This is a genomic window from Clostridium yunnanense (genome assembly GCF_016595795.1).
Lineage (GTDB): Bacteria > Bacillota > Clostridia > Clostridiales > Clostridiaceae > Clostridium_AR > Clostridium_AR yunnanense.
Window position 1 is genome coordinate 173,014 of the sequence record NZ_JAENHN010000048.1, and the last position, 57,671, is coordinate 230,684.

Annotated in this window: 67 protein-coding genes and 1 tRNA gene (1 of these 68 running past the window's edge); 7 read left to right on the forward strand and 61 right to left on the reverse strand. The window is 33.2% G+C overall.

What is annotated here, in order from left to right; all coding sequences use genetic code 11:
* From wsfD to ribD, 3 genes are all read right to left on the reverse strand, one after another.
* Positions 1 to 240, reverse strand: the beginning of a protein-coding gene (wsfD, locus tag JHL18_RS18040) for a glycan biosynthesis hexose transferase WsfD (RefSeq protein WP_200271812.1). Its footprint begins 1,206 nt before the window's first position; only the first 240 of its 1,446 coding nucleotides appear in the window; the start codon lies at positions 238 to 240; the stop codon falls past the left edge of the window.
* A gap of 338 nt (positions 241 to 578) precedes the next feature.
* Positions 579 to 1,766, reverse strand: a complete 1,188-nt coding sequence (ribA, locus tag JHL18_RS18045) for a GTP cyclohydrolase II (protein ID WP_200271813.1) — start codon at positions 1,764 to 1,766, stop codon at positions 579 to 581.
* A gap of 231 nt (positions 1,767 to 1,997) precedes the next feature.
* Positions 1,998 to 3,086, reverse strand: coding sequence for a bifunctional diaminohydroxyphosphoribosylaminopyrimidine deaminase/5-amino-6-(5-phosphoribosylamino)uracil reductase RibD (gene ribD / locus JHL18_RS18050; RefSeq protein WP_200271816.1), 1,089 nt, complete (start codon positions 3,084 to 3,086; stop codon positions 1,998 to 2,000).
* 799 nt (positions 3,087 to 3,885) lie between these two features.
* On the opposite strand from ribD, the gene JHL18_RS26630 reads away from it, so the two are divergent.
* The 3 genes from JHL18_RS26630 to JHL18_RS18065 all read left to right on the forward strand — a co-directional run bounded on the left by JHL18_RS26630 (position 3,886) and on the right by JHL18_RS18065 (position 10,104).
* The gene (locus tag JHL18_RS26630; RefSeq protein ID WP_200271818.1) at positions 3,886 to 6,930 is read left to right on the forward strand and encodes a BclA C-terminal domain-containing protein; all 3,045 of its coding nucleotides are present in this window, start codon (positions 3,886 to 3,888) and stop codon (positions 6,928 to 6,930) included.
* 228 nt (positions 6,931 to 7,158) lie between these two features.
* On the forward strand, positions 7,159 to 8,226 hold the full coding sequence (locus JHL18_RS18060) for a glycosyltransferase (protein ID WP_200271969.1): 1,068 nt from the start codon (positions 7,159 to 7,161) through the stop codon (positions 8,224 to 8,226).
* 462 nt (positions 8,227 to 8,688) lie between these two features.
* A complete protein-coding gene (locus tag JHL18_RS18065; RefSeq protein ID WP_200271820.1) occupies positions 8,689 to 10,104 on the forward strand; it encodes an aspartate ammonia-lyase in 1,416 nt (471 codons plus the stop codon).
* A gap of 326 nt (positions 10,105 to 10,430) precedes the next feature.
* On the opposite strand, the gene JHL18_RS18070 is transcribed toward JHL18_RS18065, so the two are convergent.
* The 3 genes from JHL18_RS18070 to JHL18_RS18080 all read right to left on the reverse strand — a co-directional run bounded on the left by JHL18_RS18070 (position 10,431) and on the right by JHL18_RS18080 (position 14,537).
* The gene (locus tag JHL18_RS18070; RefSeq protein ID WP_200271822.1) at positions 10,431 to 11,465 is read right to left on the reverse strand and encodes a ribonucleotide-diphosphate reductase subunit beta; all 1,035 of its coding nucleotides are present in this window, start codon (positions 11,463 to 11,465) and stop codon (positions 10,431 to 10,433) included.
* Positions 11,466 to 11,574: 109 nt separating this feature from the next.
* Positions 11,575 to 13,806, reverse strand: coding sequence for a ribonucleoside-diphosphate reductase subunit alpha (locus JHL18_RS18075; protein WP_200271824.1), 2,232 nt, complete (start codon positions 13,804 to 13,806; stop codon positions 11,575 to 11,577).
* Between the two features lie 374 nt (positions 13,807 to 14,180).
* Positions 14,181 to 14,537, reverse strand: a complete 357-nt coding sequence (locus tag JHL18_RS18080) for an arsenate reductase family protein (RefSeq protein ID WP_200271826.1) — start codon at positions 14,535 to 14,537, stop codon at positions 14,181 to 14,183.
* A gap of 558 nt (positions 14,538 to 15,095) precedes the next feature.
* Between JHL18_RS18080 and JHL18_RS18085 the strand changes: the two genes are divergently transcribed.
* Positions 15,096 to 15,794: an ABC transporter ATP-binding protein gene (locus JHL18_RS18085; protein ID WP_200271828.1), complete on the forward strand. Its 699-nt coding sequence runs from the start codon at positions 15,096 to 15,098 to the stop codon at positions 15,792 to 15,794.
* Between the two features lies 1 nt (position 15,795).
* The gene (locus JHL18_RS18090) at positions 15,796 to 17,373 is read left to right on the forward strand and encodes a putative ABC exporter domain-containing protein (protein ID WP_200271830.1); all 1,578 of its coding nucleotides are present in this window, start codon (positions 15,796 to 15,798) and stop codon (positions 17,371 to 17,373) included.
* 111 nt (positions 17,374 to 17,484) lie between these two features.
* Here the strand turns inward: JHL18_RS18090 and galE are convergent, their stop codons facing one another.
* Together galE and JHL18_RS18100 are read right to left on the reverse strand one after the other, a co-directional pair.
* Entirely contained in the window at positions 17,485 to 18,492 is a 1,008-nt protein-coding gene (galE, locus tag JHL18_RS18095) for a UDP-glucose 4-epimerase GalE (protein ID WP_200271832.1), read from the reverse strand.
* Between the two features lie 148 nt (positions 18,493 to 18,640).
* On the reverse strand, positions 18,641 to 18,799 hold the full coding sequence (locus tag JHL18_RS18100) for a hypothetical protein (RefSeq protein WP_200271835.1): 159 nt from the start codon (positions 18,797 to 18,799) through the stop codon (positions 18,641 to 18,643).
* Between the two features lie 306 nt (positions 18,800 to 19,105).
* On the opposite strand from JHL18_RS18100, the gene JHL18_RS18105 reads away from it, so the two are divergent.
* Positions 19,106 to 19,963: a YitT family protein gene (locus JHL18_RS18105; RefSeq protein ID WP_200271837.1), complete on the forward strand. Its 858-nt coding sequence runs from the start codon at positions 19,106 to 19,108 to the stop codon at positions 19,961 to 19,963.
* Between the two features lie 245 nt (positions 19,964 to 20,208).
* Here the strand turns inward: JHL18_RS18105 and JHL18_RS18110 are convergent, their stop codons facing one another.
* Positions 20,209 to 20,766, reverse strand: a complete 558-nt coding sequence (locus JHL18_RS18110) for a Fe-S-containing hydro-lyase (RefSeq protein WP_200271839.1) — start codon at positions 20,764 to 20,766, stop codon at positions 20,209 to 20,211.
* 12 nt (positions 20,767 to 20,778) lie between these two features.
* The gene (locus tag JHL18_RS18115) at positions 20,779 to 21,621 is read right to left on the reverse strand and encodes a fumarate hydratase (RefSeq protein ID WP_200271841.1); all 843 of its coding nucleotides are present in this window, start codon (positions 21,619 to 21,621) and stop codon (positions 20,779 to 20,781) included.
* Between the two features lie 224 nt (positions 21,622 to 21,845).
* Between JHL18_RS18115 and JHL18_RS18120 the strand changes: the two genes are divergently transcribed.
* The gene (locus JHL18_RS18120; RefSeq protein ID WP_200271843.1) at positions 21,846 to 22,655 is read left to right on the forward strand and encodes a DUF3048 C-terminal domain-containing protein; all 810 of its coding nucleotides are present in this window, start codon (positions 21,846 to 21,848) and stop codon (positions 22,653 to 22,655) included.
* Positions 22,656 to 22,813: 158 nt separating this feature from the next.
* On the opposite strand, the gene cwlD is transcribed toward JHL18_RS18120, so the two are convergent.
* The 51 genes from cwlD to JHL18_RS18375 form a co-directional block, all read right to left on the reverse strand.
* The gene (cwlD, locus tag JHL18_RS18125) at positions 22,814 to 23,509 is read right to left on the reverse strand and encodes an N-acetylmuramoyl-L-alanine amidase CwlD (protein WP_200271845.1); all 696 of its coding nucleotides are present in this window, start codon (positions 23,507 to 23,509) and stop codon (positions 22,814 to 22,816) included.
* A gap of 149 nt (positions 23,510 to 23,658) precedes the next feature.
* Positions 23,659 to 24,051, reverse strand: a complete 393-nt coding sequence (gene rpsI / locus JHL18_RS18130) for a 30S ribosomal protein S9 (RefSeq protein ID WP_200271848.1) — start codon at positions 24,049 to 24,051, stop codon at positions 23,659 to 23,661.
* A gap of 26 nt (positions 24,052 to 24,077) precedes the next feature.
* Positions 24,078 to 24,512 (reverse strand): 50S ribosomal protein L13, encoded by a 435-nt coding sequence (gene rplM / locus JHL18_RS18135; RefSeq protein WP_200271850.1) that lies wholly within the window; start codon positions 24,510 to 24,512, stop codon positions 24,078 to 24,080.
* A 157-nt stretch (positions 24,513 to 24,669) separates the two neighbouring features.
* Positions 24,670 to 25,404: a tRNA pseudouridine(38-40) synthase TruA gene (gene truA / locus JHL18_RS18140; protein ID WP_200271852.1), complete on the reverse strand. Its 735-nt coding sequence runs from the start codon at positions 25,402 to 25,404 to the stop codon at positions 24,670 to 24,672.
* Between the two features lie 13 nt (positions 25,405 to 25,417).
* Positions 25,418 to 26,230 carry an energy-coupling factor transporter transmembrane component T family protein gene (locus tag JHL18_RS18145; RefSeq protein ID WP_200271854.1) on the reverse strand — a complete coding sequence of 271 codons (813 nt, stop codon included), beginning with the start codon at positions 26,228 to 26,230 and terminating at the stop codon, positions 25,418 to 25,420.
* A 20-nt stretch (positions 26,231 to 26,250) separates the two neighbouring features.
* Positions 26,251 to 27,108, reverse strand: a complete 858-nt coding sequence (locus tag JHL18_RS18150; RefSeq protein WP_200271856.1) for an energy-coupling factor transporter ATPase — start codon at positions 27,106 to 27,108, stop codon at positions 26,251 to 26,253.
* The gene (locus JHL18_RS18155; RefSeq protein WP_200271858.1) at positions 27,093 to 27,938 is read right to left on the reverse strand and encodes an energy-coupling factor transporter ATPase; all 846 of its coding nucleotides are present in this window, start codon (positions 27,936 to 27,938) and stop codon (positions 27,093 to 27,095) included. The genes JHL18_RS18150 and JHL18_RS18155 overlap by 16 nt, the downstream gene beginning before the upstream one ends.
* Before the next feature lie 197 nt (positions 27,939 to 28,135).
* Complete coding sequence (rplQ, locus tag JHL18_RS18160) at positions 28,136 to 28,477, reverse strand: 50S ribosomal protein L17 (protein WP_128211299.1); 342 nt, start codon at positions 28,475 to 28,477, stop codon at positions 28,136 to 28,138.
* Positions 28,478 to 28,493: 16 nt separating this feature from the next.
* Entirely contained in the window at positions 28,494 to 29,441 is a 948-nt protein-coding gene (locus tag JHL18_RS18165; protein ID WP_183279190.1) for a DNA-directed RNA polymerase subunit alpha, read from the reverse strand.
* 95 nt (positions 29,442 to 29,536) lie between these two features.
* Positions 29,537 to 30,157, reverse strand: a complete 621-nt coding sequence (gene rpsD / locus JHL18_RS18170; RefSeq protein ID WP_200271860.1) for a 30S ribosomal protein S4 — start codon at positions 30,155 to 30,157, stop codon at positions 29,537 to 29,539.
* A gap of 25 nt (positions 30,158 to 30,182) precedes the next feature.
* Positions 30,183 to 30,578, reverse strand: a complete 396-nt coding sequence (gene rpsK, locus JHL18_RS18175; protein ID WP_128211296.1) for a 30S ribosomal protein S11 — start codon at positions 30,576 to 30,578, stop codon at positions 30,183 to 30,185.
* Between the two features lie 15 nt (positions 30,579 to 30,593).
* Positions 30,594 to 30,962: a 30S ribosomal protein S13 gene (gene rpsM, locus JHL18_RS18180; RefSeq protein ID WP_128211295.1), complete on the reverse strand. Its 369-nt coding sequence runs from the start codon at positions 30,960 to 30,962 to the stop codon at positions 30,594 to 30,596.
* Positions 30,963 to 31,183: 221 nt separating this feature from the next.
* Complete coding sequence (gene rpmJ, locus JHL18_RS18185; protein WP_003373491.1) at positions 31,184 to 31,297, reverse strand: 50S ribosomal protein L36; 114 nt, start codon at positions 31,295 to 31,297, stop codon at positions 31,184 to 31,186.
* 146 nt (positions 31,298 to 31,443) lie between these two features.
* On the reverse strand, positions 31,444 to 31,662 hold the full coding sequence (gene infA / locus JHL18_RS18190; RefSeq protein WP_005212092.1) for a translation initiation factor IF-1: 219 nt from the start codon (positions 31,660 to 31,662) through the stop codon (positions 31,444 to 31,446).
* A 7-nt stretch (positions 31,663 to 31,669) separates the two neighbouring features.
* Entirely contained in the window at positions 31,670 to 31,951 is a 282-nt protein-coding gene (locus JHL18_RS18195) for a KOW domain-containing RNA-binding protein (protein ID WP_200271971.1), read from the reverse strand.
* 87 nt (positions 31,952 to 32,038) lie between these two features.
* Positions 32,039 to 32,788, reverse strand: a complete 750-nt coding sequence (gene map, locus JHL18_RS18200) for a type I methionyl aminopeptidase (RefSeq protein WP_200271862.1) — start codon at positions 32,786 to 32,788, stop codon at positions 32,039 to 32,041.
* Positions 32,788 to 33,438, reverse strand: a complete 651-nt coding sequence (locus tag JHL18_RS18205) for an adenylate kinase (protein WP_200271864.1) — start codon at positions 33,436 to 33,438, stop codon at positions 32,788 to 32,790. The genes map and JHL18_RS18205 overlap by 1 nt, the downstream gene beginning before the upstream one ends.
* Positions 33,439 to 33,461: 23 nt before the next feature.
* Positions 33,462 to 34,739 carry a preprotein translocase subunit SecY gene (secY, locus tag JHL18_RS18210; RefSeq protein WP_200271866.1) on the reverse strand — a complete coding sequence of 426 codons (1,278 nt, stop codon included), beginning with the start codon at positions 34,737 to 34,739 and terminating at the stop codon, positions 33,462 to 33,464.
* A gap of 2 nt (positions 34,740 to 34,741) precedes the next feature.
* Positions 34,742 to 35,182, reverse strand: coding sequence for a 50S ribosomal protein L15 (gene rplO / locus JHL18_RS18215; protein ID WP_200271868.1), 441 nt, complete (start codon positions 35,180 to 35,182; stop codon positions 34,742 to 34,744).
* Between the two features lie 20 nt (positions 35,183 to 35,202).
* On the reverse strand, positions 35,203 to 35,382 hold the full coding sequence (gene rpmD, locus JHL18_RS18220) for a 50S ribosomal protein L30 (RefSeq protein ID WP_200271870.1): 180 nt from the start codon (positions 35,380 to 35,382) through the stop codon (positions 35,203 to 35,205).
* Between the two features lie 13 nt (positions 35,383 to 35,395).
* Positions 35,396 to 35,893 (reverse strand): 30S ribosomal protein S5, encoded by a 498-nt coding sequence (gene rpsE, locus JHL18_RS18225; protein ID WP_128211289.1) that lies wholly within the window; start codon positions 35,891 to 35,893, stop codon positions 35,396 to 35,398.
* 15 nt (positions 35,894 to 35,908) lie between these two features.
* On the reverse strand, positions 35,909 to 36,271 hold the full coding sequence (gene rplR, locus JHL18_RS18230) for a 50S ribosomal protein L18 (RefSeq protein ID WP_183279197.1): 363 nt from the start codon (positions 36,269 to 36,271) through the stop codon (positions 35,909 to 35,911).
* Between the two features lie 18 nt (positions 36,272 to 36,289).
* Complete coding sequence (gene rplF / locus JHL18_RS18235; RefSeq protein ID WP_183279198.1) at positions 36,290 to 36,832, reverse strand: 50S ribosomal protein L6; 543 nt, start codon at positions 36,830 to 36,832, stop codon at positions 36,290 to 36,292.
* Between the two features lie 72 nt (positions 36,833 to 36,904).
* Positions 36,905 to 37,303: a 30S ribosomal protein S8 gene (gene rpsH, locus JHL18_RS18240; protein WP_200271873.1), complete on the reverse strand. Its 399-nt coding sequence runs from the start codon at positions 37,301 to 37,303 to the stop codon at positions 36,905 to 36,907.
* Positions 37,304 to 37,336: 33 nt separating this feature from the next.
* Positions 37,337 to 37,522 carry a type Z 30S ribosomal protein S14 gene (locus JHL18_RS18245; RefSeq protein WP_128211285.1) on the reverse strand — a complete coding sequence of 62 codons (186 nt, stop codon included), beginning with the start codon at positions 37,520 to 37,522 and terminating at the stop codon, positions 37,337 to 37,339.
* Between the two features lie 14 nt (positions 37,523 to 37,536).
* The gene (gene rplE / locus JHL18_RS18250) at positions 37,537 to 38,076 is read right to left on the reverse strand and encodes a 50S ribosomal protein L5 (protein WP_200271875.1); all 540 of its coding nucleotides are present in this window, start codon (positions 38,074 to 38,076) and stop codon (positions 37,537 to 37,539) included.
* Between the two features lie 25 nt (positions 38,077 to 38,101).
* Positions 38,102 to 38,416, reverse strand: a complete 315-nt coding sequence (gene rplX / locus JHL18_RS18255) for a 50S ribosomal protein L24 (protein ID WP_200271877.1) — start codon at positions 38,414 to 38,416, stop codon at positions 38,102 to 38,104.
* A gap of 20 nt (positions 38,417 to 38,436) precedes the next feature.
* Positions 38,437 to 38,805, reverse strand: a complete 369-nt coding sequence (gene rplN / locus JHL18_RS18260; RefSeq protein WP_183279202.1) for a 50S ribosomal protein L14 — start codon at positions 38,803 to 38,805, stop codon at positions 38,437 to 38,439.
* A gap of 32 nt (positions 38,806 to 38,837) precedes the next feature.
* Positions 38,838 to 39,092: a 30S ribosomal protein S17 gene (gene rpsQ / locus JHL18_RS18265; RefSeq protein ID WP_183279203.1), complete on the reverse strand. Its 255-nt coding sequence runs from the start codon at positions 39,090 to 39,092 to the stop codon at positions 38,838 to 38,840.
* Positions 39,093 to 39,112: 20 nt separating this feature from the next.
* Complete coding sequence (gene rpmC / locus JHL18_RS18270) at positions 39,113 to 39,325, reverse strand: 50S ribosomal protein L29 (protein WP_200271879.1); 213 nt, start codon at positions 39,323 to 39,325, stop codon at positions 39,113 to 39,115.
* On the reverse strand, positions 39,325 to 39,759 hold the full coding sequence (gene rplP / locus JHL18_RS18275) for a 50S ribosomal protein L16 (protein ID WP_183279205.1): 435 nt from the start codon (positions 39,757 to 39,759) through the stop codon (positions 39,325 to 39,327). The genes rpmC and rplP overlap by 1 nt, the downstream gene beginning before the upstream one ends.
* A 21-nt stretch (positions 39,760 to 39,780) precedes the next feature.
* A complete protein-coding gene (rpsC, locus tag JHL18_RS18280) occupies positions 39,781 to 40,446 on the reverse strand; it encodes a 30S ribosomal protein S3 (RefSeq protein WP_200271881.1) in 666 nt (221 codons plus the stop codon).
* 17 nt (positions 40,447 to 40,463) lie between these two features.
* The gene (gene rplV / locus JHL18_RS18285) at positions 40,464 to 40,799 is read right to left on the reverse strand and encodes a 50S ribosomal protein L22 (protein WP_183279207.1); all 336 of its coding nucleotides are present in this window, start codon (positions 40,797 to 40,799) and stop codon (positions 40,464 to 40,466) included.
* Positions 40,800 to 40,823: 24 nt separating this feature from the next.
* Positions 40,824 to 41,105 carry a 30S ribosomal protein S19 gene (gene rpsS / locus JHL18_RS18290; protein ID WP_128211276.1) on the reverse strand — a complete coding sequence of 94 codons (282 nt, stop codon included), beginning with the start codon at positions 41,103 to 41,105 and terminating at the stop codon, positions 40,824 to 40,826.
* A gap of 69 nt (positions 41,106 to 41,174) precedes the next feature.
* A complete protein-coding gene (gene rplB / locus JHL18_RS18295; protein WP_200271883.1) occupies positions 41,175 to 42,008 on the reverse strand; it encodes a 50S ribosomal protein L2 in 834 nt (277 codons plus the stop codon).
* 57 nt (positions 42,009 to 42,065) lie between these two features.
* Entirely contained in the window at positions 42,066 to 42,362 is a 297-nt protein-coding gene (gene rplW, locus JHL18_RS18300; protein WP_200271886.1) for a 50S ribosomal protein L23, read from the reverse strand.
* On the reverse strand, positions 42,362 to 42,982 hold the full coding sequence (gene rplD / locus JHL18_RS18305) for a 50S ribosomal protein L4 (RefSeq protein ID WP_200271973.1): 621 nt from the start codon (positions 42,980 to 42,982) through the stop codon (positions 42,362 to 42,364). Before rplD ends, rplW begins: the two co-directional genes overlap by 1 nt.
* Before the next feature lie 25 nt (positions 42,983 to 43,007).
* A complete protein-coding gene (rplC, locus tag JHL18_RS18310) occupies positions 43,008 to 43,637 on the reverse strand; it encodes a 50S ribosomal protein L3 (protein WP_200271888.1) in 630 nt (209 codons plus the stop codon).
* A gap of 83 nt (positions 43,638 to 43,720) precedes the next feature.
* Entirely contained in the window at positions 43,721 to 44,029 is a 309-nt protein-coding gene (rpsJ, locus tag JHL18_RS18315) for a 30S ribosomal protein S10 (RefSeq protein WP_200271890.1), read from the reverse strand.
* Between the two features lie 799 nt (positions 44,030 to 44,828).
* Positions 44,829 to 46,022 carry an elongation factor Tu gene (gene tuf, locus JHL18_RS18320; protein WP_200271892.1) on the reverse strand — a complete coding sequence of 398 codons (1,194 nt, stop codon included), beginning with the start codon at positions 46,020 to 46,022 and terminating at the stop codon, positions 44,829 to 44,831.
* 61 nt (positions 46,023 to 46,083) lie between these two features.
* Positions 46,084 to 46,159, reverse strand: a tRNA-Thr gene (locus tag JHL18_RS18325).
* Positions 46,160 to 46,250: 91 nt separating this feature from the next.
* Positions 46,251 to 46,889 carry an RNA polymerase sporulation sigma factor SigH gene (sigH, locus tag JHL18_RS18330; RefSeq protein WP_200271894.1) on the reverse strand — a complete coding sequence of 213 codons (639 nt, stop codon included), beginning with the start codon at positions 46,887 to 46,889 and terminating at the stop codon, positions 46,251 to 46,253.
* Between the two features lie 72 nt (positions 46,890 to 46,961).
* Positions 46,962 to 47,471, reverse strand: a complete 510-nt coding sequence (locus tag JHL18_RS18335) for an NYN domain-containing protein (RefSeq protein ID WP_200271896.1) — start codon at positions 47,469 to 47,471, stop codon at positions 46,962 to 46,964.
* A 23-nt stretch (positions 47,472 to 47,494) separates the two neighbouring features.
* Entirely contained in the window at positions 47,495 to 48,379 is an 885-nt protein-coding gene (gene rlmB, locus JHL18_RS18340; protein WP_243277951.1) for a 23S rRNA (guanosine(2251)-2'-O)-methyltransferase RlmB, read from the reverse strand.
* A 30-nt stretch (positions 48,380 to 48,409) separates the two neighbouring features.
* Complete coding sequence (gene thyX / locus JHL18_RS18345; protein ID WP_200271977.1) at positions 48,410 to 49,144, reverse strand: FAD-dependent thymidylate synthase; 735 nt, start codon at positions 49,142 to 49,144, stop codon at positions 48,410 to 48,412.
* 227 nt (positions 49,145 to 49,371) lie between these two features.
* Entirely contained in the window at positions 49,372 to 49,788 is a 417-nt protein-coding gene (locus JHL18_RS18350; protein ID WP_200271898.1) for a Mini-ribonuclease 3, read from the reverse strand.
* 61 nt (positions 49,789 to 49,849) lie between these two features.
* On the reverse strand, positions 49,850 to 51,658 hold the full coding sequence (locus tag JHL18_RS18355; protein WP_200271900.1) for a penicillin-binding transpeptidase domain-containing protein: 1,809 nt from the start codon (positions 51,656 to 51,658) through the stop codon (positions 49,850 to 49,852).
* Positions 51,659 to 51,820: 162 nt separating this feature from the next.
* Complete coding sequence (locus JHL18_RS18360; RefSeq protein ID WP_200271902.1) at positions 51,821 to 53,074, reverse strand: glutamate-5-semialdehyde dehydrogenase; 1,254 nt, start codon at positions 53,072 to 53,074, stop codon at positions 51,821 to 51,823.
* Positions 53,075 to 53,094: 20 nt separating this feature from the next.
* Positions 53,095 to 54,225 carry a glutamate 5-kinase gene (proB, locus tag JHL18_RS18365; RefSeq protein WP_200271904.1) on the reverse strand — a complete coding sequence of 377 codons (1,131 nt, stop codon included), beginning with the start codon at positions 54,223 to 54,225 and terminating at the stop codon, positions 53,095 to 53,097.
* A gap of 283 nt (positions 54,226 to 54,508) precedes the next feature.
* Positions 54,509 to 55,906 carry a cysteine--tRNA ligase gene (cysS, locus tag JHL18_RS18370; RefSeq protein ID WP_200271979.1) on the reverse strand — a complete coding sequence of 466 codons (1,398 nt, stop codon included), beginning with the start codon at positions 55,904 to 55,906 and terminating at the stop codon, positions 54,509 to 54,511.
* Positions 55,907 to 55,955: 49 nt separating this feature from the next.
* A complete protein-coding gene (locus tag JHL18_RS18375) occupies positions 55,956 to 57,668 on the reverse strand; it encodes a proline--tRNA ligase (RefSeq protein ID WP_200271906.1) in 1,713 nt (570 codons plus the stop codon).
* Between the last annotated feature and the right edge of the window lie 3 nt (positions 57,669 to 57,671).

Below are 57,671 nucleotides of genomic sequence, written 5' to 3' on the forward strand. Positions count from 1 at the left end.
ATTTTCGTTGTAGTATTTATAAATACCATAATATTTATTAAAATATCCAAAAAAAATATCATCACTATTACTTGAAAGATGATAGAGACCACTTTGGCTTATAATTCTATAAAAGTCTCCATTATCTGCAACTCCAATTACTGGCTTTATAAATAAAGTAAAAATACATATTGAAGATATTAGAATAATAGTAAACGAAATAAATAGTGAATCACTTAGATTAATCTTAATTCTTCTCATGGCTTCCTCTTTGAATGGTTCTCATACAGAAACTTAATTTATACTGTTTTATAATTAATAATCATACTAATCGTATACTAGGCGTAATTTAATTTCCTTACAGAACCTTATCTTATTCTATTTAAGTATTGGTACATCTTTATTATTGTTCCTTTTAACTTAATAGACATTCCAGTAAATAAATTCCACTATTTTTATAAATGTATTTAACTATAAAACAAAAGGACACCCTCCACTAATAGTGATAGTTTGCCCTTAAAACTTAAATATACATATTCTTATGTTATACACGTTGTATTACAAATCAGTAAAACTTACCATAATAACTTGATATTATATTAGTATAAATGTCCCATTTTTTCTTTTTTTGTTTTAAAATACCTTGCATTATGCAGATTGGTATCCATTACTAACGGAACTCTCTCTACTACTTCTATTCCATGTCCTTTTAATCCAACTAACTTTTTAGGATTATTAGTCATAAGTCTTATCTTCTTAACTTTCAATTCACTAAGTATTTGAGCACCTATTCCATAATCTCTCATATCAGCTGGAAAACCTAAGGCTATGTTTGCCTCCTCAGTATCCAAACCCTCTTCTTGGAGTTTATAAGCCTTTATTTTATTTATTAGTCCTATCCCTCTTCCTTCTTGTCTAAGATATAGAAGAACTCCCTTTCCTTCTTTTTCTATTGTACTTAAAGCTGCTGCCAACTGCTCTCCACAATCACACTTTAATGAATGAAAGGCATCTCCAGTAAGGCATTCTGAATGTACTCTCACTAAAACCTTATCTTCTTCATTTATGTCACCCTTTACCAAAGCAACATGATGTTCTCCATTCAATCTATTAACGAATCCAACCATTCTGAAATCTCCATACTCTGTTGGGAGATTAGCCTCTGCTTCCTTAGTCACATAGCATTCACGTTCTCTTCTATATGCAATCAAATCTTCAATTGACACGATGCTTAATTGATACTTTTCAGCTAATTCTTTAATATCGTTTAGATTTGATAAAGTACCATCTTCATTTAATATCTGTGTTATAACTGCTGAAGGATAGCTCCCTGATAATATCGCGATATCAACAGCAGCTTCTAGATTATCAGCTCTTTTTAATACTCCACCATTAATTGCTTTACGAGGAAATATACTTCCTGGTATCCTAAAGTTCCTTCTAGTCTCTCCTTGCTTTATTAACATTTTTATAGTTATTGCCTTATCCTCTGCAGATACTCCACTAGAAGTACTCTCATGATCTAATGAAATAGAATACTCATCTCTACTTTTAATACCACTTCCATCCACTAACTTAGGTAGGTTCAATTCTTCAAATCTATCTTCTTTAAGAGCCACATAGATTATTCCTGAACCATGCTTAGTCATAAAATTAATGTTTTCTTTAGTAATATTTTCAGATAGACTCAATAAAACACCGCTATTTTCTTCATTTTCATCATCAACTAATATTATTGACTTTCCATTCTTTATCTCTTCAATTGCCTCGTTAATCTTTGTAAACATATTTCCTCCTTAATATTATTTAGATATAGAACTCGTAAAAAGTGTGCTATAACTAATTCTTCTATATTCTTTTAGCTATTTAAATAAATATGTCAGTTATATACTATAAACCTAAGTTAATATTTCTATTTACTATTTATGTCATCTCAATTGAATCTGGCACATATTTATATACCTTCTATTAATTATTAATCAATTTAAACTCTTTGTTACTTTTATACGATCTTTTATTCAATCTATATACCCTTTAAATATCACATCATCACCTATAATTTGGTGAGTTACTTTACTAAGTCTTATAGCATCATTCATCTTTTCTATTCCTAATCCACCAACTGGAGTGACTGCATCTTTACCACCGATTATCTTAGGTGCTATTGCAGCATAAACCTTATTTACAACTCCGCTCTCAAAGGCAGATGCTAACAAGGAGCTTCCTCCTTCTATATATAATGAGTCTATATTTCTTTCACCCAAAGCCTTCAATATATCTTCAAACTGTATCTTACCTTGTCTTTCTATCAGTTTTATTATATCAACACCATATTTCTTCAATTCCTCTTCTTTTTCTATAGCAATATTTTCTGAGGCTATTATCAAAGTTCGTGTATCATCATCAACCTTTAATATATTGGAGTTCAAAGGAATATCCCCATATCTTGATACTATAACTCTTAGCGGATTTGATATAACAACACCCTCTAGCCTAGTAGTTAGCAACGGATTATCTAGCCTTACAGTATTTTCTCCTACCATTATAGCAGCCACTCTCTGCCTTAAATGATGTACAAATTCTAAGCTTTTCTCACTACTTATCCATTTTGAATCGCCAGTTCTACTTGCTAGTTTACCATCTAAAGTCATAGCCCACTTTGTAAATACGAAAGGAGTTCCTGTATTTATATAATGAGCATATATTTCATTCAGTTCCTCGCATTCATCCTTTAAGACACCATACTCTACGTCTACCCCTAATGGCTTAAATACTTCTTTAGCTTTTCCACTTATATCTACTCTAGGATTAGGTATCCCTATATATATTTTCTTTATCCCACTATTTAAAATAAAAGAAATATACTCATTATTTTCTTCATCAATTTCAGGTTCGATATTTATAAAAAGTTCACTGTCTCTAGTATCTTCATTAGAGCTTTTTATGGCCATTGTTTCAGCTTTTTCACTTCCTAATGACTTATACCAACCTTGTCCTATTATTTTTTCGTTCTTAACCAATATTGCTCCAACTAGAGGGTCCGGATTTACAAAACCACTTCCTCTATTCGCAATATCAATAGCCTTTTTCATATATACTTCTCTCATAAATATACACATCCTTTTTGCACTATGGGAAAAAACTCATATTCATCAAATAACAACTCTATTATTTCCATAATCAACTTCAATATTTATAAATATTCAATGTTTAGAGAATTAGTATGTTTATACTTTGTATTTCTAATTTATTATGTATAAATTTATCACAGCGGTTGTCGAACGTCAATATTAATTAATAATAATTATTATATAACTAAAAATTTCCGACAGTACAATGAATTCTACTTTTTATTGTATATCTACAAAATACTTCTACGCTCATTAAGCTATCTATGTTTAATAGCCATATAAACTTCATACTTCACTTCACAGTAAAAAAACAAATTACCATAATAAAGCATTAACCTCTTATTAATACTTTATTATGGTAATTTACTAATATATGTATCTATAAATAAACTTTTTAATACTCTCTTACATAAATTATTAAAATGCATAGGAAATAATTTTATTATTGAAATATTGCAACTATCATACCTACTACACAAATAATTATCACTACTATATCAAACACAACTGAAGTTCTATCAATATTACCACTTTGACTACTGTACTTATTCATAAATATACTCCTCTTTCATTTATTAATCTTATATACTTCTATGATATATTAAAAAGATTAATATTATCTTACAGTAATCTTAAACTTTTCTTAAATATGCATTATGAAACTAACCTACTCTAATACTTATCATTGTTTTAAGTACACATATCAGTCAAGTTACATATTATATTTTGGGTTACAGATATTTTGTAATTAATTTAATATAAAGGAGAGGATTATGTGCCCATAATAAAGATTAATCCTACTCAGGATACTTTTATAGATAGCTATTCCCCAAATAATAACCATTGCTGCAGTCAAGATCTATATATAGGGTTAACTGAAGGCAATGCCTTCAACCACACGTACCTTAGGAGTTTACTAAAATTCGATATTGCTCAAAGTATTCCATCTGGCAAAACAATATTAGAAGCTAAATTGAATCTTTTTGTATTTAAGAAACAAAAGGTAGATGCTCAACTATCACCTCAAGTTGTACAAGTTTATTCGAATTTAAATAATTTTTCTCAGTGTGAGACCACCTGGAATCATGCTCCTAATATAGGAATTACACCTTATTATGCTACAATAACAGATTTCGATATAAACAACTTCATTTCTGTAGATATTACTGGGCTCGTTTCAAATTGGTACAATAGAATAATTCCTAACTTTGGAATAACATTACTTGGATTAGAAAACAATCATCAGTCTCTTATAGGCTTTAGATCATCAAAATATCAAATATCAAATAGGAGACCTTTACTTGTAATAAGATATTCTAACTGTGTACCAACAGGATCAACATGTATAACTGGTGCTACTGGAGCAACAGGTTCTACCGGCTTGACTGGCGCTACGGGTGTTACCGGACCTACTGGTCCTACTGGCTTAACAGGCGCTACTGGTGTTACTGGTCCTACTGGTCCTACTGGATTAACTGGTGCTACCGGTGTTACTGGTCCTTCAGGTTCAACTGGATTAACTGGTGTTACCGGAGCTACAGGTCCTACCGGCTTGACTGGCGCCACTGGCGATATTGGGCCTACTGGTCCTACTGGCTTAACAGGTGCCACTGGTGGTATCGGACCTACTGGTCCTACCGGTTTAACTGGTGCTACTGGTGATATCGGAGCTACTGGTCCTACTGGTTTAACTGGTGCTACCGGAGTTACCGGTCCTACTGGCTTAACTGGTGCTACCGGTGATATCGGGTCTACTGGCCCTACTGGCGCAACTGGTGATATCGGTCCTACTGGACCTACTGGTTTGACCGGAGCCACTGGCGATATCGGTCCTACTGGACCTACCGGTTTAACTGGAGCCACTGGCGATATCGGTCCTACTGGCTTAACTGGTGCTACCGGTGTTACTGGTCCTACTGGACCTACTGGTTTGACTGGTGCCACTGGTGATATTGGACCTGCTGGCCCTACTGGTTTGACTGGCGCTACTGGTGATATCGGTCCTACTGGTGCTACTGGTTTGACCGGAGCCACTGGCGATATCGGTCCTACTGGTCCTACCGGTGCTACTGGCTTAACTGGTGCTACCGGTGTTACTGGACCTGCTGGTCCTACTGGCTTAACTGGTGTTACCGGAGCTACAGGTCCTACCGGCTTGACTGGCGCCACTGGCGATATTGGGCCTACTGGTCCTACTGGCTTAACTGGTGCCACTGGTGATATCGGACCTACTGGTCCTACCGGTTTAACTGGAGCTACAGGTGATATCGGACCTACTGGTCCTACCGGCTTAACTGGTGCTACTGGTGATATCGGACCTACTGGTCCTACCGGCCTGACTGGCGCTACTGGTGATATCGGTCCTACTGGTGCTACTGGTTTGACCGGAGCCACTGGCGATATCGGTCCTACTGGTCCTACCGGTGCTACTGGCTTAACTGGTGCTACCGGTGTTACTGGACCTGCTGGTCCTACTGGATTAACTGGTGTTACCGGAGCTACAGGTCCTACCGGCTTGACTGGCGCCACTGGCGATATTGGGCCTACTGGTCCTACTGGCTTAACTGGTGCCACTGGTGATATCGGACCTACTGGTCCTACCGGTTTAACTGGAGCTACAGGTGATATCGGACCTACTGGTCCTACCGGCTTAACTGGTGCTACTGGTGATATCGGTCCTACTGGCTTAACTGGTGCTACCGGTGATATCGGACCTACTGGTCCTACCGGCCTGACTGGCGCTACTGGTGATATCGGTCCTACTGGTGCTACTGGTTTGACCGGAGCCACTGGCGATATCGGTCCTACTGGCCCTACTGGCTTAACAGGCGCTACTGGCCCTACTGGTTTGACTGGTGCCACTGGTGATATTGGACCTACTGGTCCTACTGGATTAACTGGTGCTGCCGGTGATATCGGACCTACTGGTCCTACTGGATTAACTGGCGCAACTGGCGATATCGGTCCTACTGGCCCTACCGGTTTAACTGGAGCCACTGGTGATATCGGACCTACTGGTCCTACTGGATTAACTGGTGCTGCCGGTGATATCGGACCTACTGGTCCTACTGGATTAACTGGCGCAACTGGTGATATCGGTCCTACTGGACCTACTGGCTTAACAGGCGCTACTGGTGATATCGGACCTACTGGCCCTACTGGTTTAACTGGTGCAACTGGTGATATCGGACCTACTGGTCCTACAGGTTTGACTGGAGCCACTGGTGATATCGGTCCTACTGGCCCTACTGGTTTGACTGGTGCTACCGGTGATATCGGACCTGCTGGCCCTACTGGTTTGACTGGAGCCACTGGCGATATCGGTCCTACTGGTCCTACTGGTCCTACTGGTTTGACAGGTGCTGCCGGTGATATCGGTCCTACTGGACCTACCGGCGCAACTGGTACTTCCCTAACAGCAAATTCAGCCTTTGCAGCAAATACCAGTGGTTCCGTAATACCAGTTATATTAGGAGGAAGTTCTGTTTCCTTGCCAAACAGCCAAAATATAGGCCCAGGAATTAGTATAGATGGTACTAATACCACTTTTACCGTTTCTAATGCTGGAGCTTATTATATCACTTACAATATTAATTTAACTGCTGCTTTAGCCATTAGCTCTAGATTGATAATAAATGGATCACCAAATACAGCATCTACTGTTGCTCCCATTTTATCATCCTCATCATTTACTAATAATATAATAGTTGACTTAACTACTAACTCTACTATTACTCTCCAGCTATTTGGGCTTTTAGGTGCAGCTACTTTAATTAGTGGTGGAGCCGGTGCTTCGCTTTCAATAATTCGTTTAAGATAATTATTAATATTTTGTACCTCAAGGTATCTATGACCTTGGGGTGCATTTTAAATTAATTTATAAAATGCACTTTCAAGACTCAAGTGCTTTACTATCGACATGAACAAAAAGAATTTTTCAACATATTATATTAAAAGATTTTATAACTATAATTTATCTTTTAATAAAAATATTTATATATGAAATGAGGTAGTTTTCTTGAGTAAAAGTATAAGTATTAGTTTGTGTATGATAGTTAAAGATGAGGAACTTACTATAGCAAGATGTTTAGATTGCGTAAAAGACATAGTTGACGAAATCATACTTGTTGATACAGGCTCCACTGATAAAACAAAGGATATAGCAGAAAAACATAGTAGTACTATTTATGATTTTAAATGGATTGATGATTTTTCTGCAGCAAGAAATTATGCATTTAGCAAGGCCACTAAAGATTATATCCTATGGCTAGATGCAGATGATGTATTTTTACCTGGAGATATAGAAAAGCTTAAAGACTTAAAGAGCAATTTAGATCCTACTGTTGACTCAGTAACAATGAAATATAATATAGGCATAGATGAATACGGTAATCCAGCATCATCTTACAGACGTAATAGACTTGTTAAAAGAGAAAGAAATTTTGTGTGGAAAGGCTTCATTCACGAATACTTAGAAGTGTATGGAAATATAATTAACAGCGATATAAGTGTAACACATCAAAAAATAAAATCCACTCCAAATAGGAACATTGAAATCTTTAGATCCAAACTAAAAGAAGGAATAGAATTCACGCCGAGAGATTTATTATATTATGCACATGAACTTTATGATCATGGTGAGTTTGAAGAAGCTTTGCTAAATTATAACAAATTCTTAGATGATGGCTTCGGATGGTACGAAGATAATATAAGAGTTTGTTCAAATATTACAGATTATTATCAAGGTGAAGGTAAATTCGAAAAAGCTCGTCAATATGCCTTCAGAAGTTTTCAGTACGATTTACCTAGGGCGGAAGCTTGTTGTAGGATTGGCTTTTCATACTTATGTGAAAATAAACTAGAACAAGCGATATTTTGGTATGAACTGGCCACCAAATTAAAAAAACCAAGTAATAGCTTAGGTTTCTTCAATGAAGCCTCTTGGACTTGGTTACCTCACCTACAGCTTTGTGTTTGTTATGATAGACTTGGAGACCATAAAAAAGCTTTTGAGCATAACGAAACAGCTTATAACTACTCTCCTAATGATCATAGAGTTTTGTATAATAGACAATACTTTGAATCTATAGGACTAAAGAAAAGCAATGATAATTAAAAGACTCTACTCAACATTTATAAGCTAAATCCTATTAAATATATTTATATAGCTACTTGACAAGATAATAATCTTTTATATAATCAGGTCAAAAAATATTACTATTATATTTTTTTACAACTATAAATATCAGATTTTCCACTTTGTGTATTATATTTTATACATTTATCAATGAAATCGTATCGAAAATACTATATATATTTCTATCGGTCTTAAATTGTATTGACAAATATATGAATATAAGAATATTATAATTCATGTAAAACAAAGGTGTTTTCGCTTATAGGCGAAGGCACCTTTTTTTTATTCTTTAAAGTCATATACACATAAAATCACTAATAACACTTGTATCAACAATTTTAAATTTATAATAAATCTTTGGCCAAAGGTTTTAATAGATATTAATTATGCATTATATTGTCTTATTTAATTAAAGAAAAAACTTATAGCGAGGTTAATATTATGGAATATAGAATAGAAAAAGACTTAATTGGCTCAAAAGAGATTGATAACTCTAAATACTATGGTATAAATACCGTTCGTGCGTTAGAAAACTTTGACCTATACAGTAAATCTGTAAATATAGATTTTGTAAAAGAGATAGCTTTGGTAAAAAAAGCTGCTGCCATAACAAATATGAAGCTTGAACAATTAAGTGAGCAAAAAGCAGATGCTATAATAAAGGCTAGTGAAGAGATTATTGATGGTATATTTGATGATCAATTTAAAGTAAGTGCTTTTCAAGGCGGCGCAGGTACTTCAATAAATATGAATGTTAATGAAGTAATTGCTAATAGAGCCATCGAAATTATTGGTGGTAAAAAAGGAGATTACAATATCATTCATCCATTAAATGATGTCAATATGTCTCAGTCTACCAATGATGTCTGCCCTACAGCCCTAAAAATAGTCACCATAAAAAAGGTTCGAAAACTAGTAAATGAAATAAATAACCTTAAAGAAGCATTAGAATTAAAGGAAGATCAATTTTCTCAAATTTTTCGTCTTGGCAGAACTCAGTTAATGGATGCAGTACCAATGACTGTTGGGCAGGGATTTGGAGCATATGCTAAAGCCTTAGAAAGAGATTTATATAGAATCCGTAAAACTGAAGAAAATCTTAAAAATATAAATATCGGTGGAACAGCTATAGGCACTGGCATAAACTCAAGCGATAGATATATCTTTATAATATCAGATACCTTAAGATCACTTACAAAACTTAATGTAAGAAGCTGTGAATGTTCCATAGATGGTACACAAAATACTGATGTCTTTGTCGAGGTATCCAGTGCTTTGAAGATTTGTGCATCAAGCCTAATCAAAATATCTAATGATCTTAGAATTCTAAATTCCGGTCCAAGAGGTGGCTTTGGAGAAATTATACTTCCAGCTCGCCAAGCAGGATCATCAATAATGCCCGGCAAAGTAAATCCCGTAATTCCTGAGATGGTAGGCCAAATATCTATGAGAGTAGTCGCTAACGATACTGCGATAACAATGGCTGCATCCTCTGGGCAGTTAGAACTTAATGCATTTATTCCACTAATAGCTGAAAGTATACTAGAATCTTTAGAACTTCTAGAAAAAGCTGCTGTATTATTTAGAGAAAAATGTATTGCCGATATATTAGTTAACGAAAAGATTTGTATTGAGAATTTAGAAAAATCAACTGCTTTAGTGACTTCCTTAGTTCCATTTATCGGTTATGACAAAGCCTGTGAACTTGCTAAAAAAGCATTAAGAGAAGACAAATCAATTAGAGAAATTTTATATAGTGAAGCCATTTATTCTAAGGAAGAGATCGATACAATGCTTGATCCCTCTCAATTAATTAAACCAGCAGAACTAAAAGACAGTATACGTGATGTTTCATAAATTCCTTACCTTATTAATAATATAATCACTGCTAAAGAACCATGTTGAAATTAAGTGGTTATTCATCCGATGCTTTAATGAGCTTGCGCATATAGCATCTCCTGCATAAACACTTAATTTCACTAACACTTTTAATCATATTCATAATAAAAAGACAAAGGATTCGATAATTCCTTTGTCTTTTACTTTTATTAATAATAACGAGTTCATATCTCAACTATTAACTTATACATGCTAAAAGTAATATTCACATGATTTTGGAACATGCGTAACTTAAGCATTGGTAATGGAATCCTATATCTATCCCTAATTACAAATCAATATTCTTACAGATCATCAATTAATGCCCCTGCTTTAGCATAAGCTGTTGATTTTGCTTCGAAGAAATCAGTCTTAACTGAGTTAGCATCAGCATATATATCTACCCATGTAGATGGATTCTTGTCATATCCCTCATATAAAGGTTTAAAGCCTATATCATTAAGTCTTATGTTTCCTAAATATTTTATATAGTCATGTATCATTTTTTTATTCAGACCTTGTATACCATCAGCTATTACATAATGTCCCCAAGCTATTTCATTTTCCACACCATTTCTCACCATTTCTCTTAGCTCTTCTACTAACTCTTCTGTGAACATTTGAGGTTCTTCTCTTTGTAGTTCTCTTATTATATTTCTAAACAACCAAAGATGGGTATTTTCATCTCTATTTATGTATCTTATTTCTTGAGCTGATCCTGGCATCTTGCCATTTCTCTCTAAGTTATAGAAAAACATAAATCCAGAATAAAAGTAAATTCCTTCCAAAATATAGTTTGCCATTATAGTTTTTAAGAAAGTTTCTTCAGTTGGATTTTCAACAAAATTATTGTACAAATCGCCGATGAACTTATTACGCTCAAGAAGTATCTTATCATCCTTCCATTGAAATAATATCTCATTTCTCTTTTCCGGTGGACATATTGTATCTAACATGTAACTATAGCTTTGTGAATGTACTGCTTCTTGAAAAGCTTGTATGGTCAAGCATAGATTTACTTCACTTGCTGTTATATAATTATTTATATTCCCAAGGTTAGCTGTCTGTATTGAGTCAAGAAATATTAAAAATGATAGTATCTTATCATACGCTACTCTTTCTTCATCAGTCAGCTTTGGATAATCTTTCAAGTCTTGAGCTAAGTTAATCTCTTCTGGTATCCAAAAGTTATTCATAGCCTGCCTATACCAATCAGATACCCAAGTATATTTCATATTATTAAAATCATTAAGATTTGTTGTATTTCCATTTATCATTCTCTTTTTTGAGATTTCAGTATCTCCATTTTCATTAAACAGAGGTTTCTTATTGATAGCCATATATAATTTCCTCCCTATTGCATCTGTATTTTCTAACTGAAGCTCTTTTAGCAATAATCTACATAAATTAAATCTTCATAACTATAATTATTGAAAAAACTATTTCTCTTTAAGCTGAGCAGCTTTCACAATCACTTACTGTCAACGATTTTGATCTAACATAATAAATACTTTTCACACTTGATTTGCAAGCTTCTATATAAAGATTCATTATCTGTCTCATTGTGTAATTAGTCGTTATATAAAGATTAAATGACTGCCCTTGATCAATATGTCTTTGTCTTACTCCATTAAGCTTAACACACCATGCCTGATCGATATTATATGCTGAATTATAGTACCAATAGTTATCTTCCGAAAGATTTGGTGCTATTTTTGGAGTTATACTACCTTTTTTCTCTTCCATCCAAAATCTAGACATAACTGGATCTATTCCTTCTGAAGTTCCTGCAATAGTTGCTGTAGATCCATTTGGTGCTACAGCTAATAGATATCCATTTCTCATACCATATTTCTTTATATCTTGTGCTAATTCTATCCATTCTTGTGATTCATAATTTCTAATTCTAAAGTAGTCTCCAGTTTTCCAATCAGAACCTTCAAAGTGCGGATATGTTCCTTTTTCTTTAGATATATTCATGGAAGCCTTTATAGCATAATAATTTATCTTTTCATATACTTTATCTGCAAATTCCATATGGTAATCGCTAGTCCATGATACCTTATTGTTAGCAAGCATGTGATGATAACCACTTGTTCCTAGTCCTATAGCTCTATATTTTTTATTTGTAATCTCAGCAAAAGGAACTGAATAGTAATTTAGATCAATTACATTATCCATGGCTCTTATTTGAGTTTCTACTATGTATTCTAGTTCTTCATCGTTTGTCACATCAACATTTCCTAAAACCACTGAAGATAAATTACATACAACAAAATCTCCTGACTTAGTTCTCTCAATTACTATTTTATCTCCATTATCATCAATTATTTCTTCTTGAAGGATATCCATAGCACTCATGTTTTGCATTATTTCAGTACAAAGGTTAGATGAATATATCATTCCTTTATGCTTATTAGGATTCATCATATTAGCAGCATCTCTATAAAATGCAAATGGTGTTCCTGTTTCTGCTGCACTCTTTATTATAAGTCTGACAATATCCTTTATACACATTACTTTCTTTTCAATTCTTTCATCGTTGACGCAGTCCCAATATCTTTCTTCCCAGGCATCTCCATAAAAGTCTTCTAGAGAATAACCTTTAACTGTTCTTATTTCATGTGGACACATCAAATACCAATTGCTATCTATCTTTTCTTCTGCTAGTTTCCAAAATAAATTAGGGTAACATATACCAGGAAACACATCATGAGCTTTTTTTCTGTCATCGCCATTATTAGTCTTTAGTTGTAGAAATTCAGGTAAATCTCTATGCCATGCATCAAGCCAAATAGATACACTTCCATTTCTAACACCAAGTTGATCAACAGCTATAGCTGTATCATTATAAAGCTTCACCCAAGGTATAACCCCTCCTGAAGCGCCTTTAAACCCTCTTATTGATGATCCCAATGCTCTTACTTTACCGAAGTATATACCCATTCCTCCACCGAACTTTGATACCTCTGCAAAGTTATCTAGAGATTTATATATACCTTTTAAACTATCCTCTACTGTATCTATAAAACACGAACTTAATTGATAAAATGGCTTTCTGGCATTTGACATTGTCGGAGTAGCCATTGTTGCTTTTAATGAACTAAGTACATCATAAAATCTTTTAGCCCAATAAACCCTTTTATCATCTTTTTCTGGTATTGCTAAATGCATAGCTATTCCCATAAACATTTGCTGTGGTAATTCAAGTGGCTTCCTATTAAAATCTTGAATTAGATATCTTTTAGCAAGCAAACTTATACCACTGTATGTAAATAGAAGGTCTCTTTCTGGACTCATATATTTTTCTAATTCATCTATATTTTCTCTTGAGTAGTTTTCCAAAATATATTTTCCATAAAGCCCTTTTTCAGTAAGCTCAGAAACAAAATCATAAAAGTTTTTATAAGGGTCTGCTTCTTTATCCATTCCTCTGTTAGCTCTTACATTATCATATAATCTTACTATATATAGCTTAGCTGCTCCATTAAGCCACTTTGGTTCTTCTTCAGTAGTAAGCTCTAGGCAAACTTGTATTGCAGAATTTATCATATCATTATAACTGATATTTTCTCTTATTATATGTTCTAATGAATCTACAAATTTTTTATTTGAATATACCTCTTTATCCCCATTAATAGCACTTAGCGCTATATCACACAATTCTGATAGATTTTTCATAGCATTTCTCCTCCCACAATATATAGTATGTTTATTAATATTCTATTCTCAATAACACAATATATTGTCTTATATATTATAATAACCAAACAATTAGTTTGTAAAATTACTTTTTTCCCAAAATAGCTAAAATAATATACCTTTATTGTATACATTTCATTTTTTCTTCTTTTTCCTTACTCAACCATTTTTACAAGACTAACTTCTAAAAAACTATTCCAGTCAATTGAAATTAATAGGTTTACCCGTTATAAAAATTTTATACTTCTCTCTGAGAAAACAAGTTATCTTCATTGTGTCTTGTTAATCCTCTGTCTCAACATACAGTTGATAAAAATAAAAAAAGAGGTCTACACCTCTATTCTTAATTAAAACTATTTTATTTTTTCTTCCCATTGATCTTCTTTAAAACCAACTAAAACTAAATCACCTTTTAGAAGTATTGGTCTTTTCACCAGCATTCCATCTGAAGCTAAAAGTTCAATAAGTTCTTCACTGGAAGCAGTCTTTACTTTATCCTTAATATTAAGCTCTTTATAAAGTCTTCCACTAGTATTGAAAAACTTACTTATTGGTAATCCACTGTTTTCTATCCACTTGCTTAGTTCTTCCTTTTTAGGATTATCTTCATTAATAATTCTTTCATTGAACTCTATATTATTATCTTGAAGCCACTTTTTAGCTTTTCTACAAGTACTACACTTTGGATATTGTATAAATGTAACTGACATATTGATTTCCTCCCAATGATTATGCTATTTTTATAATTAAACTTCTTGAATTAAAATTACTTAACTATATTAATGAACTATATTTAAATTTACCTTACACCCGCTTTATTATTAAAAGAAAAGTTAAAAAGCTTAGGTAATTACTATTTGTTTATAAACTATATTAAAATACCCTAAGAAAAAAGTAAAGAGACTTATGATCTCTTTACTCTATATCTTTAGGAATGCTTATGTAGACCGTAAACATATCTCCTTCTGTTTCAATATTTATTGTGCCATCATAATGTTAGAAATAACTTATACAGCTTTGCTGTAATATAAATTTATATATTAATGTTCATAACTATTATTTTAACAATATTTTATATAAAAGCATATTTATTTAAAACATCTTAAAATTCTCTTAAGTTTTATTGATAATAGAGAATTTTTTGGAATTTAATGGTACAATGTATACGTGTTCTTATACCTACAGATATAGTAACTTTATTTATACGCCCTATTTAAAATAGATATCTTATTACGAAATATTAGTTCATTATTTCAAGGAGGAATAGCATGTTAGAAGTGATAAACTTAAATAAAAAATATAATAAATTAGAAGCAGCTAAGAATATAAACTTTACGATAAATAAGGGGGAAATAGCAGTATTGGTTGGACCTAATGGCGCTGGTAAGTCTACTACCTTAAAATCTATTGCAGGCTTGCTGAAATATGACGGTGAAATAAAAATATGCGGCAAGGTTAATAAATCTGTTGAAGGAAAACGCCTTTTTGGTTATGTTCCTGAACTACCTTCTCTCTACCCCCTACTAACTGTAGAAGAACATATTCATTTCATGGCAAAAGCTTATGGAATAAGAAATTATGATGCAAGAGCTGAGGAATTGCTTAAAACCTTTGATATGCTTGATAAAAAAGAAAAGCTCGCTCAAGAATTGTCCAAGGGTATGCAGCAAAAAGTAAGCATAATTTGTGCTTTAATAACAAATCCTTCTGTAGTACTTTTCGATGAACCTATGATTGGACTAGATCCAAAAGCTATCAAAGAATTAAAGAACTTAATTTCTGATCTAAAGAACGATGGAGTATCAATACTAATAAGTACTCATCTACTAGATAGTATGGAAGAGTTATGGGATAGAATATTGATAATGAAAAATGGAGAAATAATAATATCCAAGAGTAAAAGTGAACTTGATGAATCTAATGAATCTCTAGAAGATATATTCTTTGAATTCACGGAGGAAAAGTAATATGTCTCCTCTTTTATATATATTGAGAAGAAGCTTTATTAACAATATAAAGCTTATAAAAAGAAAACCTTCAAAATTAATACCAATTTTATTTTATGTACTTTTACTTGGTTATTGTGTTATTGCACCATTTATAGCTAAAAAGTCCGATATGAAGAGCACACCATCTGCTTACTTCATAGGCATATCAACACTAGTTACTATAGTATTTATTCTTACAACAGTATATTTTGGAGCACAGAAAAGAAGTTCATCCTTTCTCATGAGTGATGTAAATTTTGCTTTTACTTCTCCATTGAGTCCACAAAATATACTTATGTATGGATTTATTAAAGAGATACAAACTACCTTTATTACATCCTTATTTATTTTATTTCAAATACCAAATTTAATTAACTGGTTCAAATTTGCACCTTTAGGTGTAGTAGTGCTTCTACTAACATATATACTATTTTTCATTATCTTATCATTTGTTTCGGTATTGATTTATAGTATTTGCTCTAATAAAGCTTATTTAAAAAATATATTACAAGTAGTAGTCCAAGTTTTTGCTGCTATTTTAGTTCTCTATACAACTTATAACGGCTATAATCATAGGAATAATTTATTAGTATATCTTACATCAATGTATAGCGATCCTCGATTAGATTACATTCCTATAATCGGCTGGGTCAAGGCTATTATAACTCAATGCTTTAATGGTTTAAACTATTCATTATTTATTTATCTTGGCTTATTACTTTTAGTACTAGTTATGATAGTATTTATACTTTATAATTTGAACCTAGATTTCTATGAAGATGTATTAGATAAATCTGAATTAAATGAAACTATGAAAAACATAAAAACTAAACAAATGAAATCCGCAGATTTTATGCTTGATGGCAAGAGAAAAAGGAAAACCAGAAAAGTTACTTATAAATATGATAGTATGTTTGGAGAAGCTATCTTCAGAAAGCACTTATTAGAGTATAGAAAGACAGGTTTCGGCCTTGTTAATATGTATACCGGTATGTTACTTATCGGCGCAATAGGTTATGGCCTATTCTTTCCTATAAAGGATATAACTATATTCCTATACCTTACTATATACATGGGCTGTATATCTAATTTTTCTTCTAAGTTTAATTTTGAGATTGTAAAACCCTATATATTTTTAATACCAGATAGTGATGATAAGAAAATATTCTGGGCCACATTATCTTCAATATTAAAATATGTCTCAGACAGTGCTATAGTCTTCTTAACTTTAGCAATAATAATAAAAGCCAATCCACTTGATGCAATACTTTGTATCCTTGTATATATATCATTTGGCTTTGTATTTACTTATGGGTCAGTACTTAATTTAAGATTGTTTGGTGGCATAAATTCCGATGCAATTAGAGGACTTTTGATGTTTTTCTCAATAGTACTTTATGTTCTTCCTGGAATAATAGGAGCTGCTGTTATCGCAAATGAATTATCCTTCTTAGGTCATTATGCAATATACTTTGCATTTCTTATCTGGAACTTGTTTGCATCAGTAGTTATACTCCAATTATCTAAGGGAATTCTGAAGCATATCGAATTAGATTAAATCTTATATACTACAATTAATAATCTTTAAAATTAAAAATACAGTCTATAAATCATTATAATTTATAGACTGTATTTTTATGCTTTTATATTAAATATCGCTTTGTATATCTTAATATTTAATTATTGTTTCTCTTATTTCTCCCCACTTTAATGCATCAGCAATACCTTGTTCTATAGACATTTGTGCTTGCCATCCAAGTAATCTTTTTGCTCTATCAGTATTTGCATAAGATCCTGGTACATCTCCAGGTCTTGGCATCGCTTCTTCTTTATTTATTTCTTTACCATACACATTCTCAAAAGCTTTAACTAGTTCTTTTACTGTAATCCCATCGCCACTTCCAAGATTTATAACTAGATAATTATCTATAGCAGCTGAGTCCTTAAATGCCTCTTCAAATCTTTCAACAGCTTTAACATGTGCAAGTGCTAAATCCCAAACATGTACGAAATCTCTAATTCCTGAGCCATCTCTTGTATCCCAATTAACACCTGTTATTTTAAATACAGGATCATTTCCAAGGGCAACATCAACTAACTTACCTAATACATGACTTGGAAATTGAACGTGTACCCCTGAACGCATTTTAGGATCTGCTCCTATTGGATTAAAGTATCTTAAGGCTATACCTCTCATTCCATATGCAAAACAGAAATCTTTTAGTACCATTTCCATCATATATTTTGTTCTCGCATACGGGCTTCTTGCATTTAGTGGTGCCTCTTCGGTAACCATGAAGTTCGCCACATCATCATATATAGATGCTGATGAACTAAAAACTACATTTTTACAACCTAATCTATTCAATGTATGAAATAATTCTAATGATTTACCTACATTTTCTCTATAATATTCATAAGGGCTTTCTACAGATTCAGGAACAACAATTAGTGCTGCACAGTGTATTGTATACTGAATACCTGGATGATCAGTAAATATCTTCTCCAAGAGATTTTTATCAGCTATATCTCCCTTATAAAATATCTTCCCTTTTGTGAATTCTTCTCTTCCTGTTACTAATGAGTCTAATATTATGGGTTCATGTCCATTATCAATAAGAGCAGAGCATATTGTGCTACCTATGTATCCTGCTCCACCTGTCACTAATACTTTCATAAATTATCCCCTCCTACATATTATATTTTAATTTATTATCATACTGTATTACATTACAATAATGTTACAAACCACTACATAATTAATTTCTTTTGTAAATTAATTTTAAACCAATTTCCAAAATGTACATATTACTCTAAATCCTTTTTTACTTTAATTTAATAGTTTGATTCTCGATAGTAGCTTTATTATCAGTATGTTTACTGTTTGCAATTCCTTCTTTTATTAAAATCCCTATACTTAGAAAAACTAATATTAGCAATAATATAATTTTAGTTTTCATAGTTCCAGGAAGCTTAATTCTCATATTTTATTCCTCAATTCAACTAAATATTTTTAATTACCCAATTTATATTCTATATCACAACATAAATATTGTCTATTATTGTATAAATTAATCATTCTTAAGTTATTTATATTTATGTATATATTAATACACAATACTGTATACTAGGGTTTATAAGGAATAATGAAGAATTTATAGCATTTTTTATTAAATCATGAATAAAAACTTGTAATTTGCTTTTATAGGTTATTATACTTTTTACATAATACAGTTATTCTTATATAATCTTCATGTAAAACATTTATCTTTTGGTGAGAGGATTTTAAAATGGACTACATAAGAACGAAAAAATCTTACATACTTGATATTTTAATAATAGTAACAGGTTGCTTTATATCATCTTTAGGCATAAACTTATTTTTAACCCACGCAAGGCTTCTTAGTGGTGGAGCTACTGGGGTAGCACTAATTATCCAATACTTGAAAGGCTTCAATGCAGGTTTTTCTGTATTCTTAATAAACTTGCCTTTATTTATAGTTAGCTACATTAAACTGGACAAGAAATTTACACTGTATTCTGCAATAGGAATGGTATCATTATCTATATCACTGATAATTACCTCTCCATTTTCAAAAATTATAGTGATTGATGATATTCTTCTTTATTGTATCTACGGTGGTGTATTATGTGGAATAGGATTTGGATTAGTATTCTCAAGAAGCGGATCTACTGGCGGCACAGATATAATTACAATGCTTATTAGAAAGAGATATTCCAATTTTAATATAGGAAAATTAGGTTTTACTCTTAATCTAGTTATAGTTGCAGTAGGAGCTTTTTTCTTCGGTATTCCTAAAGCTCTATATACTTTAATATCAATGTTTATCCAAAGCTATGTATTAGATGTTATGCTAAGAGGCTTATCAAGAAAAAACCTACTTCTCATACTTACTGAAAGAGAAAAAGATGTAATAGACTATATAATTAATGACTTACATAGAGGTGTTACCTCACTATTCGCTGAAGGTGAATATACCCATGATAGAAAGAAGATGCTTTACTGCATTGTGACCACTAGACAAATGATAGAATTAAAAAACACAATTCATCTAGTAGATCCTAAAGCCTTTGTAACCATAATTGATATTTCAGAAGTTCGAGGAAAAGGGTTTAAAAATCTCTAATAGATAAAGGGAATTTCTATACATTTTATTATAGAAATTCCCTTTATCTATTTGCTCATACAATTAGGTATATTTTTAGTTATATATATATGAGTTCTGTTTTATCTTCTTAATCAATTAATAATCTAAAATATCTTTACTTTAGTATTTTTTATGAATAAAACTTATTAAAATTTATATAAGTGATAAACTTTTAAATGGATGTTAATTTTAGAACTAACATAAGCCCAGTTATATCTAGCTCTTCATTTAATACTATCTAAGTAATTCTTTTGACCTATATCGTACAAATTATCACCTTCGCTATCTATTATAACAACAACAGGTAAATCCTCTACTTCCAATCTCCTTATGGCCTCTGCTCCAAGTTCTTCATATGCGACAATATCATTTTTCTTTATACATTTAGAAATAAGAGCGCCAGCTCCTCCTATAGCACCAAAATATACAGCTTTATTTTTTATTATACTTTCAACCACTTCATTACTTCTTAGACCCTTGCCAATCATACCTTTAAGTCCTAAGTTTAAAAGCTTGGAAGTGTATGCATCCATTCTATAGCTAGTTGTTGGACCAGCAGAGCCTATTACCTCACCTGGTTTAGCAGGAGTAGGTCCTACATAATAAATAACTGAGTCTCTAACATCAATAGGCAACTCTTCATTGTTTTCTATCAATTCGATAAGCTTTTTATGTGCAGCATCTCTTGCAGCATATATAGTACCACTAATAAGCACGGTATCTCCAGCCTTTAGATCTAAGACCTTGTCGTTAGTTAATGGCATGATTATCTTCTTTTCCAATTGATTTTCCTCCTATAACTCTATATCAGCGTGTCTAGTAGCATGACAATTAATATTTACTGCCACTGGCAGTCCTGCAATGTGTGTTGGATATACCTCAACATTTACACCTAACGCCGTGGTTTTTCCACCAAACCCTTGAGGTCCTATTCCAAGCTCATTAATTTTTTCTAAAAGTTCCTTTTCTAAATCAGCATAGTAGTTATTGCAATTGCTTTCATTTATATTTCTTATTAGTGCTTTCTTAGCTAAATTAGCAGCCTTATCAAATGTTCCTCCAATACCAACTCCAACCACTATTGGTGGACATGGATTAGGACCTGCTTTTCTAACGGTTTCTAATACGAATTCTTTCACCCCATCTATACCATCTGATGGCTTTAACATTTTTATTGCACTCATATTTTCTGATCCAAAACCTTTAGGTGCAACAGTAATTTTCATTTTATCTCCACTTACTATTTCATAATAAATTACTGCTGGAGTATTATCCTTAGTATTAACTCTCATTATAGGATCTTCGACTACAGACTTCCTTAAAAATCCTTCGTCATACCCTCTTCTTACCCCTTCATTTATTGCATCCTCAAGAAGCCCCCCAGTTATATGTACGTCTTGACCTAATTCCACAAACACACATGTCATACCTGTATCCTGACATATTGGCATACTTTCATTTTTAGCAATATCTGAATTTATCACAATATTATCTAAAATATTTTTAGCTATTGGCCAACTCTCTTTTTTTCTAGCGTCTTCTAAACTATTCCTTAAATCCTCTCCAAGATAATAGTTTGAGGATATACACAATTGTTTCACTGAATCTATTATCTGTGTAATATGTATTTCTTTCATATTAACCTCCCCAAGTATATTAATAAGAATTATTTAAAACATATTACTTAAATTAACACTTCATATTAAAATAAAATTTCTTAAATATACTAAACAGCTATTTTGATTTTAAGTATTGAAGTGCTTTATTTGTTTATATGTTTTTAAATATAAATTATAATTCTTAGCATATTATGCTGAGAATGAAATTATAATCTATTATATCATTATTTTAAGGAGTAGACATGAAACCAAAACTTTCCTCCAAACTTTATGACATAATAATATACGGATTGATAGTAATACTATTGCTAATTGTATTTTATGATTTCTATCATATAGCGAACAAGGACAAGACCAATTCAGTTCCCCATAACAGTATTAGTGTATCACCAATAACAGGTGAACGGATTGCAGAGGTTGGGTCATCAAATTCAGTGATTGGTATTAAGTATTCTCCCGTAAAAATAAAAGATCTAACTAATGTAACAATAAGTGATATAGTCTATGAAACCTTCAATAAGGAAAGCAATTATATAGAATATTGGGCAGTTTTTTATAATAAGAAGATTGAGAGAAATGATTCTATAGATGTGATTAAAAATCTAACACTAAAAGACATACCACATTTCAATTTTATGGACAAGGTAGACTTGTATAAACTTAATTTTAAATCAAATTGCGACACTGTTTTTGTTGAGTATAAACCAGGCGTTTCCTCTAGTTTTACATATAATGGAGAAAACTATGTTCATTATAATGGTCCTATAACAGAAAAAAATGTTGTTACAAACAAAGAACTTTCTTTTACAAATTTAGTCATTCAATACGTAGATGAAAAAAATATAAACCACGAAGATATATTTTCTCATAAAGGCGAAGGCGACGGATTCTTGTTTACAGGTGGGAAGGTTCAAAAATTATTTTGGAGAGATAACAACTTTTTCTTAAGCGATGGAGTTACTCCATTAACATTAATTCGTGGAAATACCTATTGGGTAGTCACTGATAGCTCAACAAACATAATAACATCAAAATACCTCGTAAAAAAATAGTTCTATCTTAGAAGAAATTGTAGTATGTACAAAGCTTATGTATAACACATCATCCTAAATAATATAAAAAGAGACTGTTTCAGAGTTTTTTAGATACTAATCACTTTGAAACAATCTCTATATATTTGTACGATAACATTATTTCCTAGGAAATTTGATTATTCAACACCATTTTTAGACTGAAAGTACTTATCTATTCCGCTGCTAATTGCCTCAGCTAATTTTTTTTGATGGTCTTCTGTTTTTAATAACTGTTCTTCATTTGGATTAGACAAAAAACCACATTCAACTATAACACTTGGTATACCTAAGTTATCTCTTAGTATTTTATATTGATCTCCGGCCGCTTTGGCTATTCTCTTATTATCTTTATCTACTGTCTCAACTAGCGAACTTTGAATTATATCACCTAGCTTTTTACTTTCCTCATTGCTTGCGTGCCATACCTGTGCTCCATAGTATTTACTTTGAGGAAACATATTCTGATGTATGCTTATGAATATATCGCACTTCGTACTTTCTTTCAATTTAACTCTATTAGTTAAATCTTCTACTTTTTTTGATCTCACTGAATTTCCTTTTTCATATAACCCACTGTCGTCTTCTCTTGTCATATATACCTTATAATTTTTCTTCTCTAAATAATCCTTAAGCTTTAAGGATATAGATAGGTTAATATCTTTTTCTATAGTCCCATTCTTTGATTTAGCACCGCCATCAATTCCACCATGTCCTGCATCTATTAATACTATTTTTTGTGTTTGTTTCGATTTGTCTTCTACTGCATTAACAATTACAGTATTAGTTAAAAATACAATTATGCAAACAAATAATACAGCTATACGCTTTCTCATAATTACCTCCATAAATACGATATATCTATAGTATTTTTTGCAGCTTTTATAGATTTATTCATTATATTAAAAGAATATCAATAGACATACCTGCCAATCATAATTTTGCGTATAAAAAAAAAGAGGAATGCTCCTCTTTTTTTGAAATACTATCTCTTTGAGAACTGTGGTGATCTTCTAGCTTTCTTAAGACCGTATTTCTTTCTTTCCTTCATTCTTGGATCTCTTGTTAAGAATCCTGCCTTCTTTATTTCTGGCTTAACTGCTTCATCAGATTTAACTAGAGCTCTTGAAATACCATGTCTTATAGCTCCTGCTTGACCTGTAAGTCCACCACCATGTACATTAACTATAACATCAAATTTATCTTTAGTTCCAGTTAATACTAATGGTTGATTAACTATAACTCTTAAAGTTTCTAAACCAAAATATGTTTCTATATCTTTGCTGTTGATTACTACCTTACCTTCACCTGCAACAAGTCTAACTCTTGCAACTGATTTCTTTCTTCTTCCAGTAGCCATGTATTGAACCTTTGCCATTTCTAATCCTCCTCCCGAGCGTCAAATTAGTACTTTAATTCAAGTACTTCTGGATTTTGAGCTGCATGGTTATGTTCTGCACCTCTAAAAACTTTTAGCTTTGTAAGCATTTTTCTTCCTAAAACTCCTTTTGGAAGCATTCTTCTTACAGCTTCTTCAAATGCAAATTCAGGTTTCTTATCTAAAACTTCTCTATATGGAGTTTCTTTTAATCCACCTGGATAAAGACTGTGCTTTCTTAAAAACTTTTGATCTAATTTCTTTCCAGTTAAAAGAACCTTTTCTGCATTTATAATTATTACAAAATCTCCGCAATCAACATTTGGAGTAAATGTTGGCTTATTCTTACCTCTTAATATTGAAGCAACTTGGCTAGCAACTCTTCCTAGTGGCTTTCCAGCAGCATCAACGACATACCATTTTCTTTCAACTTCATTAGCTTTCGCATTGTATGATTTCATCGTTTTCCCTCCCTGAACTTTCTTTAAAGCTTGCTTACGCATATAGTCAAATCTATAATGTCAAGATCCATGCTAAGTGGATCTTATACACGTATCTCACGAACATAGACTATTATAATACACGCTTACGGGCGTGTCAATAAATTTTATCAATAATTTAGTAAAAAACTTTTTCTAAACATAATCCACAAGCTGGCGCAGGTTTTCCAGCTTGCTGTCTTATTCCATCTAATATAATTTTCTTTACATCACTAGGCTCAATCTTATGTATGCCAACCATTATTAAGGTACCTACCATTATTCTAACCATATTATATAAAAAACCATTACCAGCTACATAAAATTTAATAATATCATCATTTACTTCAATGTCTAGCTTAGTTATTGTTCTAACACTGGTCTTTACTGATCCACCTTTATTTTGAAAAGCCTTAAAATCATGAGTTCCCAAAAAATATTGAGCTGCTAATCTTATTGCTTCTATATCTAGTTTTTTTTCATAATTGTAAAAAAAGTTTTTCCCTATAACAGTCGGTATTTCATTGTTCCTTATCGTATAACTATACATTTTTCCCTTTGATGAATATCTAGCATGAAAATCCAGCGAAACTTCCTCGGACGATACAACTAGGATATCATCCGGTAGCTTCGTATTAAGTGCATACTTAAACCTCTCAGCAGGTATACTACTGTCAGTCTTAAAGTTTACCACATAACCTCTTGCATGCACTCCAGAATCAGTTCTAGAGCTTCCTAGGGTCTCTACTTCTTCTTTAGTTAGAGTTCTTATTGCCTTATCTAACTTATCTTGTATAGTCAGTCCATGTTTCTGTTTTTGCCATCCATTATAACCAGTTCCATCATACTCTAAAACAAGTTTAATATTTCTCAAACAAATCACCTAATCATCTTATTCCAAATCTAACGTAAAAACTTATTACCAGTAAAGCCAATATTATGGCATATGCTACAACATCCCTAGCTTCATACTTTAACTGCTTCATTCTTGTTCTTCCTTCTCCACCTCTATAGCATCTAGCTTCCATAGCCATAGCAAGCTCATCAGCTCTTCTAAATGAACTTATGAATAGTGGAACTAATAAAGGAATCAAACTCTTTGATTTCTGTATTACATTACCTGATTCAAAATCTGCTCCTCTAGCTTGCTGAGCTTTCATTATCTTATCAGTTTCATCCATTAAAGTTGGTATAAATCTCAATGCTATAGTCATCATCATTGCAAGCTCATGTGCTGGAACCCCTATTTTCTTAAATGGATTAAGAAGATTCTCAATTCCATCAGTTAACTCTATTGGAGATGTAGTTAGTGTTAATAGAGATGTTCCTAAAATTAAGAATATAAGTCTAAGAGTCATAAACACTGCAGTATCTATTCCCTCTTTATATACTTTAAGGAAGTTCCAAGCAAAAAGTAAATTTTCTGATTTACCTTGTATCATAAAGATATTTAATGCAGCAGTTATCAAAATAAGTACAAAAACAGGTTTCAAACCTTTATACAAAAATCTTACATGAACTTGTGAAAATATTATTGACGCACATAAGAAAGCTGTAACAAAAATATATCCAACATATTTATTCATAATAAAAAGAGAAACTATAAAAAGCATGGATATCAATATTTTAGTTCTTGGATCTAACTTATGTATGAACGAATCACCAGGTATATACTGGCCTATTGTAATTTCTTTTAGCATAATATCCCTAATCTCCCTTCCTACTTATTATTCTTTATATATTGTAATAACTCTTGTTTAGCTTGTTCTACTGTAAATACACTACTACTTATATTAAATCCTCTATTTCTTAATTCTCTAACTAAGTAAGTTACCTGTGGTGCAGCTAATCCTACTTCTTCTAATACGTCTATTTTATTAAATATTTCGGAAGGAATACCATCTAGTATAGATTTACCTTTATTCATTACTATTACTCTGTCAGCCAGTTTTGCAACATCTTCCATGCTATGGCTTACCAGTATTATAGTCATATTATATTCCTTATGTAGTATGTTTATCTGCTCTAGTATCTCATCTCTGCCCTTAGGATCTAATCCAGCAGTAGGTTCATCTAATATTAATATTTTAGGCTCCATAGCCACAACTCCAGCTATAGCAACTCTTCTTTTTTGGCCTCCACTTAGTTCAAATGGTGATTTATCCTTATACATCTCATAATCTAAACCAACCATTTTCATGGCTCTCTTAGTTCTTTTATCTATCTCATCATCTGATAGGCCTAAATTTCTTGGTCCAAACTGTATATCCTTCTCTATAGTCTCTTCAAAAAGCTGATATTCTGGATACTGGAACACAAGTCCTATTTTTTTTCTTATATCTGATAACTTTACACCTTTTTTAGTTATATCTATATCATCAACAATTATTTTCCCGCTAGTTGGTTTCAATAATCCATTTAGATGCTGAATAAGCGTTGATTTACCTGATCCCGTATGACCTATAAGTGCTACAAACTGTCCATCCATTATCTCTAATGATACATCATCTAATGCTTTTTTTTCAAAAGGTGATTTTGGCATATATATATGAGTTAAGTTTTCTATTTTAATTGACATAATGCATCCACCATCTCATCTACATTTAATATTTTAGTGCCTATATTTATTCCTGATTTTTGAAGCTCATAAGCTAGTTCCGTAACTTGAGGAACATCCAATCCTATCTTCTTCATAGTTTCAACTTGAGAAAATACCTCTCTTGGAACACCTTCCATCATTACCTTACCTTGATCCATAACTATTATTCTATCAGCTTCAGCAGCTTCATCCATATAATGAGTTATTAGAATTATAGTTATTCCATAATTCTTATTAACATCTTTTATAGTACTTATAACCTCTTTTCTACCTATAGGGTCTAGCATAGCGGTAGGTTCATCTAATATTATGCATTGTGGCCTCATGGCCAGAATACCAGCTATAGCAATTCTTTGTTTTTGTCCTCCTGATAAGAGATGAGGCGCATGCTTCCTATATTCATACATTTCAACCTTCTTTAAGCTGTCATCAACTCTTCTTCTTATTTCTGAAGGTTCTATCCCCAAATTTTCAGGTCCAAAAGCTACATCTTCTTCTACAATAGTAGCTACCATTTGATTATCTGGATTCTGAAACACCATTCCTGCTCTTTTTCTTACTTCCCAAGTATTATTTACATCAGATGTGTCAATTCCATCTACATACACTTTTCCTCCACTAGGAAGAAGTAATGCATTTATATGTTTGGCAATGGTAGATTTTCCCGAGCCATTATGGCCAAGCACAACTAAGAATTCACCTTTTTTTACACTTAAGTTAACACCATTAATAGCGTACTTTTCTTCCCCATTTTCACTATTTACATATTTAAAAGTGAGATCTGTACATTCAACCATCTTATCACTCATTGAAATTCCTCCATAATTAATTCTAATCACATTATAAAGCTTACTAATAGCTGAATAAGTTTTATAATGTGGACAATATCTATTGTCTATTATACTTTATAAAAGAGTAGTTTTCTATACTGTTTACACATGAATATACATCTAAATAAAATTATATGTTAAAATGGGGACTAAGCCGTAACTTAATCCCCAGTAAATTATACTAATTCAAGTATAACTATTTCAGCTCCGTCGCCTCTTCTTGGGCCAACTTTATACATTCTTGTATAACCACCGTTTCTCTCAGTGTATTTTGGAGCAACATTTTCAAATAAGTTCTTCACTACTGCTTCTTCAGTAACAAAAGACAAAACCTGTCTTCTTGCATGAAGATCTCCTCTTTTTGCAAGAGTGATCATTTTTTCTGCAAGACTTCTAGCTTCTTTAGCTCTTGTTTCAGTTGTTTCTATTTTACCATGCTTTAAGAAGCTTGTAACAAGGTTTCTTAGCATAGCTTTTCTCTGATCAGTAGGACGACCTAACTTACGATATCCTGCCATAGCTTTACCTCCTTACCTACTCGTCATTTAATCTAAGACCTAAACCCAATTCTTTAAGCTTTCTTTCAACTTCTTCAAGGGACTTCTTACCAAGGTTTCTTACCTTCATCATATCATCCATTGATCTTTGAGCAAGCTCTTGAACAGTGTTTATACCAGCTCTCTTTAAACAGTTATATGATCTAACTGATAAATCAAGCTCCTCTATAGTCATTTCAAGTACTTTTTCTTTATTATCTTCTTCTTTTTCGATCATTATTTCAACATCATTAGTGTTGTCTGTAAGAGTCATAAATAATTTGAAGTGCTCTATAAGAATCTTTGCAGATAAGCTTATAGCTTCCTCAATCTTTATTGTTCCATTAGTCCAAACTTCTAAAGTTAATTTATCATAATCTGTGATTTGGCCAACTCTAGTATTTTCAACTGTGAAATTAACTCTTTTTACAGGGGTATATATTGAGTCCATTGCAATAGAACCTATTGGAAGATTGTCGCTCTTATTTTTATTTTGGGAAACATACCCTCTTCCTCTATTAACGGTAATTTCCACATACAACTTAGCATTTTCATCTAAAGTTGCAATATGTAAATCTTCGCTAACAACTTCTACATCACCATCAGTCTTTATATCAGCACCTGTAACTACTCCAGGTCCTTTTGCATCAATATATATAGTCTTTGGGCCATCTCCAGTCATTCTAAGAGCTAAGGATTTCATATTAAGAATTAATTCTGTAACATCTTCCTTTACACCAGTTACTGTAGAAAACTCATGAACTACACCATCAATTTTTACTGATGTTGGTGCAGCTCCTGGTAAAGAAGAAAGTAATATTCTTCTTAATGCATTACCAAGAGTTGTTCCATAACCTCTTTCTAGCGGTTCAATAACAAATTTACCATAAGTACCGTCATCGCTAGATTCAACACATTCGATTATTGGCTTTTCTATTTCTAACATTAACAAACCCTCCTTTTATATAAAATGGCAACCTTATTGTGAGGGCAACTGATCCTATATCTGCAAAGATTAAAAAACCTATACAAATATTACTGTTACTTGCTGTATAGTTCGACGATCAGTGTTTCATTAACTGGAACATCGATGTCCTCTCTTGCAGGCTCAGCTACAACTTTTCCTTCAAAGTTGTCAGGGTTTCCTGTTAACCATTTTGGTAATGGCTTTGGATTTTCAGCAAAAACTTTGAACTTCTCAGAAGCTCTGCTTTTTTCTGATACAGTTACAACGTCATTTACTGATAACTTGTATGATGCAATGTCAACCTTCTTACCATTTACTAAGAAATGACCATGGTTAACTAATTGTCTAGCTTCTACTCTTGATGCGCCGTATCCTAATCTGAATGCAACATTATCAAGTCTTAATTCAAGAAGTCTTAATAGGTTTTCACCTGAAATTCCTCTTAATTTTTCAGCTCTTTTATAATATGTTGAGAATTGGCTTTCAAGAACACCATATATTCTCTTTGCTTTTTGCTTTTCTCTTAATTGTACGCCATAGTTAGAAAGTTTTTTCTTGCTTGCTCCATGCTGTCCTGGTGCATAACTTCTTCTAACAAATGCGCATTTGTCTGTATAGCATCTATCCCCTTTAAGGAATAGTTTCATACCTTCTCTTCTACATAATCTGCATGTAGCTCCAGTATATCTTGCCATTAATTACACCTCCTAATTACGTAAACTATACTCTTCTTCTTTTTGGTGGTCTACATCCGTTGTGTGGTATTGGAGTAACATCTTTTATTAATGTAACTTCAAGACCTGCTGCTTGTAAAGATCTAATTGCTGCTTCTCTACCAGCTCCTGGACCTTTAACATAAACTTCAACACTCTTTAAACCATGTTCCATTGCTGCCTTTGCAGCAGTTTCTGCTGCCATTTGAGCTGCATATGGAGTGCTCTTTCTTGAGCCTCTAAAACCTAATCCACCTGCACTTGCCCATGATAATGCATTACCTTGAACATCAGTTAAAGTAACAATAGAGTTATTGAAAGTTGACTTGATGTGTGCAGCACCATGTTCAACATTCTTTCTCTCTTTTCTTCTTCTTGTCTTCTTAACCTTTTGAGCTGCCATTGTCTTCCCTCCTCACTATTTCTTCTTGTTAGCTATAGTCTTCTTAGGACCTTTTCTTGTTCTAGCATTAGTCTTAGTCTTTTGACCTCTTACTGGAAGACCTCTTCTGTGTCTAATTCCTCTGTAAGAACCAATTTCAACTAATCTCTTTATGTTTAACGCAATGTCTCTTCTTAGATCACCTTCAACATTTAAGTTCTTGTTGATGTAATCTCTTACTGCGTTTACTTCTTCTTCAGTAAGATCCTTAACTCTTGTATCAGGATTTACTCCTGTTGCTTCAAGAATTTTGTGTGAAGTAGGTAGTCCTATTCCATATATATAAGTTAGACCTATTTCAACTCTTTTTTCTCTTGGTAGGTCAACACCTGCTATTCTTGCCATTAAAAGTTACACCTCCTGGTAATTGAAATGCGTTTACTAAAGTTTTTAATTCATATTTTATATAAAAAATTTTAGGTCTATAGGTAACGCCTATAGTCAGCCGCACCTAAAATTCATTAGCATTAAGAAAATACCTATATAATCTTATTTTAGTTTTAGCAAAAAGTCAACAAATACTTTTATACTAATGTAAATTATTTTTAATTTCTTATATTTTCTTATTAGCCTTGTTTTTGCTTGTGCTTAGGATTTTCACAGATTACCATTACTCTTCCTTTTCTTTTTATAACTTTGCACTTTTCGCAAATAGGCTTAACTGATGGTCTTACCTTCATCGCTAACCCTCCTCGTATTCCTTTAGAGGTCCAAAGATAATATCATATATTATCTTTAAACTACTCTGAATAGTATTTTCGCTAGCAAAATTTGATTGCTATTAATTTGATTTGTTAACACAAAATATTAAAAACACTTAAGAATATTATTTCGCTCTCCAAGTTATTCTACCTCTAGTTAAATCATATGGAGAAAGTTCAATAGTAACTTTATCTCCTGGTAGAATTCTTATAAAGTTCATTCTAAGCTTTCCTGAGATATGTGCTAATATCTTATGTCCGCTTTCTAACTCAACCTGAAACATAGCATTTGGTAGTGCTTCTAGCACCACGCCCTGCATTTCTATTACATCATCTTTTGACATAAGGTAATCAGACCTCCTTGACAATGCCATTAAGTTTTAAAAATCTTTTTAATTTAAGATCTGTAGTATTATCTTTTGATAATATACATTCCTTAACATGTTCATCCACTTTATTAGTTAAAACTAAGTGTTTTAGTTTCTTTTTCTTTGGCATTTCTAATGTTTTTGTATTTCCATTAGCAAGCAAAACATATTCCTCATTTAATTGATTAACAATTACATATGGTTTATCTTCATCTCTTCCTGCTTTTGAAAATACCATCTTGCCAATTAAAGTGTCTTTTTGCAAAGTTTTCACCTCGATGATTACCTTAGCCATAAATCAACATAGCCAATAAAATGGCAAGATGTGAATTTATAACTAAGCAACACGTATTTATTTTATCAGTGTCAATATTTCAGGGCCATTTGGTAGTATAGCTACAGTGTTCTCATAGTGCGCTGATAAGCTACCATCAACTGTTACTACAGTCCAATCATCAGATAATGTTTTAACATGATAATCCCCTATATTAACCATAGGTTCAATTGCTAAAACCATACCTTCAGTAAGTTTAGGACCTCTACCTGGACGCCCGAAATTAGGAACTTCAGGATCCTCATGCACATCCTTACCAATGCCGTGTCCTACATAATCACGTACTACAGAAAATCCATTTGATTCAACATATTGCTGAATATCATAAGATATATCTGTCAATCTATTTCCTACATGAGCTTTTTCTATTCCTTTAAAGAAACTTTCTTTAGTAACATCTATTAATTTTCTTGCTTGATCAGAAATTTCACCTACAGCAAAGGTTCTAGCAGCATCGCTATGATATCCATTTAAAAAGACACCACCATCAACGCTTATTATATCCCCTTCTTTTAATCTGTACTTTCCTGGAAATCCATGAACTACAACTTCATTAACCGATATACAAAGTGAACTAGGAAATCCATATAAGCCTTTAAAAGATGGTTTTGCTCCATGCTTAGTTATAAATTCTTCTGCAATTTTATCTAGTTCAGCTGTAGTTATTCCTGGTTTTATCTTTTCTTCTAGAAGTAATAATACTTCCCCAAGAAGTCTTCCTGCTTTTCTCATTAGGTCGATTTCATTATCATTTTTTAATATAATCATTACTTATCGCTCCCTAATATGCGACAGATACTTTCAAAGACCTCATTGATTGCTTTAGTACCATCAACAACTGACAGCATATCTCTATTGCTATAAAAATCAATCAGTGGCTGTGTTTGTCTTTCATAGACATCTAGTCTTTCCCTAACGGTCTCTTCTGCATCGTCTTTTCTTTGAATGATATCACTTCCGCAAACATCACACCTGCCAGCTACTATTGGTGGGTTGAATCTTATATGGTAGCTAGCTCCACACGATGGACAAACTCTCCTACCAGTCATTCTTTCTAAAATAAATCCCTTTGGAACATCAATACATAAAGATGTATCCAAATTTTCTTCTCTATCCTGTAAAAATAACTGTAATGCCTCTGCTTGATGAACTGTCCTAGGAAAACCATCTAATAGATATCCGTTTTTGCAGTCTTCTTGCTGAAGCCTATCTTTAACCATATTGATAGTAACATCGTCTGGCACGAGTTGACCATCATCAATATATTTTTTAGCTTCTACACCTAACGGTGTATTTTCAGAAATATTCTTTCTAAATATGTCACCTGTAGATATATGTGGAATGGAGTATCTATTACTTATTGATTTTGCCTGTGTTCCCTTTCCTGCACCAGGAGGACCTAATAATACTATTTTCACGGGCATCATCTCCATTGTTTAATCTATTTAAGGAATCCTTGATAATGTCTCATAACAAGTTGAGACTGCAATTGTCTCATAACTTCAAGTGAAACACTAACTAATATTAGGAGAGATGTTCCCCCAAATGAAAGACCCTTAAAAGCTGTATAATTTTCTACTAATAGTGGTGATACTGCTATAATTGCAGCAAAAATACCACCTAATAATGAGATTCTATCTAAAAGTCTTGTTAAATAATCTGCTGTTGGTTGCCCAGGTCTTATTCCAGGAATAAACCCTGCTGATTTATGCATATTCTCAGACATTTCATCTGGTTTAAATGTAACCTGAGTATAGAACCAAGTAAAGAATATAGTTAATACAGCGTAAATTACTAAGTATAACCACTTATCTTTATTGAAAGGGCTCCAATCTCCAGCTATAATCCACTTAGCCCATTCCTTTGTTGGGAAAAACTGAGCAATTACAGTTGGGAATTGCATTACTGACATAGCAAAAATTATTGCTATAACTGTTGATCCTATTAAGCTTAAAGGAATATGAGTTGATTGTCCTTTATAAACTTTACCACCAACTGCTTTTCCAGCATATTGTACAGTTATCCTTCTCTCAGAAAGAGATAAGAATATAACTGCTGCTAATAAAGCAAGTGCTGCTACTGCTAACAAAAATACTTCAACTATATTTGTTTCACCTTTACTTTGAGTGCCTATTAAAGCACTTAAAGTCTCAGGGAATCTAGAAATAATATTTACAAATATTAAAAGCGAAATACCATTTCCTATACCTTTAACTGTTATTTGATCTCCTAACCACATACAGAAGGTTGAACCAACTACCAATGTCAACATTATCAAGAATGTATTAAAAGGTGTATCAGTCTTTAATGCTCCTAAATTGTGAATAAGAACATAAGTACCATATGCTGTTATGAAACCAAAAACAATTGATGCATATCTAGTAATCTTTTGTATCTTCTTTCTTCCCTCTTCTCCTTCTTTCGAAAGTTGCTCAAGCTGAGGAATAGAAATATTCAACAATGACATTATGATTGATGCATTAATATAAGGAACAACTCCTAATGCAAATATACTAAATCTTTTAAAAGCACCACCAGAAATTAAATCATAGAATCCAAATAAACTTCCGGACTTAGTAAGGTTATCAAGACTAGTTGTATCAATTCCAGGAACAGGAATATGATTTCCTATCCTGAAAATTGCAACTAATACAAAAGTCCATATCAATCTTTTTCTTAACTCCGGAACCTTCCAGGCATTACGTAGGGTTGATAGCATTATTAGATCACCTCAACTTTTCCTCCAGCAGCAACTATTTTATCAGCCGCTGATTTTGAGAACTTGCAACCTTTTACTGTTAAACTCTTCTCAACATTTCCGTTTCCTAATATCTTAACTCCGTCAAGCACCTTACTTACTACTCTTCTTTCAAGTAATAAATCTGGAGTAACTTCTGTTCCATTTTCAAATATGTTTAATCTTTCAACATTGATTGTAACATATTCTTTTGCAAATATGTTTGTAAATCCTCTTTTAGGCAGTCTTCTGTAAAGTGGCATTTGGCCCCCTTCAAATCCTGGTCTAACACCACCACCAGATCTTGAATTTTGACCCTTTTCACCTTTACCAGCGTTTCTTCCTAATCCTGAACCAGTACCTCTACCTACTCTCTTTGGAGCTTTTTTGCTTCCAGCAGCTGGTTTTAACTCATGAAGTTTCATTTAAGTACACCTCCTTGTTATTAAACTTCTTCTACCTTTAACAAGTAGTCAACTTTGTTTATCATACCTCTGATTTGAGCAGTTTCATCATGTTCTACTGTTTTACCGATTTTTCTTAGTCCAAGGGCATTTGCAGTAGCGATATGGTCCTTTTTTCTACCTATTAAGCTTTTAACTAATGTTACTTTTAGTTTAGCCATCGCCTAATCCCTCCTAACCTAAAATCTCTTCAACGGATTTTCCTCTTAATTTAGCTATATCCTCAGCTGTTCTTAAGCTAGCTAATCCGTTGATTGTTGCGTTAACCATGTTTCTTGGGTTGTTAGAACCTAATGACTTAGCTCTAACATCCTTTAATCCTGCTAATTCTAGTACTGATCTTGCAGGGCCTCCTGCTATAACTCCAGTACCTTCTGTAGCTGGCATTATAAGAACCTTACCAGTTCCGAACTTACCATATATTTCGTGAGGTACTGTTGTTCCAACAATAGCAACCTCTACTAAGTTCTTCTTAGCATCTTCAATTCCTTTTCTAATTGCTTCAGGTATTTCAATTGACTTACCCATTCCAACGCCTACGTGTCCGTTGCCATCTCCTACAACTACTAAAGCGCTGAATCTGAAGTTTCTACCACCCTTAACAACCTTAGTAACTCTGTTTATGAAAACAACCTTTTCTTTAAGGTCTAGTGTGCTAGGATCGATTCTCATGTATTTCCCTCCTTATTAGAATTTTAGTCCTGCTTCTCTTGCACCATTAGCTAATTCTTGAACTCTGCCGTGATATACATATCCGCCTCTGTCAAAAACTACTTCTGTTATGCCTTTTTCAGCAGCTCTCTTAGCAACTAATTCGCCAACAAACTTTGCAGCTTCTTTGTTGCTTCCAGCCTTAGCTGTAAACTCTTTATCTAGAGTTGAAGCAGATGCTAAAGTAACAGCATTAACATCATCTATGATTTGAGCATATATATTCTTTTCGCTTCTATAAACTGAAAGTCTTGGTCTAGCTGAAGTACCGAAAACTTTCTTACGTACTCTAAGGTGACGTCTTTCTCTTGACGCTTTTCTGTCTACCTTCTTGAACATAAGGTTCACTCCTTTCTATTACTTCTTACCAGTCTTACCTTCCTTACGTCTGATAACTTCATCTGAGTATTTAATACCTTTACCTTTGTAAGGTTCTGGTTCTCTCCATGATCTTATATCAGCAGCAACTGCACCAACTTTTTCTTTATCAATACCTTGAACGAAAACTTTCGTAGTTCCTTCTAAAGCAAAAGTTACTCCATCAACTGGTTCTACTTCTACTGGGTGTGAGTATCCAAGATTCATTACAAGCTTCTTACCTTGTAATTGTGCTCTGTAACCTACACCTACTAATTCCAATGTTTTTTGGAATCCATTAGTTACACCTGTAACCATATTATTTAATAAAGCTCTTGTTAAACCATGTAGAGCTCTGTGTTCTTTAACATCACTTGGTCTTGTAACAACCACTTGGTTGTCTTCAACTGCTATTGTTATGTCCTTGTGCATAGCTTTAACTAGCTCTCCCTTTGGACCCTTTACTGTAACAACGTTGTCTGGTGTTACAGTAACAGTTACGCCAGCAGGGATAGCTATCGGCAATCTACCAACTCTTGACATAATTGCACCTCCTGTATTTTGGCATAAACGATCTAATATATTTATACTTAACCTATCTATATGGGATAGTAATTACCATACGTAGCAAATAACTTCTCCGCCTAGGCCTTCTTTTCTAGCTTCTCTATCAACAATTATACCTTTTGAAGTAGATATTACTGCAACTCCTAATCCATTAAGAACCTTAGGAATATCATCCTTCTTACAGTATACTCTTAAACCTGGTTTAGAGATTCTCTTTAATCCAGTTATAACTCTTTCTTTGTTAGAACCGTATTTTAAAGCGATTCTTAACATTGGTACAACACCATCATTGTACTCTTCAACATTCTTAATGTAACCTTCTTGTAATAATAAATTTACTACAGCCTTCTTTATGTTAGAAGAAGGTACCTCTACTACTTCATGTCTCACAGCATTTGCGTTTCTTATACGTGTTAGCAAATCTGCTATAGGATCTGTCATAACCATTATATTGTGCCTCCTTTCATTACATCAATGATTTTACCAGCTTGCCTTCTTGCATCCAGGGATTTCTCCTTTGTAAGCAAGTTCTCTAAAACAGATACGGCAAATTCCGAATTTTTTAAGTACAGAATGTGGTCTGCCACATAATCTACATCTAGTGTAAGCCCTAGTTTGGAACTTAGGCTCTTTTTTCCATTTTTCAATCATTGCTTTACGTGCCATCGTAACCCTCCTTATTATTGAGCGAATGGCATTCCCAAGAATCTTAACAATTCTCTTGCTTCTTCGTCAGTATTTGCAGTTGTAACGAAGATAATATCCATTCCTCTAACTTTATCAACTTTATCGTACTCGATTTCTGGGAATATTAATTGTTCCTTGATTCCTAGTGAGTAATTTCCTCTACCATCAAAGGATTTGCTTGAAACTCCTCTGAAATCTCTAACTCTTGGAAGTGCTATTGACACTAATTTATCAGCAAATTCATACATCTTTGCCTTTCTTAATGTAACCTTGCATCCTAATGGCATATTTTGTCTGATCTTAAAGTTAGCAACTGACTTCTTAGCTCTTGTTATAATAGGTTTTTGACCTACTATTATTGTTAAGTCACTAACAGCTGATTCTAGGGCCTTAGGATTATCTTTAGCCTCTCCTACTCCCATGTTAACTATTATTTTTTCAAGCTTTGGAACTTGCATTACATTCTTATAACCGAACTTTTCCATCATTGCTTGAACTACTTCTTTTTCATATTTTTCTTGAAGTCTTGGCATAATTTTTTGTACCTCCTTTCAGATTCTAGAATGTTTCTCCACACTTCTTACATACTCTTACTTTAGTTCCGTCTTCTAAAACCTTATGGCTTATTCTAGTTGCGCTTTTACATTTATCGCAATATAGCATAACCTTTGAACTATATATTGGTGATTCAACTTTTATTATTCCACCTTGCATGTTTGTTCTGCTTGGTTTTTCATGTTTGCTCACTATGTTAACACCTTTAACAAGAACCTTTCCTGTCTTTGGTGACACTTGTAAAACTTCACCGATCTTACCTGAATCTTTACCTGATATTACAACTACAGTGTCGCTTTTTCTAACATGTACCTTCATCTTAGCCACCTCCTAATCTATTATAGAACTTCAGGTGCTAATGATAAAATTTTGTTAAATTCCTTATCTCTTAGCTCCCTAGCAACTGGTCCGAAGATACGAGTTCCTCTTGGTTGCTTATCTTCCTTTATAATAACTGCAGCGTTTTCATCAAATTTGATGTATGAACCATCTGCTCTTCTTAGTCCTCTTACTGATCTAACGATAACTGCTTTTACAACATCACCTTTTTTAACAACTCCGCCTGGTGTTGCACTTTTAACACTAGCAACGATGATATCTCCGATGTTACCATACTTTCTTTTTGAACCGCCTAAAACTCTGATACACATTATTTCCTTTGCTCCAGAATTATCTGCAATTTTAAGTAAGGTTTGTTGTTGTATCATTGAATTACCCTCCTTTCGAAACTTAAGCCAAATTACTTAGCTCTTTCAATTATTTCAACAAGTCTCCATCTTTTATCCTTAGATAATGGTCTTGTTTCCATTATTTGTACTCTATCATTAACTTTTGCTTCATTATTTTCATCATGAGCTTTAAACTTAGTAGTTCTGTTTACTGTCTTTCCATACAATGGATGTCTTACCTTAGTTTCAACTGCAACTACTATAGTCTTATCCATTTTATCTGAAACAACTCTTCCTATTCTCTTTTTTCTTAATCCTCTTTCCACAGGACAAACCTCCTTTCAGACTATTGTTGGAATGCCTTCAATTCTTCTTCTCTTATTATTGTTTTAATTTGAGCTATTGATTTCTTTACTTCTCTTATTCTAATTGGATTTTCCAATTGGCCAGTTGCTAATTGGAATCTTAAATTGAATAATTCAGCTTTAAGGTCGTTTAATTTAACCTTTAAATCTTGAGGATTGCTTGATCTTAATTCTTTTAATTCTGTAGCTTTCATTATTCTTCACCACCCATTTCCTCAAAATCTCTTCTTGTAACGAACTTAGTCTTTACAGGAAGTTTGTGTGATGCAAGTCTCATAGCTTCTCTAGCTACTTCTTCTTGAACTCCTGATAATTCGAATAATACTCTACCTGGTTTAACAACTGCTACCCAGTATTCAGGCGAACCTTTACCAGATCCCATTCTTGTTTCAGCAGGTTTTTCAGTTACTGGCTTATCAGGGAATATCTTTATCCAAAGCTTACCGCCTCTTCTAATGTATCTGTTTATAGCTATTCTCGCTGACTCTATTTGATTGCTTGTTATCCATCCACAAGTTGTAGCTTGAATTCCGTAGTCTCCATACGCAAGGAAATTACCTCTTGTAGCTTTACCTGTCATTCTACCACGTTGTACCTTACGATGCTTTACTCTTTTAGGCATTAACATGATGTTATTCCTCCTTTCTTACTATGCGTTTACTTGTTCTTTCTCTACTTTTTTAGTTGGAAGAACTTCTCCATTGTAAACCCAAACTTTTACTCCAATTTTACCGTAAGTTGTATCTGCTTCAGCAAATCCATAATCTATATCTGCTCTTAATGTTTGTAGTGGAATTGTTCCTTCATGATAAAATTCAGCTCTTGCAATTTCAGCTCCGCCAAGTCTACCTGAGCAAGCAGTTTTAACACCCTTAACTCCAGTCTTCATAGCTCTTTGTATTGTTTGCTTCATAGCTCTTCTGAATGATATTCTCTTTTCTAATTGTGAAGCTATATTTTCAGCCATTAATTGAGCATCAGCTTCAGCTCTTTTAACTTCCACTATGTTAATTAGAACGTTCTTTTCTTTTATGAACTTTTCTAACTTAACTTTTAGACTTTCAATACCAGATCCGCCTCTACCGATTATAACACCTGGTTTAGCAGTGAATATATTTAATTTTACTCTCTTTGCAGCTCTTTCTATTTCAATCTTAGAAATGCCTGCTGAGTATAATTCTTTCTTCACGAATGTTCTTATTTGATAATCTTCAACTAAATTGTCTGCGAAGTTCTTCTTATCAGCATACCATTTAGCATTCCAATCCTTAATAACGCCAACTCTTAATCCATGAGGATGCACTTTTTGACCCATCTGTTTCCCTCCTTCTATTAAGCTCTTTCTTTAACAACTAGTGTTATGTGACTTGTTCTCTTGTTTATTCTGAACGCTCTACCTTGAGCATGAGGTCTGAATCTCTTTAATGTTGGTCCTTGACCTACATGTGCTTGTGCTACAAATAATCTACTAACATCTAAACTATGATTGTTTTCAGCGTTAGCAACAGCTGACTTAAGTACTTTATTTATTACTTCAGCAGCATCCTTTGGAGTGTATTGTAATATAGCAAAAGCTTCATTAACATTTTTTCCTCTTATTAAATCAAGAACAACTCCTACTTTTAAAGGAGACATTCTTACATACTTAGCTATAGCTTTAGCTTCCATTCTAAGTTCCTCCTTTCCAGGCTATTACTTTCTCTTTGAAGTCTTTTCTGTATCAACATGACCTTTGAAAGTTCTTGTTAATGCAAATTCACCTAATTTATGTCCAACCATATCTTCTGATACATAAACTGGAACGTGCTTTCTTCCGTCATGTACAGCAATTGTATGACCAATCATTTGTGGGAATATAGTTGAGCTTCTTGACCAAGTCTTTACAACTTTCTTGTCACCAGCTTGATTCATTTCTTCTATTTTCTTCATAAGACCAGCATGCACGAAAGGTCCCTTTTTAGTTGATCTACTCACTAGAATATCCTCCCTTCACTTTCCGAATAAGTTAGTAAGCTATGAAGAGAATTAAACACTCTCTTCATACTACTTGTTGTTTCTTCTCTTAATGATGAATCTATCTGAGTATTTTTTATGCTTTCTTGTCTTGTATCCAAGAGCTGGTTTACCCCATGGTGTTAATGGAGATGGTCTACCTACTGGTGACTTACCTTCACCACCACCGTGTGGATGGTCTACTGGGTTCATTACAGATCCTCTTACAGTTGGTCTCCAACCCATATGTCTCTTTCTACCAGCTTTACCTATCTTGATAATTTCATGTGTTAAGTTTGATACAGTACCTATAGTAGCTCTGCATTCAATTCTAACATATCTCATTTCACCTGAAGGTAATCTTAAAGTAGCATATCCGCCTTCTTTAGCCATTAACTGAGCTGCTGTTCCAGCTGCTCTAACCATTTGGCCACCCTTACCAGTTTGTAGTTCAACATTGTGAACAAAAGTACCAACTGGAATGTTCTTTAAAGGAAGAGCGTTTCCTGGTTTTATATCTGATTCTGGTCCTGATACTATTACATCTCCAACTTTTAAACCAACTGGAGCTAATATGTATCTCTTTTCACCATCAGCATATACAACAAGTGCTATATAAGCTGATCTGTTAGGATCATATTCTATAGTAGCAACCTTTGCTGTAATTCCATCTTTGTTTCTCTTAAAATCGATAATTCTGTATTTTCTCTTAGCTCCACCACCGTGGTGTCTAACAGTTATTTTACCCTGTGCATTTCTACCACCAGTATTACTTAATGATACAAGAAGTGATTTTTCTGGTATATCAGTAGTAATTTCTTCGAAAGTAGACATAGTCATATTTCTTCTTGATGGTGTGGTAGGGTTAAACTTCTTAACTGCCATTTAAATTCCCTCCTTCTTACGCTTATCTGGCCTTACGACCAATAACTGCTTTTATTGTTATTGCATTCCTTCAAAGAATTCAATATTCTTGCTATCTGCTGTAAGCTTAACTACAGCTTTCTTGAAGTCAGCTCTCTTTCCGATGTGAACGCCAACTCTCTTTGTTTTTCCTTCAAATCTCATAGTTTTAACATCTTCAACTGTTACGCCGAAAACTTCTTCTACAGCTTTCTTTATTTGAACTTTGTTTGCTGTTTTATGAACTATGAAGGTGTATTTTTTTTCTGCCATTATTGCCATACTCTTTTCAGTTATAACTGGCTTTCTTATTATATCATGGCTATTTAAATTCATTATGCGTACACCTCCTCAATCTTAGCTACTGCATCTTTAGTGATCACTAGCTTATCATATTTTAATAAATCATACACATTGATATTATTCACAGGAATTACTGCAACTCCAGGAATATTTCTTGCTGATTTATATACATTTTCGTTTGATTCAGCTGTTACTATTAATGTCTTCTTTGCTTCTAAAGCATTTAAAAGACCAATAACTTGCTTTGTCTTTGGAGCTTCGAAATCTAAGCCTTCAAGAACTAATAAGCTGTTATCAACTACTTTGCTGCTTAATGCAGATTTCATAGCAACTCTTCTCATAGTCTTAGGTATAGATACTCTATAACTTCTTGGCTTTGGTGCAAATACGATACCACCGTGTGCCCATTGTGGTGATCTAGTTGAACCCTGTCTTGCTCTACCAGTTCCTTTTTGTCTCCATGGCTTTATTCCACCACCTGAAACTTCAGCTCTTGTTTTAGCTGATTGAGTTCCTTGTCTTTTATTAGCAAGCAATGCTACAACTACTTGATGCATTGCATGTTCATTTATTTCAACTCCGAACACATTTTCATTTAATTGGAAATCTCCAACCTTTTGTCCTTCTTTATTAAATAATCCTACTACAGGCATCATTATTCCTCCTTTCTACAGAAAATTAACCCTTAACTGTGTTTCTTATAACTACAGTTCCTTTATTAGGACCTGGGATACCACCCTTTATTAGTATAAGATTCTTTTCAGGCATTACTTTTACAACTTCTAAATTAAGAACAGTTGTATTTTCAGCACCCATATGTCCAGGCATTTTCTTATTCTTAAATGTTCTTGATGGATCTGAAGAAGCTCCCATTGAACCAACAGATCTGTGGAACTTAGAACCGTGAGTCATTGGTCCTCTGTGTCCATTCCATCTCTTTATTGTTCCTTGGAATCCCTTACCTTTTGATATACCAGAAACATCGATTTTTTCTCCAACTTGGAATAAGTCAGCTTTTATTTCTTGACCTACTTCATAAGCTGATACATCTTCAAGTCTGAACTCTTTAAGACGTCTCTTTAATGCAACACCAGCTTTTGCAAAGTGTCCTTTCATTGGCTTGTTAACCAACTTTTCTCTTATATCACCGAATCCAACCTGGATAGCTTCATAACCATCTTTTTCAGTAGTCTTCTTTTGAACAACTACACATGGACCAGCTTCAACAACAGTTACTGGAACAACCTTACCATTTTGATCAAATATTTGAGTCATCCCAATCTTTTTTCCTAATATTGCTTTTTTCATGTGGTTACACCTCCTAAACTTATTAGCGGATTACTTTCAAGCAATCATAATAGTTCAAAATCATAAAAACTTATAATCTAAAATTAAAGCTTTATTTCGATATCTACACCTGCTGGAAGATTTAATCTCATTAATGCATCAACAGTTTTTGGTGATGGATTAACGATATCGATTAATCTCTTGTGAGTTCTGATTTCGAACTGCTCTCTTGAATCCTTATATTTGTGAACTGCTCTAAGAACTGTTATAATGTCTTTTTCAGTAGGTAGTGGAACTGGTCCTGCAACCTTTGCTCCAGTAGCCTTAGCAGTTTCAACAATTTTCTCAGCTGATTGATCTAATATTGTGTGATCAAACGCTTTTAATCTGATTCTTATTTTTTGTTTTGACATTTGCTTTCCCTCCTTTTCATGTACGCATTACTTCTTACGCACAACAGCGGAACTTCTGTAAACTGCACCGGGTGTTTCGTACTTTTAGAAATAGTCATACAGATTCCCTGTCGTCGGATTCTAGATCCAGACATACTCATCAAGAATTACCGGGAAGTCCCGCAACCTCTTGATTCATCACTGTTTGCTTTACAACTTCTTTATTATACTATGAATAAATTTGATTTTCAAGCTTTTTTTATCTATTTAATTCATCTTTGCTAAATAATCTATTTATTATACTTTGTGAGAAATTTGTCTGCAAATTCTGTTAAATTACTACACATTTTCTTATTTTGCCTACTATCTATTTTTCTATTCACTTTAATATGTAGAAAATCAAAATTATTAAGTATCTTTTCGCATCTACTTTTACTAATGTATATAAGAAGATTTGAGAATCATATATTTTCTTCTTTTTATTCTTTAGATTCGGAACGATTATTCTTTTATGGTTTTAAAGTTAGCCATCCCCAGAACTTACTTTATTGTAGCTTTTTTAAAAACAAAAAAATAGCAAGTAAAGACGTCTCTTTACTTGCTATTTAAGGCCTTTTTGAACTTATGAATCAATATTGCGCTTATCAATTCACGTTTAAGTATATACTCGAACCATTCCTTTACTCCAAATAACAATCCTAGTTTGCGCAAACTATTTTTATTATTCAGATTCAGGCATATTTCCCGAAAGTTCAACCGGTACTAAAGAAAAACAATTTATTTAAATTATAATTTAATACTAATTAAATGTGTAAGACTATTAGCCGATGATGCTAGTAACAACACCTGAACCTACAGTTCTTCCACCTTCTCTTATAGCGAATCTTAATCCTTCATCCATCGCTACTTGAGTGATTAGTTCAACGTTCATGTCGATGTGGTCTCCTGGCATAACCATTTCCATTCCATCTGGTAACTTGATTGATCCTGTTACGTCAGTTGTTCTGAAATAGAATTGTGGTCTGTATCCATCGAAGAATGGTGTATGTCTTCCGCCTTCTTCTTTCTTAAGTACGTATACTTGACCTACGAACTTGTTGTGTGGGTTTACTGATCCAGTTTTTGCTAATACTTGACCTCTTTCGATGTCTGTTCTTTGAACACCTCTTAAAAGAGCTCCTATATTATCTCCTGCTTGTGCTTCATCTAGTAACTTTCTGAACATTTCTATTCCTGTTACTACTGTCTTTCTTCTTTCTTCTGATAAACCGATTATTTCTACTTCTTCACCTACATGTAGTATTCCCTTTTCAACTCTTCCTGTTGCAACTGTTCCTCTACCTGTGATTGTGAATACATCTTCTATTGGCATTAAGAATGGCTTATCTGTTGCTCTTTCTGGTGTTGGGATATAGCTATCTACTGCTTCCATTAACTCAGCGATACAAGCTGTTGCAGCTTCATCTGTTGGGTTTTCTAATGCTTTTAATGCTGATCCCTTTATTACTGGAATGTCATCTCCTGGGAAGCTGTACTCGCTTAATAGTTCTCTAACTTCCATTTCAACTAATTCTAATAATTCTTCGTCATCTACCATATCTGCTTTATTTAAGAATACTACTATATAGTCAACACCAACTCTTGATGCTAGTAGTATATGTTCTCTTGTTTGTGGCATTGGGCCATCTGCTGCGGATACAACTAGTATAGCTCCATCCATTTGTGCTGCTCCTGTTATCATGTTCTTAACATAGTCAGCATGTCCTGGACAGTCTACGTGAGCATAATGTCTGTTTTCTGTTTGATACTCAACGTGTGCTGTATTAATTGTGATTCCTCTTTCTTTTTCTTCTGGTGCCTTATCTATTTCGTCATACTTAAATGCTTCTGCAAATCCCTTGTTTGCTAATACTGATGTGATTGCAGCTGTTAATGTTGTCTTACCATGATCTACGTGTCCTATTGTTCCGATATTTACGTGTGGCTTATTTCTTTCAAATTTAGACTTTGCCATTGTGTGTTCCTCCTTTTTTAATTTGATAAACTTTGCCTAGCGTTTTGTAAATTCCAAAAAATGGAGCTCACGAACGGGATTGAACCGTCGACCTCCACCTTACCAAGGTGACGCTCTACCGACTGAGCTACGTGAGCAGTTTTATATAATATAATTGATATATAACATATACCAATTATAAAGTTTACTACCATTAATTTTTTTTGTCAATATTTTTTGTATTTTGTATTATTTAATATTTAAACATTTTTCTAACTTTCTTTTTACTCTTTGCAGTGCATTATCTATCGACTTAGCCTGCCTATCTAAATCACAAGCAATTTCTTGATATGACTTGCCATCTAAATAAGACATAAGTACCTCCATCTCAAGATCCGAAAGCACTCTTCCCATCTCTTTTTCAATATGAGTCATTTCTTCTTTGCTTATTATAAGTTCTTCTGGGTCTGTTATCTTTAGCCCAGCCAGTACATCAAGCAATGTTCTATCAGATTCTTCATCATATATAGGTTTGTTAAGGGAAACATAAGTATTTAGAGGAATATGTTTTTGCCTTGTTGCAGTTTTTATTGCTGTTATTATCTGCCTAGTGACACATAATTCAGCAAACGCCTTAAAGGATGTAAGCTTCTCAGGATTAAAATCCCTAATAGATTTATACAAACCTATCATACCTTCTTGATAAATATCTTCTTTGTCAGCTCCAATAAGAAAATATGATCTAGCCTTTGTCTTGACAAAGTTTTCATATTTATTGATAAGATACTCTTGAGCATTAGTATTACCCTTTTTGGCTCTAATTACTACTTCTTCGTCAGAAATTTCTTTAAACTCCCCAAAGCTATTATCTCTACCTCTCGTCTCCACACTATCCCCCCTTTAACCACTGATGCTACTTAAATAATTATAAATCAGTCAATCTTTCTAAGTCAAGTAAAATCAACGACTCCTGCGTATTTTCTCAAGTTCTTCCAGTATTTTTTTATCTATACTATCTTCTAATAAGTTTTTTTGCTTCAGTTTACTTTTTTCTGTTTTTTTCCTTATCTTATCCTCAATAGATAAAACCTCGTTATAAAACTCTAAAGAAGACATCCTTACGGCACCTCTTTGAAAAATCGTTTGTTGTTCTAACCAGTCTGAAGTCACAACAAAAACCTCAACTTTTCTGCCTATGTTATTTATCATTCTCTCTATGTATGCATCAGCAGTTTCTCCGTCTTTAGTAAAGACCACAGTTACCATTCCTAATTTATCTTTCTTTTCCATATTTCCACCCACTTTGTGAGCATCAAATACTATAACTATCTTAGAAGATTTATAGCTTCCATAATTCTGCATAGTATCAATAAGCTGTTGCCTAGCTGATTCAAAACTATAATCTTTAATCTTATTTAAATTTGGCCAACTGTTTATAACGTTATACCCATCAATATATATTATTCTCACAATATCACTCTACTCTTTTGAAACTATTTCAAAAGTCTTGATTTCAATATTTCGTACATCATTATTCCACCTGCAACTGAAGCATTTAAAGAGTTTATTTTCCCTACCATCGGTATCTTAACTAATTTATCACATTTATCTTTTGTAAGTTTAGACATACCTCTTCCTTCACTACCTATAATCAAAGCGCATGCGCCAGAAAAATCAGTTTCGTAGGAATATGAATCGCCGTCTATTTCAGCACCATATACCCATACACCAGCTTCCTTTAGTTCATCAATAACTGTATTTATGTTCGTAACCTTGGCAATCTTCATATGTTCTATGGCACCTGCAGCTGATTTATACACAGTTGGAGTTACGCCAACATTTCTTCTTTTAGGAATTATTATCCCATGTACTCCAGAAAGTTCAGCAGTTCTAACTATTGATCCAAGGTTATGAGGATCTTCAAGTTCATCCAATATTACAATAAACGGCTTTTCACCTTTTTCTTCTGCGTATTTAAGTATATCTGCTACCTCTGAATATCTAAATGGAGTTACTATTGCAATTACCCCTTGATGTGCTCCTGTTTCACTAATTGAGTCTAGTTTTTTTCTATCCACTTCTTTAATAACAACTTTCTTATCTTTGGCCATTGCAATAATCTTATTAATTGAACCTTCCATATTACCGCTAGCAATTAATATTTGTTCTATAGTTGTATCAGCCTTTAAAGCTTCGATAACTGCATTTCTACCTACTACTACATCTTCTCTAATAGGAGGATCTACTTCTCTTCTATCTTCTCTTCTATTTTCTCTCGTGTTCTTTTTTGCAATTTCATTCCTAACAAACTTATTATTATTTTTATAATCAGTCTTATTCTCGTTTTTATTATTGCTTTTGTTCATTCTTTGAGCCATAAGTGTTTCATCTCCTTAAATCTTGTATTCCTATTTTCCTAAATATTTTTCCCTAACTTCAACTATTTTACCACAAGTCATCTTTCCTTCAGGACAAGCTCCCTTAACGCAATTAGGACCAGCTTTTTTAAATAAAGTTGGACAAACTTTTTTAACTTCTTCAAGCATTTCATCTGCCATTGCCCTTATCTCCCATTGTGCTCTGTTACAACATCTATGATGAAAGAAATTAATCAAACTTCTTGCATTCATAGTAAAAACTACTTTTGTCTCACAAGCATTCGGAAAAACATATCTTGCATCTTCAATAGCCTTTTTCTCAGCGCTCTTTTCATCTATACCAGAATTTATGTAATTAGTCTTTAAGATTTCCACTAAAGAATCATAAGCCTCTTGGCTTTTTTCCATAGCGTCTATGTATACTTCTTTTGCTTTTTCATCACTCTCTATACTTGGCGGTATTATATACTCAAATTGATTTAGCTTTACATATCTCTGACTTTGTTGAGAGTATGATGCTATTCTATGTCTTACTAATTGATGGCTTAAACTTCTAGACACACCTTCTACTCCAAATGTAAAAGATACATGCTCTATAGGTGATTCGTGTCCTATAGATACAAGCATATTTAAAAACTTATCTGTACTTTCTTCGTTTAGATTGTCCATAATAGAATCAATTCCAACTGAACTATAACAAAGTTTAGCTGCTGCTGCAATAACTTTCTCAGCCTCAGGTGTATATTGTATTAACTTAACTTTCAAACTCAAAACTTCCACTCCTCTTAATATTATGGCTTATATAAATAACCTTAAACAAACGTATCAATATTATCTTATTATTCTTCAACAATATAAAGCTTTTTTCAACTATACAAAGCCGCAAAAAGCTATCAACCTCTGAATTTCACTATAAATTCTTAACTTCTTATATTGTTATGTTCTTAACGATATAACTATTTAAATAGCCATATCGTTAAGAACTTATAATTTTAAGGATTAATTACCTGCACACTTCTATTCAAAACATAAAGCAATCTTTCTTTATCTCCTATAAGAAATAAGTACCCAACTAACGCTTCAAATCCAGTGGCTGCTCTATATTCAATAACATCTGCATTTTTAGGAACTGTTGCCGACTTAGCATTTCTTCCTCTTTTAAAAATATAAAACTCGTCTTCACTAAGCTCTGATTCCAAAGCTTTCATAATTTCGCTTTGACCATGAGCTTTTACATATTGAATAGCTTTAACATGAATTTTATGTGCTGATAATTCCTTGTTTTCTAGTAATATATAATTTCTTATAAAAACTTCATAAACCCCATCTCCTACAAATGCTAATTGAAGTGGGTTTAATCTCCTAGCCTCTTCTTTAGTTAATTTTTTATAAAGTAAATCTTCTAACATGTAATCTCCTTAAAATTGTGCTTTAAATAAGCTTATTTTGGACTATTCAGATATCTTCGTACTACTTAACAGTCGGTTGTATGTTCATAATCTTAAATATCTCTTGAAATAAATCATGTGCAACTGGAGCTGCAACTTCTCCCCCCATATGCTCCCCTTGTGGTGTATCTATTGTTATCAAAAGACTTACCTTCGGATCGTTATATGGTGCACCACCGATAAAGGAAGCAATATCTTTATCATCTTCATATCCTTTACCATCTTTTCTTGGTTTCTCTGCTGTTCCAGTCTTACCAGCTACTCCATATCCCTCTATATACGCAAGCTTACCAGAACCTGTGGATACAGTATCCTGCAAAAATCCAGCTACTTCATTAGCAATATTTTTAGTTAAAACCTGTCTGCTATTTTTTTCTTCATAAGTAGATACAATTTTCCTTTTTCCATCCACATCAACTTCTGATAAGTTTTTCATAAAATGAGGTGTTGTATACACTCCATCATTAAATACTGTATTTATAGCCCCTATAAGCTGAACCATTGATGCAGCATCTGTCTGACCAAAAGATATAGTCGCAAGATCTAGTGGACTTATTTTATCAGTGGACTTAACAATACCCGGAGTTTCACCAGGAAAATCAATCCCTGAAAGTTTTCCAAAACCAAAGTTCGATATATATTCATTCATCTTTTCCTTGCCAACCTTTTTCCCAAGGTCTATAAATCCAGGATTACATGAATTTTTTAATAGATCAACTAAACTTTCAGCTCCATGCCCTTCTATCTTCCAACAATTCACTCTTTTACCATTCACCAAGGCATAGCCTGGATCAAAAAACTGATAATCCTTATTAACTTTTCCTTCCTGCAACGCTGCCGACATCGTTACTATCTTAAAGGTTGACCCAGGTTCAAAAGCGTCACTTACAACGCCATTTCTAGTAATCTCCGAAAACTGCTTGCTATCCTTAACTCCCTTGCTTGGATCATTTGGATTAAAATCCGGCTTACTTACCATTGCGAGTATTTCACCGTTTCTAGGATTAGTAACAATTATTCTAACTGATTCAGCTTTTGTTGACTGCATTGTTTTTGAAGCTATTTCTTCACAAACATACTGAATTCTTGAATTTATAGTTGTAGTTAAATCTTTACCATTAACAGGCTGAGTATATATTTGATTAGAATATGGTAGATCTCTAGATCTTCTATCCACCTGACTTATGCTAACTCCCGGAACCCCTGTGAGATCCTTATTGTAGTACTGCTCTAAGCCAAATAGCCCTTTTCCATCTAAATCTACCCCACCTAACACCTGAGCAAGAAAGCTGTTATTAGGATAATATCTGTTTGTATCATTTTCTATAATTACAAAATTATATTTTTCTTTATCTCTTAAAGCTTTTATTTTATCTATTTGATTCTTATCTATCTTTCTAGCAAGAGGTAATCCTCTTGGATACAATCCCTGATCATTTTCTTTCTCCATGAAGTCTTCAACTTCTTTTTTATCTTTGCCTAAAATATCTGCAAATTTATCAGCTATATCCTTAACTATTTCATTAGGTTTATCACCTGTTTTTTTACTTTTACTATCTGCATAATTATGAACTTCCCATAAGTCCAAGCTTAATTTATAAACATCACCACTGACCGCAAGCTGCTGGCCATTGGTATCTAGTATACTACCTCTTTTAGGCATAATTGTCTGTTGATATGAAGATTGTGCTTCTGCTTTAGCTACAAGAAAGTTTTTTCTGACGATCATCAAAAAACCCAATCTAAAAAATAATGCAGCAAATAAGAATGATATTATTCCTATAACTACAAAAGACCTTTTAGTGTTGTTAATAATTTTTCTTTGCTTCATAGTAAAACCTCCCTAGCTTGTACATATATATCTTAACCTATATACTACTAATTTATAATAAATTTTATTCCTATTCTATTTTAAATCATATTATAGAATTTTTATATAAAAATTTAAAGAGTAGCATAGGCTACTCTAATAAAATTAAAAATTTCTTTAAATTTATTTCCTAATTTGTCCATCTCCGTAAATCAAATACTTATACGAAGTTAATTCTTTTAGTCCCATAGGTCCTCTTGCATGAAGTTTTTGAGTTGAGATACCTATTTCTGCCCCAAAACCAAATTCCCCACCGTCAGTAAATCTAGTAGAAGCATTTATATAAACTGCCGCTGCATCCACTTCTTTCAAGAATCTTTGAGAATTTGTGTAGCTCTCGGTTATTATAGCTTCAGAATGCTTGGTTCCATATTTATATATATGATTTAGTGCTTCATCAATATCATTAACTACCTTAACCGCTAATATTAGATCAAGATACTCCGTAGACCAATCTTCATCTGTTGCCTCTTCACATTCAATAAACTTTTGAGTTTCTTCACACCCTCTTAATTGAACCTTTTTTTCCTCAAGTTCTTTTTTAAGCTCTCCTAGTATCTTTTCTGCAATGTTCTTATGGATTAATATAGTCTCTATAGCATTGCATACTCCAGGTCTATGTGTCTTTGCATTCACTATAATTTCAATAGCCTTCTTTATGTCTGCACTTTCATCTACAAATACATGGCAATTACCTACTCCTGTTTCTATTACAGGAACCGTAGCATTTTCAACCACCTTCCTTATTAGGTTAGCACCACCTCTAGGAATAAGAACATCAATGCATTCATTAAATTTAAGCATTATATCAACTATTTCTCTATCAGTTACATCAACAAAAGTCACAGTTCCGTCTGGAAGTCCGCTTTCTGTTGCAGCCTTAGATATAGTTTTCGAAATAACTATATTAGAATTTATTGCCTCAGAACCACCTCTAAGTATACAACTATTTCCGCTCTTTATACATAGTGCTGCTGCATCAATAGTAACATTAGGTCTAGCTTCGTATATTATCCCTACAACACCTAATGGAACTCTTATCTTAGAGATTTTAAGTTCATTATAAGTTTTAAATCCTTCAATCACTTCTCCTATAGGATCATTAAGTCCTGCTACCTGTTCCACTGCTGTTGCCATAGCTTCTATTCTTTTTTCATCTAGAAGTATCCTATCTAGTATAGCCTTAGATAAGCCCTTGTTTTTACCATTCTCTATGTCCTTAGTGTTTTCAGCTATTATAATACTTGTATTTTCTCTAATAGCTTTTGCTATATTCAATAGAGCTTTATTCTTAACCTCTGTCGTAATATTTGCCATATGTCTTGAAGCCTCTTTTGCCAATAGCCCTTTTTGCAGCATATATGCTTTATAATCCATCTTCTTTACCTCCCCAATTTTTAAAATATAACCATATTATTTATATGAATGATTTCATCATAATGTTTATACCCTAGTATTTCTTCTATCTTTTTTGTTTCTACACCAATTATAGAACTTAGGTCTTTTGAGTTATAGCTAGATATACCATGTCCTATCCTATTCCCATCCATGCCTAATATACTTACTACATCACCTTCATCGAATTTACCCTCAATCGATACTATCCCTTTTGGCAAAAGGCTTTTATGATTTTTTAGCGCCTTTTCAGCTCCTTTGTCAACTATTATACTAGCTTTTGGTGCTGCCTCGTATGCTAGCCAATGTTGTCTTCCCTTCATAGGCTTAACTTTCCCTTGAAAATAAGTTCCAACATTTTCACCATTTACAGCTCTTATTATGCTATCATTTGATGCTCCATTACATATTATCATTGAGACTCCAGATGAGCAGCAAATCTTAGCCGCATGAAGTTTTGTTATCATCCCACCTGTACCAAGCTTTGATCCTGCTCCACCTGCATACCCTTCAATTTCCTTGGTTATAGTCTCAACATAATCTATGATTTTAGCATCTTTATTATCTTTTGGATTACTATCATATAAGCCTTCTATATCCGAAAGTATAATTAGTAAATCTGCATCTACGAAAGAAGCCACCATAGCTGAAAGACTATCATTATCACCAAACTTGATTTCATCTACCACAAGGGCATCATTTTCATTAACTATTGGTATAGCACCTATATCTAGCAGGGTAAAGAAGGTATTTCTTCCGTTTAGATATCTTTTTCTATCTCTGATGTCTTCTCTAGTCATAAGAATCTGCGCTGAAACCTTATTATATTCGGAAAAAAGCTTTTGATACATGTGAATAAGAGTTACCTGCCCCACAGCAGCACATGCTTGCTTTTCTGGTATTGTTTTTGGTCTTTCCTTATACCCCAAGGCACTAGCCCCTGTTCCAATAGCGCCAGAAGTAACTAACACAACTTCAAGACCTCTGTTATGTAAGTCTGCTATCTGTCTAACTATATTCTCCATCTTAACTAAATTAAGATTTCCATTTGCATAAGTAAGAGTTGAGGTTCCTACTTTTATTACTACCTTTTTTATCTTTTCTAGATTTCTCAACCTTGTTTCCCCCTTCATGGCTCATTGCTTATTACTGAATTTAAAATACTTTTTATAACCTTTCAGATTTTGCAATCATCTTTTCTGTACATTTGCCTTGAACCTATGCGATAAACTTTACATACAAATAAGTTTTTTATTGTGGTTATAAAAACTTAATAGTTCCGCTTAAATACTATCTAAAATTTAATGCTTAAAGTTTCATATTTTCTTGTATAGTAAAAAGACTCGTGGCAAAGAAACACCATTTATGCTCTTCAATGCCACAAGTCTAAAATATCCAAAATAGCTTACTAAAAGATTAAAGCTTTTTCCATCTTACACCTTGAGGTGTATCCTCAAGAACAATACCTCTATCTTTTAGCTCATCTCTAATTTTATCTGCTAATGCCCAGTTTCTATCTTTTCTAGCTTGCTGTCTTTGTTCAACTAGCTGCTCTATCTCATCCTCTAGTGAAACCTTAGTCGATTTTTGCAATATCCCTAAAGGTCCACCAAGTTCTCTTATAAGCTTTAAGGCTTCAACTATAGCTTCCTTAGAAGAGTTTATTGATATATTTGTATTAATATCCTTTATTAAATCAAAGATAGCTGTAATAGCATCTGCAGTATTAAAATCATCATCCATTCTCTCTATATACTTTTCTTTATGTTTACTTAGAGAACTTAAATAACTTTTTTCTTCTTCCGTAGCAACTTCTACCTTAACTTCTTCAAGTAAGTTTTCTAAATTTGCTATAGCATTATACATTCTCTCTATTGATGCCTTTGCAGATTCTAAAAGTTCCTCACTAAAGTTAAGTTGTTGTCTATAATGAGCTGATAACATTAAAAATCTTATTACATCAGCCTCATATCTACCTAGTATTTCTCTTGCTGTAAAAAAGTTATTTAATGACTTAGACATTTTTTGGTTGTTTATATTAAGAAAAGCACTATGCATCCAGTAGTTTGCAAATGGTTTTCCTGTAAGAGCTTCACTTTGAGCTATTTCATTTTCATGATGAGGGAATACTAAGTCTGATCCACCAGCATGAATATCTATTGTTTCACCAAGTATATCCTTTGCCATGCAAGAGCATTCTATATGCCATCCAGGCCTTCCTAAGCCCCACGGACTTTCCCATCCTGGTTCACCTGGTTTTTGAGCTTTCCATACTGCAAAATCCATAGGGTCTTGCTTTCTTTCATCAACATTTATTCTTGCTCCAGCTTGTAGATCTTCTACATTCTGACCTGATAACTTTCCATAGTGAGTGAATTTTTTAGTAGAGAAGTAAACATCTCCATTAACCTCATACGCATAACCTTTATCAACAAGATCTTTTACAAAACTTACAATCTCATCCATGTATTCAGTTGCTCTAGGGTTAACTGTAGCTCTCTCTATATTAAGAGAGTCTGCATCTTGATAGTATTCATCTATATATCTATCCCCTAATTCCTTAACCGTTGTTCCTTCTTCGTTGGCTTTATTGATCATCTTATCATCAATATCTGTAAAGTTTTGAACGAACTTAACTTCAAAACCTCTGTACTCAAAATATCTTCTTATGGTATCAAATACTATAAAAGTTCTTCCATTTCCTATATGAAAGAAGTTATATACAGTAGGTCCGCAAACATACATCCTCACCTTGTTTTGTTCGATTGGAATAAATTCTTCTTTTCTATTTGTAAGACTATTATATATTTTCATCATAAACAACCCTCCCTTTATAAACTAATTCTATATATTTATTAAGTTTTTATATATATAAGCCAGCTTCATCAAACTGTTTTTTTACTGTATTATATACGTCATCTATATTTATTACATCAATATCTTGAGAATTTCTTAACTTAAACTCTACTTGATTTTCAGTGATTTTCTTACCTACTGTTATTCTCATTGGTATTCCCATAAGATCAGCATCCTTAAATTTAACCCCAGCTCTTTCATTTCTATCATCTAGGATTACATCAACACCTCTCTTTTTAAGAGATTCATAAAGTTCAGTAGCTACCTTCACTTGAGCTTCATCCTTTATATTAACAATTACTATTGCAACTTGATATGGTGCTACAGAAAGTGGCCATACTATACCATTTTCATCATGGTGCTGTTCTATTATAGATGCCATTGTTCTTGTTATTCCTATACCATAACATCCCATCATGAATGGCTTTTGTTCTCCATTTTCATCAATAAAGTTTGCATTCATAGCAACTGAGTACTTAGTACCAAGCTTAAATATGTGACCAACTTCGGTTCCTCTTGATATAGTAATTTCTCCTCCGCAGTGTGGACACTTTTCTCCTTCGGTTATGTTCCTAAAATCTCCTACAGTACCCTCAAAGTCTCTTCCGTAATTTACATTTTCTATGTGGTAGCCAGTTTCATTAGCTCCAACTATAAAGTTATACATCTTCGCAACTTCAGTATCAACTAACAACGCTTCAACCTTAATTCCTATTGGACCAGCAAACCCTACTTGTGCTCCAGTAGCTTTCACTACAGCTTCATTATCTGCCATATCTAGGTTTGTAACTCCACCTAGTGCATTTGCAACCTTTGTTTCGTTTACTTCTCTATCTCCTCTTACCATAACTGCAACTATCTTGCCATCTGCATTATATATAAGAGTTTTAGCAAACTTCTTTTCTGTAGTATTAAAGAATTTTACCAGTTCTTCTATTGTTCTAGTGTTTGGAGTTTCTATTTTGTTCAGCGCCTTTAATTCTTCAGCTTCTGCTAACTCTGGAGTTGATGTTGCCTTTTCTATGTTTGCTGCATAATCACAGCAAGTACAAAATACTATATCATCTTCACCAACTTCTGATTTAACCATAAATTCTGCTGAGTTTGACCCTCCAATAGCTCCTGAATCCGCCTCAACGCATTTTGCATCCAGTCCACATCTATTAAATATATTGACATATGCCTTATTCATCTTGCTATAAGATATATCAAGTCCCGCTTCGTCTTTATCAAAGCTATAAGCATCCTTCATTATAAATTCTCTAGATCTCATAACCCCAAACCTTGGTCTTCTTTCATCTCTATATTTAGTTTGTATCTGATAAAGATTTACTGGCAATTGTTTATATGACTTTATTTCATTTCTTGCTATATCCGTAAATACTTCCTCGTGAGTTGGTCCAAGACAGAAATCTCTTTCATTTCTATCCTTAAGCCTAAACATCTCTGCACCATAAGCATCCCATCTACCAGATTCTTGCCACAACTCTGCTGGAATCATAGCTGACGCTAAGAATTCTTGTGCTCCAGCACTATCCATCTCTTCTCTTACTACATCTTCAACTTTTTTAAGCACTTTAAGTCCAAGTGGCATATAGTTGTAAATACCTGAAGCCATCTTTCTCATCATACCTGCTCTTAGCATAAGCTTATGGCTATCTATTTCAGCTTCTGCAGGTACTTCCCTTAGTGTAGAAACTAACATATTTGACATTTTCATTTG

Excerpts from the sequence above, each read along its gene's own strand:
- JHL18_RS18145 (WP_200271854.1), bottom strand. The coding sequence starts at position 26,230 with ATGCTAAAAGAAATTACAATAGGCCAGTATATACCTGGTGATTCGTTC.
- rpsE (WP_128211289.1), bottom strand. The coding sequence starts at position 35,893 with ATGAGAATCGATCCTAGCACACTAGACCTTAAAGAAAAGGTTGTTTTC.
- rplX (WP_200271877.1), bottom strand. The coding sequence starts at position 38,416 with ATGAAGGTACATGTTAGAAAAAGCGACACTGTAGTTGTAATATCAGGT.
- JHL18_RS18070 (WP_200271822.1), bottom strand. The coding sequence starts at position 11,465 with ATGGCTATCAATAAGAAACCTCTGTTTAATGAAAATGGAGATACTGAA.
- JHL18_RS18080 (WP_200271826.1), bottom strand. The coding sequence starts at position 14,537 with ATGTCAGTTACATTTATACAATATCCAAAGTGTAGTACTTGTAGAAAA.
- tuf (WP_200271892.1), bottom strand. The coding sequence starts at position 46,022 with ATGGCAAAGTCTAAATTTGAAAGAAATAAGCCACACGTAAATATCGGA.
- rpsC (WP_200271881.1), bottom strand. The coding sequence starts at position 40,446 with ATGGGTCAAAAAGTGCATCCTCATGGATTAAGAGTTGGCGTTATTAAG.
- rpsJ (WP_200271890.1), bottom strand. The coding sequence starts at position 44,029 with ATGTCAAAACAAAAAATAAGAATCAGATTAAAAGCGTTTGATCACACA.
- JHL18_RS18355 (WP_200271900.1), bottom strand. The coding sequence starts at position 51,658 with ATGAAGCAAAGAAAAATTATTAACAACACTAAAAGGTCTTTTGTAGTT.
- rpmC (WP_200271879.1), bottom strand. The coding sequence starts at position 39,325 with ATGAAAGCTACAGAATTAAAAGAATTAAGATCAAGCAATCCTCAAGAT.
- proB (WP_200271904.1), bottom strand. The coding sequence starts at position 54,225 with ATGAAGGGGGAAACAAGGTTGAGAAATCTAGAAAAGATAAAAAAGGTA.
- JHL18_RS18105 (WP_200271837.1), top strand. The coding sequence starts at position 19,106 with ATGGACTACATAAGAACGAAAAAATCTTACATACTTGATATTTTAATA.
- cwlD (WP_200271845.1), bottom strand. The coding sequence starts at position 23,509 with ATGAGAAAGCGTATAGCTGTATTATTTGTTTGCATAATTGTATTTTTA.
- rplN (WP_183279202.1), bottom strand. The coding sequence starts at position 38,805 with ATGATACAACAACAAACCTTACTTAAAATTGCAGATAATTCTGGAGCA.
- JHL18_RS18245 (WP_128211285.1), bottom strand. The coding sequence starts at position 37,522 with ATGGCACGTAAAGCAATGATTGAAAAATGGAAAAAAGAGCCTAAGTTC.
- rplP (WP_183279205.1), bottom strand. The coding sequence starts at position 39,759 with ATGTTAATGCCTAAAAGAGTAAAGCATCGTAAGGTACAACGTGGTAGA.
- infA (WP_005212092.1), bottom strand. The coding sequence starts at position 31,662 with ATGTCAAAAGATGATGTAATAGAAATGCAGGGCGTGGTGCTAGAAGCA.
- rplF (WP_183279198.1), bottom strand. The coding sequence starts at position 36,832 with ATGTCAAGAGTTGGTAGATTGCCGATAGCTATCCCTGCTGGCGTAACT.
- JHL18_RS18085 (WP_200271828.1), top strand. The coding sequence starts at position 15,096 with ATGTTAGAAGTGATAAACTTAAATAAAAAATATAATAAATTAGAAGCA.
- rpsK (WP_128211296.1), bottom strand. The coding sequence starts at position 30,578 with ATGGCAGCTCAAAAGGTTAAGAAGACAAGAAGAAGAAAAGAGAGAAAG.
- rplV (WP_183279207.1), bottom strand. The coding sequence starts at position 40,799 with ATGGAAGCTAAAGCTATAGCTAAGTATGTAAGAATGTCTCCTTTAAAA.
- JHL18_RS18120 (WP_200271843.1), top strand. The coding sequence starts at position 21,846 with ATGAAACCAAAACTTTCCTCCAAACTTTATGACATAATAATATACGGA.
- rpsH (WP_200271873.1), bottom strand. The coding sequence starts at position 37,303 with ATGGTTATGACAGATCCTATAGCAGATTTGCTAACACGTATAAGAAAC.
- rpsI (WP_200271848.1), bottom strand. The coding sequence starts at position 24,051 with ATGGCAAAGGTTCAATACATGGCTACTGGAAGAAGAAAGAAATCAGTT.
- rplR (WP_183279197.1), bottom strand. The coding sequence starts at position 36,271 with ATGTTCAAGAAGGTAGACAGAAAAGCGTCAAGAGAAAGACGTCACCTT.
- rplW (WP_200271886.1), bottom strand. The coding sequence starts at position 42,362 with ATGAATTTAAATAGCCATGATATAATAAGAAAGCCAGTTATAACTGAA.
- map (WP_200271862.1), bottom strand. The coding sequence starts at position 32,788 with ATGATTATATTAAAAAATGATAATGAAATCGACCTAATGAGAAAAGCA.
- rpsD (WP_200271860.1), bottom strand. The coding sequence starts at position 30,157 with ATGGCAAGATATACTGGAGCTACATGCAGATTATGTAGAAGAGAAGGT.
- JHL18_RS18100 (WP_200271835.1), bottom strand. The coding sequence starts at position 18,799 with ATGAGAATTAAGCTTCCTGGAACTATGAAAACTAAAATTATATTATTG.
- JHL18_RS18115 (WP_200271841.1), bottom strand. The coding sequence starts at position 21,621 with ATGAAAGAAATACATATTACACAGATAATAGATTCAGTGAAACAATTG.
- rplE (WP_200271875.1), bottom strand. The coding sequence starts at position 38,076 with ATGCCAAGACTTCAAGAAAAATATGAAAAAGAAGTAGTTCAAGCAATG.
- JHL18_RS18155 (WP_200271858.1), bottom strand. The coding sequence starts at position 27,938 with ATGAGTGATAAGATGGTTGAATGTACAGATCTCACTTTTAAATATGTA.
- rpsM (WP_128211295.1), bottom strand. The coding sequence starts at position 30,962 with ATGGCAAGAATAGCAGGTGTTGACCTACCAAGAGAAAAAAGAGTTGAA.
- JHL18_RS18090 (WP_200271830.1), top strand. The coding sequence starts at position 15,796 with ATGTCTCCTCTTTTATATATATTGAGAAGAAGCTTTATTAACAATATA.
- JHL18_RS18065 (WP_200271820.1), top strand. The coding sequence starts at position 8,689 with ATGGAATATAGAATAGAAAAAGACTTAATTGGCTCAAAAGAGATTGAT.
- JHL18_RS18150 (WP_200271856.1), bottom strand. The coding sequence starts at position 27,108 with ATGTCAATTAAAATAGAAAACTTAACTCATATATATATGCCAAAATCA.
- rpmD (WP_200271870.1), bottom strand. The coding sequence starts at position 35,382 with ATGGCTAAACTAAAAGTAACATTAGTTAAAAGCTTAATAGGTAGAAAA.
- rpmJ (WP_003373491.1), bottom strand. The coding sequence starts at position 31,297 with ATGAAGGTAAGACCATCAGTTAAGCCTATTTGCGAAAAGTGCAAAGTT.
- rplB (WP_200271883.1), bottom strand. The coding sequence starts at position 42,008 with ATGGCAGTTAAGAAGTTTAACCCTACCACACCATCAAGAAGAAATATG.
- JHL18_RS18360 (WP_200271902.1), bottom strand. The coding sequence starts at position 53,074 with ATGGATTATAAAGCATATATGCTGCAAAAAGGGCTATTGGCAAAAGAG.
- rplQ (WP_128211299.1), bottom strand. The coding sequence starts at position 28,477 with ATGGCAGGATATCGTAAGTTAGGTCGTCCTACTGATCAGAGAAAAGCT.
- secY (WP_200271866.1), bottom strand. The coding sequence starts at position 34,739 with ATGCTATCAACCCTACGTAATGCCTGGAAGGTTCCGGAGTTAAGAAAA.
- JHL18_RS18165 (WP_183279190.1), bottom strand. The coding sequence starts at position 29,441 with ATGTTAGAAATAGAAAAGCCAATAATCGAATGTGTTGAATCTAGCGAT.
- rplC (WP_200271888.1), bottom strand. The coding sequence starts at position 43,637 with ATGAAAAAAGCAATATTAGGAAAAAAGATTGGGATGACTCAAATATTT.
- cysS (WP_200271979.1), bottom strand. The coding sequence starts at position 55,906 with ATGAAAATATATAATAGTCTTACAAATAGAAAAGAAGAATTTATTCCA.
- JHL18_RS18075 (WP_200271824.1), bottom strand. The coding sequence starts at position 13,806 with ATGAAAAATCTATCAGAATTGTGTGATATAGCGCTAAGTGCTATTAAT.
- galE (WP_200271832.1), bottom strand. The coding sequence starts at position 18,492 with ATGAAAGTATTAGTGACAGGTGGAGCAGGATACATAGGTAGCACAATA.
- rlmB (WP_243277951.1), bottom strand. The coding sequence starts at position 48,379 with ATGGCTCAAAGAATGAACAAAAGCAATAATAAAAACGAGAATAAGACT.
- rplM (WP_200271850.1), bottom strand. The coding sequence starts at position 24,512 with ATGAAATCATACAATGCGAAAGCTAATGAAGTTGAAAGAAAATGGTAT.
- JHL18_RS18350 (WP_200271898.1), bottom strand. The coding sequence starts at position 49,788 with ATGTTAGAAGATTTACTTTATAAAAAATTAACTAAAGAAGAGGCTAGG.
- rplD (WP_200271973.1), bottom strand. The coding sequence starts at position 42,982 with ATGCCTGTAGTAGGATTATTTAATAAAGAAGGACAAAAGGTTGGAGAT.
- JHL18_RS18060 (WP_200271969.1), top strand. The coding sequence starts at position 7,159 with ATGATAGTTAAAGATGAGGAACTTACTATAGCAAGATGTTTAGATTGC.
- ribA (WP_200271813.1), bottom strand. The coding sequence starts at position 1,766 with ATGTTTACAAAGATTAACGAGGCAATTGAAGAGATAAAGAATGGAAAG.
- rplO (WP_200271868.1), bottom strand. The coding sequence starts at position 35,182 with ATGAAACTTCATGAGTTAAAACCAGCTGCTGGAAGCAAAAAAGCTCCA.
- JHL18_RS18375 (WP_200271906.1), bottom strand. The coding sequence starts at position 57,668 with ATGAAAATGTCAAATATGTTAGTTTCTACACTAAGGGAAGTACCTGCA.
- ribD (WP_200271816.1), bottom strand. The coding sequence starts at position 3,086 with ATGAGAGAAGTATATATGAAAAAGGCTATTGATATTGCGAATAGAGGA.